Source organism: Thalassospira lucentensis, assembly GCF_050516545.1.
Lineage (GTDB): Bacteria > Pseudomonadota > Alphaproteobacteria > Rhodospirillales > Thalassospiraceae > Thalassospira > Thalassospira lucentensis_C.
The window spans coordinates 403,701-461,371 of the sequence record NZ_CP191544.1 but is presented as its reverse complement, the minus strand read 5'-3'; the positions used below and the strand labels follow the sequence as shown (position 1 = coordinate 461,371).

Sequence of the window (57,671 nt, the reverse complement as noted above, 5' to 3'; positions counted from 1 at the left end):
AATACGGTCGAACGTGCGGTATCCCAATCAATCTGACGATCATCATCATCAGGAAGCGGTGCATTGCGATCCCAATAATCAAGCTGATCGACACCGAACCATTTGGCTTTCAAACGGTAATAACGGTGCGACAGATCGGCGTGGCTGTTTTGAACAGCCGTGTTCAGTGCCTCGACGACTTCGTCCTCGACCTGATTGGACAGGTTGCGCGATGACACCGGGGTGGCAAATTTGCGCAGGCGATCATCGATTTCCTTGTCTTTGGCAAGGGTGTTGGTCACGTGTGCCAGAAGTTTGATGTTCTTGCCCAACACATCACCGATGGATTTGGCGGCCTTTTTGCGATCCTCGACCTTGTTCGACGACAGCATATTGGCTGCATCAGACATGGTCAGGTCTTTGCCATCAATCGGGAAACGCAACTCGGCCATGGTCTGATCAAACAAACGCACCCATGCGGCCGATCCGGCAACGCGGCGTTCATGCAGAACCTGTTCGACTTCATCAGACAGCTGATGGGGGCGGAACGCACGGTTTTCATCAAGCCACGGGCGATAACGGCGAAGTTCCCCGGATTCTGCATATTTCGCATCAAGGGATGCGTCTTCGATCCGGTTAATCTCAAGCCCGAAGAACAGTGACAGGCTTGAAATGCTGGTCATTTCTTCCTGAACCGACTGATAGAACTGCCCGATGGCAGCGTCCGAACTATCGCCTGCATACAGCAACTGGGCAAAGGAACCGATCTTGCCGCAAATTTCGCTGATGGCTTCATATTCGACAATCGCAGCGGCAAGTTCATCCCCCGAAAGGTCATTGAGCTTACCCTGATAGTTTTTCTGGAACGCTTGGCTGCGAGCTTTGGCATCATCAAGATCGCGCCGGATGGTCGGGTCTTTTGGATCGTTATAGAGATCCGTCAGATCCCAGGTCGGCAAATTCTTGTTGATCGCGTTCATTTGTCCTCCAGACAGTCTAAGTCCATATGCATTCGCATGGTCGCTCTAAGGCAATCCCGATACCGATATATAGCGGCTCATCCCAAGATCACCAGCCCTGATAACACATGCGGTTTTTCACCATGCCTCTGATCATATCTTTACTGGCCATGTGAACAACAGCAAAGCATCAAGAATATGTTCCAAAGACGCCATAACGGTTCAAAACCTGTGGAAATTCGACCCAAATCGACGAATATTTGGCCAAAGCAGGCCTCTTGATAAAAGAATTGTCATTTTCCGGCTGCGAAACGACCCAATCCCTGCTAACAAAATCATCTTGGAATATTCATTTATTTTCGATCTGATGCCGGAGACTTCCGGTACAATGATTCAGATGAACCAAACCAAATCAGGACAGCGCAAAGATTGTCCGACGATGGGAAAGACAACAAGGCAAGGGGATGTCATGACAAATTTGCAGAGTTATGCCGATTGGCAAAACTTGCCCGCGATGTTTTTTGCTCAGGCAAAGAAATATGGCGATGCGCCGTTTCTTTGGACCAAAAGCAGTGAAACAGGTAAATTTGTCCCAACCACCTGGCAAGAAACCGCTGATCAGGTTCGGGCATTGGCGCGTGCGCTTTATGACATCGGGGTGCGCCCGGGTGATCGGGTTTTACTGGTTTCAGAAAACCGCACGGAATGGAGCATCGCCGACCTTGCTGTCATGTGTGTCGGCGCAATGACGGTTCCGGCCTATACCACCAACACCGAACGCGACCATCTGCACGCGATTGAAGACAGCGGTGCGGCAATCGCCATCATCTCGACCAAGAAACTGGCCCAGCCGTTTTTGCATGCTGCCCTTGATAGCGGACGCTGCCGTCATGCGATCATGATGGAAGAATGGGGTCAAAGCTTTGTCGGGGACATCACCATTTCGCGCTGGGACGATCTGATCGCCAAGGGGCGTGGTCTTTCGGATGATGTGGATAACTGGGTTGCGGGCATCAAACGTGATGATCTTGCCTGTCTGATCTATACATCGGGTACGGGCGGCTCGCCCAAGGGGGTGATGCTCAGCCACGGGGCGATCATTTCAAACTGCATGGGGGCGTTCGATATCATCGAAACCCTTGGCATTGATGATGAAATCTTCCTGTCCTTCCTGCCACTTTCTCATTCTTATGAACATACTGCCGGGTTATATTTCCCGATCAGTATTGGTGCGCAAATCTATTACGCCGAAAGCCTTGATAAACTGGCCGCCAATCTGGCCGAGGTCCGCCCGACCATCATGACCGCCGTACCGCGGCTTTATGAAATGCTCTATCAGCGCATGAGCCGCATGGTCGAAAAAGAAGGCGGCATCAAACAAAAGCTGTTTGACCTGACCCTGCGCCTTGGCCGCAAAAATTACGAAGGTCAGCCTCTCAGCTTTGTCGAGAAACTCCAGAACCTTGCCTGTGAACTGCTGTTGCGCCGCAAGTTGCGCCAACGCTTTGGTGGTCGCATCAAGGCGATGGTATCGGGTGGCGGACCACTGAATTATGAATTGGGCGTTCTGTTTGTGTCCTGTGGCATTCGTATTTTGCAAGGATACGGCCAGACTGAATTTGCACCCGTCGTGTCGTGCAACCGTGCAGAAAATAACAAGCTTCGGACCGTTGGCCCACCGATGGTGGGTGCCGAAGTCAAAATCGCCCCGGATGGCGAAATCCTGCTGCGCGGCGAAAGCATGATGAAGGGCTATTGGAACCTGCCCGACGTTACAGCAGCAACCATTGTTGATGGTTGGCTTCATACCGGGGATATCGGCCAGTTCGACGAACAGGGCAGTGTAATGATCACGGATCGGAAGAAAGACATCATTGTCAATTCCGGCGGGGATAACATTTCACCCCAGCGGATCGAAGGCCTGATGACGTTGGAAACCGAGATTTCCCAAGCAATGGTGTCGGGTGATGCCATGCCTTATCTGGTCGCGGTTCTGTGGCCGGACGAAGATTTCATGCGCGAATTTGCCCGCGACAATTCGATTGATAACAATATCGAAGACCTCGCCAAGAATGACGAATTCCGCAAAATCATCCGTGCGGCGATTGATCGGGTCAATACCCGCCTGTCGACAATTGAAAAAGTGCGCAGCTTCATGTTTGCCGAGGCACCCTTTGGCATTGATAACGAAATGCTGACCCCGTCGATGAAAATCCGCCGTCACAAAATCCGCGAAGCTTATGGCAAGCAGCTTGATGGCCTCTATCAGCGCAAGCGCAAAGGCCAGTAATCAGCCCGATGACGCCCAAGGCCAAAACCGAAGATGACCAAACCCTGACCCTGATCCGGGGACTTCCCGGATCAGGCAAATCCACCTTGGCCGACAACCTTGCCCAGCAAACCGGTGCGACACATCTTGAGGCCGATCAGTTCATGGTTGATCGCAGCGGGCAGTATCGGTTTGATGCCCGTCGCCTGCGCGATGCCCACCGTCAATGTGAAACATCTTGTGATGACAATCTAAGTGCAGGCAACAGCGTCATTGTCGCCAATACCTTCACCGAGATATGGGAAATGCAGGCCTATCTCGATATGGCAGAACGTCATCGCGTTCCCCTGCAAATCATTGCCTGCCATGGGAAGTTTGAAAACATCCACGGCGTCCCGGATGACAAAATCAAGATCATGCGCGATCGTTGGGAAGAACTTCCGGTCAAATATCGCTAATTACCGCTAATCACTGTGCGACCGAAAACACCTGTTTGAGGATATCTGTCGTCCAGCGGGTCGGATCACTTCGAATGTCTGCTTCCTGCACGGCGATATAATGGAACAATCCATCCATTGCCTCATTCGTTGCATGATCAGTCAGCGATGCTTTTAAATCCGGGACAAACGGCAAGGTGTCATATTGTCCGACCATCTGATCATAAAGCGACAGCGCCCCTGTATCGGCCAAGGCGTCGGTCAGAACCGGGCGTAGGCGTGCTTCGATATCCGAACCTGAAACCCGGTGCAGATAACTGGTGGCGGCGTCATCCGGGCCATTAAGGATGCCCTTGGCATCTTCAAGGGTCATCTGGCTTACCGCATTGATCAGAATGTCGCCCGCATCACTCATGGTTTGTTCGGCCGCACGGTTCATGCGCAATTCAATTTCATCGGCATAACTTCCAAGCCCGGCCGCACTCAGCAATTTTTGCGCGCTCTTGACGGTCTCGGGCAACGCAATATGCGCCACCGGATCGGCGTTAAAGCCATCTTTAGCACCAAGCTGGGCGGTTACGGCCTCCACCCCGACATCAAGGGCCTGTTTCAGCCCCTTCTCGACCGTGTCTGACGACAAACCGGACAAGGCCGAACTTCCACTGCCGCCCGTGCCGGATGACGCACCACTGCCCGATGAATTGACCGCATCGCCCAATGCTTGCTTTGCCTTGTCAAAAAACGATTGCGCATGTGCCGATGGTACCACCGTAACGGACAACAGGCCGGTTGCGATTGCGACAACGCCAAAGCGACGCAAAGAAGGGAAGCTTACGATCTGCATGTGAAGTCCTGCTGGTTGTGGGGTGTGGAAAAACAGAATGGCGAACAATCATGGCCCGAACAAGACAAAACCCCGGTCGAAACCGGGGTTTTGCATCAATAGATATCGCATTTGGTTATTCGGTAACCTCGACCTTTTTACCATTCAGCAAAAGATCGGTTCCTTCGGCAGAGACAGGAATTTTATCCCCGTCATTTACCCCGCCTTCAAGAATTTGCATCGCCAGCGGGTTTTGCAAATATCGCTGGATCACGCGTTTAAGCGGACGGGCACCATAAACCGGGTCATAGCCTTTTGAGGCCAACCAGTCCTTGGCCGCATCATCAAGATCAAGTTCAATCTTGCGATCAAACAGAAGTTTTTCCAGACGACCAAGCTGGATATCAACAATCTTGCCCATCTGCGCACGAGCCAATCGATGGAACAGAATGGTTTCATCCAGACGGTTGAGGAATTCCGGGCGGAACGATGCCCGAACAATTTCCATCACCTGACCGCGCAACTCGCCGCTATCGTGACCCGGTTCCTGATTGGCAAGAATTTCACCACCAAGGTTCGAGGTCAGAATAATCAGCGTGTTGCGGAAATCGACAACCCGGCCCTGCCCGTCGGTCAAGCGACCTTCGTCAAGAACCTGCAACAGAATGTTGAACACATCCGGATGTGCTTTTTCGACCTCGTCAAACAGGACAACCTGATAGGGACGACGACGGACTGCCTCGGTCAAAGACCCGCCTTCTTCGTAGCCGACATAGCCCGGAGGTGCGCCGATCAAGCGCGCGACCGCATGTTTTTCCATGAATTCGGACATATCAATCCGAACCATCGCCTGTTCATCATCAAACAGGAACTGCGCAAGTGCCTTGGTCAGTTCTGTCTTACCAACCCCGGTCGGACCAAGGAACAGGAACGAACCGATCGGTCGGTTCGGATCCTGAAGCCCCGCACGGGCACGGCGCACCGCATTGGAAATGGACCGCACGGCATCGTCCTGACCGACAACCCGTTTGCGCAGGATATCTTCCATTTCAAGCAGCTTTTCGCGTTCACCCTCCAACATCTTGTCGACAGGAATCCCGGTCCAGCGCGAGACGATGGATGCGATATGCTTTTCCGTAACCGCCTCTTCCTTCATCCCGTCAGCCTGATCGTTTTCAGCCTTTTCAAGCAACCGCTCAAGAGCCGGGATTTCTTCGTATTGAAGCTGCCCAGCACGTTCAAGTTTGCCATCACGCATCGCACGTTCAAGTTCGCTGCGCGACTGATCAAGCTGTTCCTTGATATGGGTCGATGCCGCAAGTTCGGTTTTCTGGGCTTCCCATTTCGCGGTCAGAAGGGTCGATTTGCCTTCAAGCTCGATCAGCTCCTTGTCCAACCGGCCAAGGCGGTCTTTAGATGCGTTATCGTCTTCTTTCTTAAGCGCTTCGCGTTCGATCTTGAGCTGAATGATCCGGCGATCAAGTTCATCAATTTCTTCCGGCTTGGAATCAAGTTCCATGCGCAGACGCGACGATGCCTCATCCATCAGATCAATCGCCTTGTCTGGCAAAAACCGATCGGTGATGTAACGGTTTGACAGGGTCGCTGCGGCAACAAGTGCGGCATCGGCAATCCGGACCCCGTGATGAAGCTCGTACTTATCCTTGATCCCGCGCAGGATCGATACTGTGTCGCTTACAGATGGTTCAGACACAAATACCGGCTGGAACCGCCGGGCAAGGGCTGCGTCCTTTTCGATATGCTTGCGATACTCATCGAGCGTCGTCGCACCAATACAATGCAACTCACCGCGCGCCAATGCCGGTTTAAGAAGGTTGGAGGCATCCATCGATCCTTCGGCCTTACCGGCACCGACAAGGGTGTGAAGTTCATCAATAAACAGAATGACCTGGCCTGCTTCGGATTCAATTTCGCTGAGCACCGCTTTCAAGCGTTCTTCGAACTCGCCACGGAATTTTGCCCCAGCAATCAACGCGCCAAGGTCAAGCGACAGAAGCTTCTTTTCCTTCAGCGTTTCAGGAACATCGCCCTTGATGATCCGTAAGGCCAGACCTTCGGCAATCGCGGTTTTACCAACGCCGGGCTCCCCGATCATCACCGGATTGTTTTTGGTCCGGCGCGACAGAACCTGCACCGCACGGCGGATTTCTTCGTCACGCCCAATCACCGGGTCAAGCTTGCCGTCGCGGGCGGCTTCGGTCAGATCACGGGCATATTTTTTCAATGCGTCATACTGGCTTTCCGCACCGGAACTGTCCGCAGTACGCCCTTTGCGGATGTCATTGATCGCCCCGTTCAGGCCTTGCGCGGTCACACCGGCATCGGCCAGCACCTTGCCCGCAATTGATTTGGGATCAAGCGCGATGGTCAGAAGCAGCCGCTCAGCCGTGACATAACTGTCACCGGCCTTCTTGGCGACTTCCTGTGCCTGATCGATCAGGCGGGCAAATTCCGATGAAAGATAAATCTGACCATTGCCGCCAGAAACCTTTGGCAATTTCGCCAGTTCCTGTGCACAGCGTTCCTGGGCAAGCTTTGGCTTGCCCCCGGATGCCTTGATCAGATTGGCCGCCAAACCTTCTTCGTCGTCCAGAAGGACCTTCAGAAGATGGATCGGGACAAATTGTTGATGGTTTTCACGCAGTGCGAGCGATTGCGCCGACTGGAGAAATCCTTTGGACCGATCGGTAAACTTTTCAAATTCCATTCCTGTCACTCCTTGAGCCAACAGATTTTATGCAATGTGGACCTTCTTGGAAGCATCCACGACCTTGTCGTTATTACCTATTTTCAAATTATAGATTATTCCGACATCGACAACATTGATATGTATCAGTCTACCCCGTTTGCAACCAGATACCCCTACAAAAGTTGCAAGAATTAATTGTGCGCCGCAGCACAGTTTTCTAGCATTATTCCAGCTCGCACCCGACGCGTATGAAATATCCAGCGCGATCAGGGTTGCCCTTGGCAAAACAACGTTTTAACGTCTGCGATGACGGCATGCATTTCGCCCCGCACCAACAGCATGCCCAGGCGCCACACAGGAAACTAGAAAATGACGGTCGAGCTAAAAGCCATAAAACGCTATCCGGTCAAGGGACTGCGCGGCGTGGATATGCCAAGCGCAAAAATCACCGCCCATCGCATGCTTACGGATGACCGCCGCTTTGTCATTGCCAGCCAATCGGCGGTTGGTCAGGACGGCGTTCATGAATGGGTGCGCAAAAGCAATTTCCTGCAATTGGTCAACACCCCGAAACTGACCGAACTTGGCACTGAATATGATGAAGCCACCTGCACGCTGACGGTTCTGCGCAACAACCGCGCGATCTGCAAAGGCAAGCTGGATGAGTCTATGGGCCGCACCGTGATTGAGGATTTCCTCAAAGCATTCTTAAAAAATGATGTTGCCGGCACCCCAAAAATCTATGCCGTTCCCGACACCCAGTTTGGCGACATGAAGGAGCCGTATATTTCGGTTCTGAATTTGGCCTCGATCCGTGATTTTGGCGAACGTATTGTTCAGGCCGAAATTGATCCCATGCGGTTCCGCGGCAACCTGTTGATTGATGGGCTGGCACCTTGGAAAGAACTGGAATGGGAAGAAGGTCAGATCATCACGATCAATGATGCAAAATTTCGGGTCATTCACCCCATCACGCGCTGCAAAGCCACCAGCATCAATCCCGATACAGCCGTATCGGATATCAATGTGCCGCTTATGCTGCGCAAGGGTGTCAATCATCTCTATATGGGTGTGTATGTTGAGGCCCTTGACGATACCGTCCTGACACCTGGCGACAGCATCACGATTGCCTAAAACCACCCATCAGATTGCGCTTGCCAGATATGGTATTTCTGGCAAGTGCGCTGCACCTCATCCCAAATGATTTCAGTCTGAACTGAAGGTCGGCGCGTGTACGGCCATGCCTGTGAATAATTCGTCGTGATACCAGTCAATCCGGTGGGCCCGGATCGGTGGGCAGCCTTTGCGGAACAGAATTTGTTCTTCTTTCGGGAAACGCGCAACTTCGGCCGACCGCAGGATCGGCTGATTGTCACGTGATCGCAAATGCACCGGACGGGTTGTGTCACCACTCCCCCCGGTATCTTCAAATTTCGACATCGCGGTCAGGCCGGAAACCCAATCAAGATTAAATGCACCATCCTGACTAAGCACGGAAATCGCATCAACGCGGCCAACGACGTTTTCCCAGTTAAGACAAACATCCATCAGACCGCTGACCCCGCTAAAGCCCGGCCAGACAATCATGCCATCGCCAAATCCGCCACCAAGAAGCCGTTCAAACAGCGGCATACGCCCGACATGCTCGATCCCGTCAAGCAACACCAAGAATTCCGGATCACCGGACTTCCACCCACGTTGATTGATCAGGTTCATCATCCCGGCAAGCATCACACGGCTAAAGGATGGCTGAACTTCCGGTGTGTCCCCGCCAAGCTGGCCAATGACAAATATTGAAACCCCGCCACTGGTAATGTCCTCAATCGTGAAACTGCTTTTGCTCAACAGACGCGAAATTTGCGGATTATCAAATTCCTCTGTTGCCAACCGACAGGCTTCGATAATCTTCATCCGCTGATCTTCGGTCATATCAAGGATGTTAAGGGCAACTTCGGAAATACGCCCGTCTGCCGATTCAATCCCCATCAGATCTTCGAGGATTTTATAGAAACGGTGCGACGGCATGATCAGGTTTCGCCGAACCTCGCCAAGATTCCGGTTTTCCTTATCGCTTGTCTGGATTGTGAAAACGATAAAGCCCTGCAAAAGGGTCCGCGCAACACGGACTTCCTTTTCATCAAGATCCTGAACAAACATCGGTGCCAAAAGTGTATCTGCGATCAACGCTGTATCCGTGATCAGCGCTTCACCTTTCTGGCGAATAAAATCGAACGGATTGAATTGCTGAGACTCAACGCCGGTCTGACCATGCGGATCAATGACGATCAACCTTTGGCCCATCTTGGTCCGGCGGTCATGAATGGCGCGAAAAATGCTGCCATGGCGCTCATATACAAACAGGTTTCCCGGATGCATCAGCGCGTTTGGCTCCGCCGATGCGCGGTAATATTCCTGGGGCGTGGTGGCAAAGGTCAAAACACGCTTGAGCCCCGAAGCACCCAGCAATCGTTTCTCATCGCCCCAGCGGCCCAGCACAAAAGGCGGATTGTTTTCAAGCAGCTTACGCCCGGTAAGGTCTTCAAGCTTGGCCCACTGGCCTTCCGTTTTGGCCTTGGCAGCCTGCGCCGGGGTCATTGATTGTTTTGACTTCGAAGGAGAAGGAGATTTGGCTTTGTTTACCGCAAGAACGACCAACGGCAAGAACATCGGGATGATGAAACACACCCCGCCAAGCAGGGCCAGTTCATAGTCGCCATTGAACAATCCGAGGGCAATAACCATCCCGCCAAGTGCCCATAGCACCACCATGACGATCCGAAAAAAGCCAGCTCCCATCAAAGAACCCCCAATATTGCAGCCGTTCCGTAAATTGCAATCAAACTGCTTCTATTGATAACTTCACGGAATTGTTTGTTATTTTGGGGTCAAGACCCCTTAAATCAATTGATACCAACAATAATCAACGGTTGCACGCCTTATTAAGGTTTATAATTTTACCGGTTTGTTCTGTAAAAGATACAGAGTTTTGCGCGTGACCATTCCCAAACGACAACACCCCCGCAAGTCATCGACTTGCAGGGGTGTTTGTCATGCAAAAACATCATTTCTGAATGGATCAGGCCGAAACGGGTTCGGACCCTTCATCAGATGACGCTGTTTCTTCGTCATCCCGGCCCGCAGCGCGGCTACGTCCGCGGCGTGCTGTTGGGTGACGGCCCCGTGTCCGGGTCGTACTGCTTGATGCGCGGCGGGTTTTCTTTTCGCCGTCATCCCCCTGATCCGCACTGTCGGCATCCGAAGATGCCGGTGCAGCAGGTTCCGCAGCAACAGGCGCAGATGCAGCAGGTGCGTCATCGCTGACCGCATTTACATGTGCATTGCTTGCTGCCGGGGCAGAAGTGTTATGATCGGCATCATCCGAACGGCGTGGGCGACCACGACCGGCAGGACGGCCTTCCGTACGACGGGCACGCGGTGCGCGTCTTGGTCGATCATCACCACCGGCGGCAGATGTGCCTTCGGTGTTTTCACCAGCTGTATTTTCCGCATCATTCGAAGTCGGGGCACCGTCTGTCGCAGCATTTGCTGCGTTTTCGGTGTTGTCACTTCGCTGATCGTCGCCCTGATTTGGCTGGGCTTCGTTGCGGTCATCACGGCCGTTGCGATTGTTGTTGCGGTTACGGTTGTTGTTATTGTCACCGACCCGCTCGTCGCGACGCTGATTTTCCCACTCCTGCGCAGCCTGAAGGATGCGATGGTAGTGTTCAGCGTGCTGGTAATAGTTTTCCGCCAAAACAGGATCGTCAGTGCAATCCTTGGCCAGCGAAACATATTTTTCATGGACCTGTTGCGCGTTCCCACGAACACGGCCATCCGGCCCATTACTGTCAAAATTCTGAAATTTTGGATTTACTGGACGTTTAGTAGGCTGTTGCCGTCCGCGCGGACGTTTATTGTTATTTCTCATATCAACATGACTTTGGTGTTGAAGGACAATCCGGTGACATCATCGGCCCCGGAACCACTCCGTCTGAAAAACATATTTCCCGCTAAACAGTACCGATTAAACGGCATCCGTACAAATCTGCCGAGAACCATTGAAGGAACGGAGATTGCTGACTGTTTACTGGGGAACACGGCGCTTTCATAAGCGCGTCGGGCACCCGGCCCGTTCAAACCAACCTATATGGCTTGTTCGGTTATTCCAACTGTTTTTTTCACTGCCATTCGCTTTTTTTGCGTCTGTGAGTCCCGAAAGATCAAATTACGCAGCGCCCGACAGAACAACGGGTTTTCTTTGCCGCGACGCAGCGAACAATACCGCCAAGGTCTTCGCGGTATTCGACCCCGACAAATCCGGCCTCGATCAACAGTTGCCCGACATCTTTTTCCTGGCCGCGCCCGATCTCAAAGATCACAAAACCGGCCGGCTTTGCCAGACTGAACGCGACCTGTGCCAATATCCGATAGGCCGCAAGCCCGTCGCCTTCATCAGTTAAGGCCTGACGCGGATCAAACTTTTGCACCTCGGCGGATAAAGTTTTCATCTCATCGGCGGTGATATAGGGCGGATTTGACATCACAAGATCAAACCCCGCTTCGCGTTCCGCATCGCTTAGGGCGCTGTCCCAGTCCGAAACGCGAAATTCTGTCTGCTGAACAAGATCCAAACTACGCGCATTTTCCCGTGCGCAGGCAATTGCCCCTTCGCTGATATCAAGACCAAGCCCGCTTGCACCGGGAAGATCGCCAATCGCGGATAACAACAAACACCCGGTTCCCGTGCCAAAATCAATGATGCTTGGCGCATCGGCATCTTCAAGGAAATCAATCGCCCATTCGACAAGCGTTTCGCTATCGGGGCGCGGTTCAAGCGTTTCAGGGGAAAGTTTGAACGTATGACGCCAAAAATCACGCTCCCCCAAAATACGGCCAACCGGCTCATGACCAGCCCGGCGCGCGATCATGTCCTTGAAGATTGCGGCTTTGTCTGGAGCAACTTCTTCTTCGGGCCATGCCGTAATCCGACCACCATCAACACCAGCCGCACGCGATAGCAAAATACGCGCATCCATACGCGCATTTTCAATCCCGGCATCGCTCAGCTCAGCAACACCTTGCGCCATTAAGGCACCAAGTGTTGAAGGGCTGTTGGCATCAATGGTCAACGGATCGGTCTGCATGTCCTAGCCTTCGATCTCGGCAAGTTTCTGTGCCTGTTCTTCGGCAATCAGGGCATCAAACATTTCATCAACGGCAGGACCACCGGCCATAAAATCATCCAGACGATAAAGCGTCAGGTTGATGCGGTGATCTGATACGCGCCCTTGCGGGAAATTATAGGTGCGGATGCGCTCAGACCGATCGCCCGATCCGACCTGTGACTTACGGTCTGCCGCCCGCGCGGTATCCTTGCTTTCGCGTTCCTGATCATACAGACGCGACAGCAGCATCTTCATCGCTTTTTCTTTGTTCTTATGCTGGGATTTGGCTTCCTGACTGGCGGCAACCACACCGGTCGGAATATGGGTAATCCGCACCGCACTATCGGTGGTGTTGACGTGCTGACCACCAGCCCCCTGGGATCGATAGGTATCAATACGCAGATCTTTGGGATCAATGCGAATGTCAACTTCTTCGGCTTCGGGCAACACAGCAACGGTCGCAGCCGAGGTATGAATGCGTCCGCCGCCTTCGGTGACCGGCACACGCTGCACACGATGCACGCCGCTTTCAAATTTCAAACGCGCAAAAACGTCCGTTCCCGATACGTTGACGATCACTTCCTTATACCCGCCAAGGTCGTTCTCGCTGGCGTCCATCTGTTCGAACTTCCAGCCGCGCCCTTCGGCGTAACGCTGATACATGCGATAAAGATCGGCGGCAAAAAGGGCGGCTTCTTCACCACCCGTTCCGGCACGAATTTCAAGAATGGCGTTTTTGGTATCCGCACTGTCTTTGGGGATCAGCATCAGTTTCATCTGACGCTCTGCCTCGGGCAGCTTTTCCTGAATTTCGTATTTCTCGGCTTCGGCCATTTCGCGCATGTCACGATCGCCCGCCGGATCTGCCAGAATTTCTTCGGCTTCGGCAAGATCGTTCAGAAGCCGTTTATAGGCTTCGATGACCTCGACAATCGGTGCCAGCTCAGCATGCTCGCGCGACATTTTGACAAAACCGTCACCGTCCAGCTCGCCACTTGAAAGAACGGCATTGAGCTCGTCGAACCGGCGAACGACACCGTCAAGCTTACCAAGGTCCAGACTCACTCTTTATTCTCCTGCTTCGGATCGTTTGGGGTATCTGCACCACCAACCGGTTTTTCATCAAGTTCAAACAGACGCGCCAACAGTTTCTGGGCCTTGACCCATTCAATGGTGCCTGCACCATCCGTTGTCGTCGCCAAATCTTTCAGGGCCTGTGTCGGTGTATGCAACAACCGATTGATCAAAAGCCTGGTTGCCTTTTCCGCATCGCCCTGACTTTCCCGAAGGGCATCTTCGCGCACGGTTTCAAACCGTCTCCGCAAATCGGCAATGGCCGGAACCGCTGCACGCTGTGCACGACCACGGACAAAACCATCAAGCTCCGCCTCGATCAGCGCCCAGGCTTCATCGGCCTTTTCTTCACGCCCGCCCCGGCCTTCTGCCGCGATCTTTTCCAGATCTTCGATCCGGTAAAAGAACACTTCGTCAATTTCATCGACCTGCGGATCAATATCACCGGGAACGGCCGTATCAATCATCAGGACCGGACGATACCGGCGGCGTTTGACCGCTGCCAATGCCCGATCCTTATCAATCATATAACGCCGTGATCCACCAGCGGTCAGAACCAGATCGGCCTCGGCCAAAAGCCGATCCAGATCATCCATTTCCGACCAATGACAATCCAGACGCCGTGCGACCAATCTTGCCCGTGCTGCCAGTCGATCCGTGACCAGAATGCGACCTATGCCGCGCTCGGCAAGGGATGCTGCGATCAGTTCGCCCATATCGCCCGCCCCGGCAAGCAATAAGGTGCAATTGGCAAGATCACCATGCAGATCGCGGGCAACCGACTGTGCGGCAGCGGCAATCGAAACCGCCCCCTGCCCGATCCCGGTTTGACTACGGACCTTTTTGGCAATGGCATAGGCGGTCTGATAGACCAGTTCCAGTTCGCGCCCTACAAGATCATGACGGCGCGCAATCCTGTGCGCGTCTTTGACCTGACCAAATACTTCAGGTTCGCCAATCACCATACTGTCAAGCGATGCCGCCACGGCAAACATATGGCGCAGGGCATCCCGGCCTGATCGGATATAAAGTTCACTTGCCAGTTGATCCCGATCGACATCCGCCCACAGCGACATCAGATCAATCAACCGTTCGCGGCCACGTTCGGCCTCGGACGCCAGCAGATGAATTTCGGTGCGGTTACAGGTCGAAACGACGACCGCCTGCCCCAGACGGGCCTGTTCAATCGCGGCCAGAAACTGTGGTAGGCGGGCTTCATCAATGAACAGACGGTCGCGTGTGTCTTCGCTGGAGCGCCGATGATTGGTGCCGATCACCATCAGGCGATCTAGCGGCCAGTCTCCGGCATCATCATGCGAAATCGCGTCTGTCACACCATTCTCACTTTTTGCCGATCACATCCGCAAGCTGATCAAGGGCAACTTCTTGCTGTTCACCGCTATCAAGATCACGCAGTTGGGCAACGCCCTTGGCCAATTCATCATCACCAAGAATGATGGCCTTATAGGCATTTGCCTTATCGGCACGTTTCATGCGTTTTTTCATATTGCCGGAATAGCCAAGCTCGACCGCAACACCCGCTTCGCGCAGGGCCTGTGCAAGAGTGCGACATTTGGCTTCTGCGGCGTCCCCCATCGGGATCAATGCGACCGGGCGCGCACCTGCCGGTGCTTCGCCAACCATCAACGCCAAACGTTCAACACCCGCAGCCCAACCAACACCGGCGGTCTGCGGACCACCCATGGTCGAAATCAGGCCATCATAACGGCCACCGGCCATCACGGTTCCCTGTGCACCAAGGGTGTTGGTCGTGAATTCAAAGCAGGTATGGCAATAGTAATCCAGACCACGCACCAGACGCGGGTTCAGTTCGTAACTGATCCCGATATCGCCCAGACCTTCGGTCAGGCCCTTGAAGAATTCTTTGCTGTGTTCATTCAGATATTCAGAGAATAGCGGCGCATTGGCGACCAATGCCCGATCGCCTTCATCCTTGGAATCAAGAATACGCAGCGGGTTCTTTTCCAAACGTGCGCGGCTGTCTTCGGACAGTTTATCGAAATGACCTTTGAAATAATCCACCAGCACATCACGGTACGCCACACGGCTTTCGGGATCGCCAAGGGTGTTCAATTCCAACGTGATGCTGTCCCAAAGACCAAGGGATTTAAGGATATGCGCACCATAGCCAATCATTTCGATATCGCCTGCAACCTGTTCAACGCCAAGCAGTTCGGCACCGATTTGATGGAACTGACGCTGACGGCCTTTCTGCGGGCGCTCATATCGGAACATCGGGCCATAATAGTTGACCTTGACCGGCGACATCTGCTGCATACCGTTTGAGATATAGGCACGCGCAACACCGGCGGTTCCTTCAGGACGCAGGGTAATCTGTTCGCCACCACGATCTTCAAACGTGTACATTTCCTTGGTCACGACATCAGATGTATCGCCAAGGGTCCGCGCAAAGACGTCGGTAAATTCAAAGATCGGCGTCGACATGCGGTGATAGCCATACAACTCGCCGATTTCGCGTGCAGTATTCGCGATGTAATCCTGCAACCGGTTCTGCTCGGGCAGAAGGTCATGCGTGCCACGGACGGGTTGAAGCGATGCCACTTTGGGTCTCCGATCTAACTTGAATTCCAGATATTTACGCGACGTTCAATCGGCGCAAACTCATGTGAACATGAAAATAGCTTTCCGCCGGTGTGGCGGAAAGCCAAAATTGATCAATTCAGCCTTGCTACTCTGCTGCGGTTTGCTTGGCGGCTTCTTCGGCTTCGATCTTTGCCACACGTTCTTCGACCAGTTCAACGATATGGTCGACCATTTTTTCCGTGCTGATATTGTGATCCGGACGACCGGAAATATACATCTTGTGGTTTCCGCCACCGCCACCGGTCAGACCGATATCGGTTTCACGCGCCTCACCCGGACCATTGACGATACAGCCAATAATCGACAGCGAAATCGGGGTCGAAATATGTGCCAGCCGTTGTTCAAGCTCGGCAACTGTCTCCACCACGTTAAAGCCCTGACGTGCACAGGACGGGCAGGAAATGATCTGAACCCCACGGGTACGCAGACCCAGCGATTTCAAAATGTCATAACCAACATGGATTTCTTCAACCGGATCAGCCGAAAGCGACACGCGCAGCGTATCACCAATACCGGCCCACAGAAGATTGCCCATGCCAATCGATGACTTGACCGTACCACCGCGCAGACCACCGGCCTCGGTAATGCCAAGATGCAGCGGATAGTCACAAGCCTCTGCCAACCCGTAATAGGCAGCAACCGCAAGAAACACATCAGATGCCTTGACCGAAATCTTGAACTCGCGGAAATCCTGATCTTCCAGAATTTTGGCGTGGTTCAGCGCACTTTCGACCATCGCTTCCGGGCAAGGTTCGCCGTAGCGTTCCAGAAGTTCTTTTTCAAGCGACCCGGCATTCACACCGATACGCATCGAACATCCGTGATCCTTGGCGGCCTTGACCACTTCGCGCACGCGTTCGGTTGATCCGATATTACCCGGATTGATCCGAAGACACGCGGCACCTGATTCGGCTGCTTCGATGGCGCGTTTGTAATGGAAATGAATGTCGGCAACGATCGGGACATTCACCTGTTTGATGATGTCTTTCAGTGCAAGACTGGATTCCTGATCCGGGCAGGACACACGAACGATGTCAGCACCGGCTTCTTCCAACCGATGGATCTGCGCAACTGTCGCGTTCACATCGGTGGTCAGGGTGTTGGTCATCGACTGTACCGAGATCGGTGCATCACCACCGACTTCCACATTACCAACGTGGATTTTACGGCTTTTTCGGCGTTCAATGTCGCGATATGGGCGGACGCTCATTTCGGGTTCCAAAATGTTCAAAATGTCTTGCAGGAGTATATAGCTTATCAAACGCGGATTAGAAACCGTTGGGTGACAGATTTTCATCGCTTAGGCATAAACATTAACTATACCAACCATCAAACAGAAGGCAGATCAAGAAATCAAACCTCGCTCTAGACGAAACAAATAAAGTGCTACACCCTAACTTCGCAGCTTTAGATGGAAGAACAATGACGACCAACCGCAAGTGCATTGTCGATAATGCCACATTGAGTGGAGTTGAGCGTATCGTCGGCGAAAGCAAAATCAAGAATTTAGCCTACAAAGAAAATGACATCCTTTGTCTCGAAAAGCTTGTCACCGCTATCCTTTTCAGCGATCGATTGATCGGAATCGACGATTACAAAACTGAATATCGATCAGCTAGACTCAAGAAGTTTGACTTTATTGACTTCAAAAGCGTCTCGTCCCCGACTTACAAGCAATTATCGGCTGAAGCTGCAGACTTCGCTCGACGAATGACATTCTCACTTGACGGCTCGGTCCCCGCCGGAGACGTAGTAAAATTCTTTGAAACACTAAGAATAGAACCTCAACTGCGCTGGGACATTTTTGTCTCAAGTGAATATCTTACTCTCTCTTTCATCGTGCAAGACCCAAAAGATGTGGTACATGAACAAGCAATTGAGAGTATTTTTCGAACCGAAGCTACCGACAGTGATCAAGTTGCAACGAGTAACAATTACAGCCCGCAATTTCAGGTTCGTGAAGCCTCAGACATTTCGGAAATAAAGGCTTTAGTTCATACGCTCGCTTCTGAAAACCCCAACTTCAAATCGGAACAATTGACGACAGCTCTTAATCGAATAATGTTTGGTTATGGTTGGGCTGCCGAGCGATCATACTTCTACAATTCCGTCGCGGAAGCCGAAGCTGCTGACGTCTTTCTTGCTCCGCTTCGCGACGCGTTTTGCGAAAGTTGCTGCCGCATTGACTATCCGTCAACTGTCCAAGGCCTATTGGAAACACTGAAGACCAAATCTCAAGAAACAATTGCTTCAATTCTAACGCCGAGTGGGCAATCTCATTTTGCGCTAAAGCTACCATTCTTCACGAGCTACCTCATCTCGAAAACAGATACCCCGAAGCAGTGCATAGAACTTGCTTTAGAACTAAGAAACCATAAGGACTTTCAAGATTGCAGAGTAATTTTTCACAACCTTGATCATTTGCCCCATATTGAAAAGACAAAAGAACTAAATGGCATCCTCAAGTACCTTAATGATTCTTGCAGGGGTCTAATGAAGAAGTATGCAGTTTCGACAGAAAACGGCCTGCAATATTCCTTGTCACTTGGAGTAACAGGGCCTTCGGTTAACCTTAATTCGAAGTTGCATCAGCTGTTCCGCGCACACAAGAACAAGCCTTTTACTCGAACCTTCAGGAACATTGCCCAAGACATGCTAAATGTTGAGCGTCTTGGTAGTTTACATGAGAAAGTTTGTTCATCATTTAGAGAGCATGAAGAATCGAGCTACCCAAAGATTTCAACAACCCCAAAATTCATGAAAAACAAAGAAAACGAGCACAGCCGACCGGCTCAACTTGAATAATCTTTACACTAGTCAGCAGCACATAAACCGAAAAAGGCGACCCGAATGGGCCGCCTTTGACTTTTAAACCGCCACCACGCCCGCAAAACGGGCCTGGAATTATTGAACTGTCGGCTGTTCGGCCTGTGTCAGATCATCAACATTTAGCGAGAAATCCGAAATTACCGCACCGTAATTGCCAACGGGTTTGGCTTCCGCACCATCAATGCTGTAGGTCAATGCCCCGGCATTACCGACTTCAAGTTTCAACCCGTCGCGATTCGGTACGCGATAGGTATCGCCTGCTGTCAGCATCCGGGTCAGAAGAACATTGCCATCTGACTCGCGAATACGAACCCAACTGGTTTCGACCGCTGAAATCATCACACGACTGTCAACATTCACTGCCCCAAAGACCCGTGCGCCACCTGCATCATCAACTTCAGGTGCCGCTGGAACAGATGCAACTTCTGCTGCTGGCGCTGGCGCAGTAGCAGCGGGAACATCCGCTGATGGCTGCGCCGCCGGTGCTTCGGTCACTTCGCGGGTAACTGGCGCTGTTTCTGGCGCTGTCTCAGTAACAACTGGCTCTGGAGCTTCGGCAACTTCAGGAACCGGCTTCACCGCAGGCTGCGTTGCAGCCGTGGTGTCCTCGACAGGATTGGCTGGTGTCTCAGGTGCTTCCGCAATAACGGGGTCCGCTGCATCAGAACCCGTCTGAGCTGTGGTCGCCGGTTCTGCTTCTGCAGCCTGTGCTTCTGCCGCGTTTTCAAGGTTCCGCGGCTCTGTCTGGTCTGATGCAACCGTCGTCGAATAGCCTGCCAGACGTTCAGGCAATGGATCGACCAGATCGGCAATCGTCTTACCCTGGCTGGAAAGATAATACCAACCACCATAAGCACCAAGACCCAGCATCACAGCAATCAACAGCACCGCCCCACCAGGAACACGGCTTTCTTGTACCGGTTTCGGGAAAGACAAATGGCTGCGCACTGCTGGCGCGTTGCTTTCTTCACGGTAACGACGGGCGATTTCTGCACCGTCCAAACCAAGATGTGCGGCATACGCCTTTACAAAGCCAAGACCATAAGGACCATTCGGTAGAAGCGAATAGTCACTATTCTCGATGGCTTCGATATAAATTTTTCGAATACGGAGCATCTGACAAACGTCTTCAACGGTTTGCCCCGCTCCATTTCGGGTCGCCTTTAACAGGCTTCCGACTTCGGCATGTCCGCCATGGAATTGATTATTCTCTGCGTCCATAACGATATCATTTGACGGCTGATCCCCGGACAAAGGCCTGAAACGCAGGCGTCCTCGAGCATCGTCACCCAAATGATCTTCCTTTCGCTTTTTGATCGCCAACTCCGCACCCCCACGTTACGATCTAGCAATAAAAGTAGCAGATATCCCCACCAAAAGCGATTGTTTTTAAAGTTTTACACCATGATCTATTGCGAAAGCCTTAAGACGCGACCGCAGAGATTTGGTTGAATTGTCCATTATCGTCAGGACGTATCGCTCAACTTCAGCTTTACACATACTTCTGACCATTTCCTTTACAGGACCGACAGAAGCAGGAGCCATCGATAAACGCTTTATTCCCAACCCGATAAGGGCCATCGCTTCTAGCGGACGCCCGGCCATTTCGCCACAAATGGTTAAGCGTACATTCCGCTGATCACACAATGTCACCAATTGCCGCATAAAAGCAAACACACTTGGTGACAACGTATCATATCGTCCTTCGATTCGCGGGTTCCCACGGTCGGCTGCAAACATAAATTGCAGCAAATCATTGGTCCCGACCGACAGGAAATCCACACGTTCAAGCAATGCCGGTGCCTGCCAGATCAAAGCCGGCACTTCGAGCATCGCGCCGACTTCAACCTTGCGCGGGACAAACCCGCGTGCAGCTTCACGTTTAAGCTGCAGGTCAAGCAAGGCTTTTGCCTGATCAAACTCGGCAACTTCGGCGATCATCGGGAACATGATGTAAAGATCGCGATCATGCCCCGCACGGATCAATGCACGCAACTGATGCACAAGAACCGCCGGACGATCCAGTGTAATGCGGATCGACCGCCACCCCATTGCCGGGTTCTCTTCTGTCATATCCTCCCAATAGGGCAGCAATTTGTCACCGCCGACATCAAGAGTACGAAAAACAACAGGTCGGCCTTCGGCCTGTTCGAAAATTCGGTCATAAAGCTTTGTCTGATCGGTGATATCTGGCATGGCCGATCGCACCATGAACGGAATTTCCGTGCGATAAAGCCCGATACCGTCGGCACCACTTTCAACAACATGGGGCACATCGATCAGAAGCCCGGCATTCACATTAAGCGAAATATCGATACCATCGGTCGTGCGCGACGGCATGTCGCGCATCTGCGCATACAGCACTTTACGCTCGGCGCGGGCCTTCAAGGCCCCGTCAATGACCGATTTCACATCATCCGTCGGGCGGACAAACAATTGCGTATTGTCGGCATCAACAATCAGCAAATCGCCCGTTTCGACCTTGTCCAGAACACCCTTGACCCCGCCAAGTACCGGAATATCAAGCGCACGGGCAACAATCGCCACGTGCGAGGTATGTGACCCTTCTTCAAGGGCAAGACCGCGCAAACGCGTATGGTCGTAATCAAGAAGTTCCGCCGGGCCGATATTGCGCGCGACCAGAATAATTTCATCGGGCAATTCACCGAACGCCGGGGATTGATACTGCCCTGAAAGATGCTGCAACAACCGGTTCGCCAGATCTTCAAGATCATGCAACCGTTCGCGCAAATACGGGTCCGACACCTGCGCCATACGGGCACGCGTATCGTCATGCACCTTCTGCACGGCGGCTTCGGCGGTAAGCCCGGTATGAACGGCTTCGGTAATCCGGTTCAGCCAGCCGGTATCCTGGGCAATCATCCGGTACGCTTCAAGGATATCGCCCGGATCGTCTGCCTCATCAATGCCGTCTATGTCAGAGACCGCTTCAAGCATCTTATCAAGATGGTTCTGTAGCCCGTGCATGGCTTCGCGCAAGCGCGTCAGTTCTTCTTCCGGATCATCGGAAACCATCCGGTCAATGACAATGCGCGGCTCGTGCAGCACGGCCAGACCTTTGCCGATCCCCGGCGCAAGACGCGCCCCGCCAAGACGCAAGGGAAGCAACGCAATCCCGTCGGTCTGGATCAACTCATCCCGGCTGACAAGCTCCCCACCGGCGACCATTTCGGCCAGCACCATGGTAACGTTTTCAAGCGCTTCCTGTTCGTCTTCGGAATAAAGCCGTTCGGTCCGGTTCTGGACCGCAAGAACGCCAATGATCCGGCCACCGCGCAAGATCGGCACACCGATCATGGAATGATAGATTTCCTCGCCGGTTTCCGGACGATAGGCAAAGTTCGGATGGCGCTGCGCATCTTTCAGGTTCAAGGGACGCGCATGCGCCGCGACAAAACCGACAATCCCCTCACCCACCCGAAGGCGGGTCATGTGGACCGCCTCTTTGGACAGACCACATGTCGCAAAAAGCTCAAGCACCTCGCCCGCCCGCATGACATAGACCGAGCACACCTCTGCCACCATATCAGCAGCAATGATGGTCACGATCTTGCCAAGGCGTTCCTCGGCAGTTCCCGGTCCAGCCATGACGTCTCGGACGCGCTTTAAAAGGCGTCGCGGACCAGAGACTGCGGCGGACGGAATGCTCATTTGGCTTAGGTGTCTCTCTTAACCAGGGATTGCACGGCCTGTTCGGCCAACTCTTGAAGGATTTCGGCGACAGGTTGTTCTTTCTTTACCATACCAACCGACTGCCCTGCCATAACCGATCCGCTTTCAACGTCACCATCGATCACGGCACGGCGCAATGCACCTGCCCAGAAATGTTCGATTTCAAGCTGTGCTTCGCCCTGATCAAGTTCACCGGCACGGAATTTCTCAATGACGCTACGCTGTTTTTCACGGAACTCGTCGCTGCCTTTATTGGCAAGGGCACGCACAGGAATAACCGGGAAACGTTCGTCAAGCTGCACGGTCGTTACCGCATCGCGTGCGCTGGCACGGATGAAGGCCTTTTTGAAATCGGGATGGGCAATACATTCTTGCGCACAAACAAGACGCGTTCCGATCTGAACCCCGGCTGCCCCCTGTTCAAGCAATCCGGTAATCGCTTCGCCGCGGCCAATACCGCCCGCGCAGAAGACCGGAATGTCGGAAATATTCGGCAGGATTTCCTGAACCAGAACTGTTAGTGAAACCGGGCCGATATGACCGCCCGCTTCGCTGCCCTCAATCACAAGCGCATCTGCACCCGAGCGGATCAGTTTTTTGGCCAGAACCAGTGCCGGGGCAAAACAAACGACCTTGGCAAATTCCTTGGCCTGTTTGATCGATGCGGAAGACGGAAGACCACCGGCCAGAACCACATGACCAACATTGTGCTCGCGGCAAACTTCGATCAGATCATCGAGCATCGGATGCATGGTAATCAGGTTAACGCCAAACGGCTTCTTGGTCATTTCCTTGGTCGCGGCAATTTCCGCAGACAGCAGGTCCGGGGTCATCGACCCGCAGGCAATGACGCCAAAACCACCCGCATTGGAGACAGCCGAAACAAGGTGACGTTCAGACACCCACGACATTGCCCCTGCCATGATCGCATAATCGGTTCCAAGGAAATCCTTGCCCGCAGCCCATAGCTTTTCCAGGCGCGCGTGTGCTGCGTCAAATTTCGGATCGCTCATATTCTTTGTACCCCAAAGCAGAAATGCAGGGAACGCGAGGTTCCCTGCCATTTCATTACAAAGGCCGAAACACATCGTTCCAGCTAGTATGTATTATTACACGTAATTTAACAGTGGCTTAATCGCGTCAAAGCGATTGCCATGTCGAATTATTCGTCATCAAGACCGTATGCGGTGTGCAGGGCACGAACCGCAAGTTCGGTATATTCTTCGGCGATCAGAACACTGACCTTGATTTCCGAAGTCGAGATGACCTGAATGTTGATGCCCTTTTCAGCCAAGGTCTCAAACATTTTGCGCGCAACGCCAACGTGGGAGCGCATCCCGACACCAATGATCGACACTTTGGTCACATCAGAGGTGCTGAGAAGTTCCTGATAGGCGATCTGCGCTTTGTTTTTCTCGATAACCTGAAGCGCACGCTGGAATTCACCCCGCGGAACGGTAAAGGTCATGTCCGTGCTTTTGCCGTCTTCCGAGACGTTCTGCACGATCATGTCGACATTGATATTTGCATCAGCCAACGGGCTGAAAATAGAAGCGGCAATACCCGGTTTGTCGGCAACTTTCACCAAGGTAATCTTGGCTTCGTCACGACTATAGGCGATCCCACTGACGACTTCCTGTTCCACGATCTCGTCCTCGTCTACAACAAGTGTTCCTTCTGCTTCGCTAAAGGTTGAACGGACCTGCACCCGGACGCGATGGTTCATGGCCATCTCGACAGAACGGGTTTGCAGAACCTTCGCACCAAGCGAAGCGAGTTCCAGCATTTCTTCGTAGGTAATCTTATCGATCTTGCGTGCCTTGGGCACAATGCGGGGATCGGTGGTGTAAACACCTTCGACATCTGTATAGATATCACACCGATCCGCCTTCAGTGCTGCTGCAAGCGCAACCGCAGACGTATCCGACCCGCCACGACCAAGTGTCGTGATCCGGTTATCGGGTGCAATGCCCTGGAAACCGGCCACACAAACGACTTCTCCGCCATTCATGCGTTTATCAAGTTCGGTCGTATCGATGTCCTTGATACGTGCCTTGGCATGTGCGCCGTCGGTCTTAAGCGGGATTTGCCATCCCAGCCATGACCGCGCAGGCACGTCCATGCTTTGCAGCGCCATCGCCAAAAGGCCGACAGTCACCTGCTCACCCGATGATACGATGACGTCATATTCACGCGCATCATACATCGGTGAAACTTCATGCGCCCAGCCAACCAGTTCATTGGTTTTGCCCGACATGGCAGAAACGACAACAGCAACCTGATTGCCTGCATCCACCTCGGTTTTGACCCGACGCGCGACGTTCTTGATTTTTTCAACATCAGCGACCGAAGTGCCGCCAAATTTCATGACAATACGGGCCATGAAGTATCCCCGCTAAGCTCGCCGTCTATCGGCTATCCGAAAATGACGGTATGTGATCCGGTCCCGAAACAGGGGTGCATGCCAACAAACGGCGCTTCTCCTGATCCGGGCGGCGTTATCAATACTGCCATAATCATTGCGAAACAAGCATCAACGCAGCCGATAAATTGCGTGAAGGCACTTTTTTCCATCCAAATATGTCTCAAACAACGTGCGGGATACAAATTCGGTGAAATATTCGACGAATATTACCCAATAACCCTGATGATCCATACGATTTGCGCAAACCACGTGAGCTCCGATTAACCGCGCATCCATGCCAATCAAATGCCCGTATTTAACAGCAGAGTATTGCCTTGATGATCCGCCCCGCGTAAACAGGGCAACGCACAGCAAACTTGATTTAACGCCTTCGGAGCCAGCCCATGTCGGATGCATCCGCCAAAACCAGCCGTACCGCCAATGCCGAGGAAATTGCACGTTTTTCTGCGATGGCGGAAAAATGGTGGGACCCCAATGGCGTGATGAAGCCGCTGCATAAATTCAATCCGGTCCGTTTGGCCCTTTTGCGTGACAATATCTGCGCCCATGTCGGACGCGATCCAGACACCATCGAACCGCTGAAAGATATCGAGATCATTGATATCGGTTGCGGGGCCGGTTTGCTGTCCGAACCGCTTGCCCGTATGGGGGCCAAAATGACGTCGATCGATGCTGCCGAAAACAACATCGAAGTCGCCAAAGTCCATGCCCAACAATCGGGCCTTGAAATCGATTATCGCTGCGCAACACCGGAAATGCTGGCCGATGAAGGCAAGCAGTTTGATATCGTTCTGAACATGGAAGTCATCGAGCATGTCGATGACCCGCAATTTTTCATGCAGGCCTGCGCATCGGTTTTAAAACCCGGCGGATTGATGTTTGTCGCAACGCTTAACCGCACGATCAAATCACTGGCACTGGCGAAAATTGGTGCGGAATACATTCTGCGCTGGCTGCCTGCCGGCACCCATGACTGGCGCAAATTTGTCAAACCGTCGGAAATGTCGGGATTCTTGCGGGGTGCAGGACTTGAAATGACCGATATCACCGGCGTTGCCTATAACCCGATCAATGACAAATGGTCACCCGCACCGCGTGATCTTGACGTCAATTATATGGTCATTGCCCGCAAACCGGGCTAAATTCACGACCAGACTTGCACACATCACCAATTGAAGGAATTGGCTGTCCATTCTGCAGCTTCGGCGACTTATGACGCAGCCAATCAACGCACACAGCCCTTTTCAGCCGTCCTTCGCGTTAGATTTATCAGCAATCTCAAATCGGTTTTTGCCCGCACGCTTTGCCTTATAAAGCGCTTCATCCGCACAATTCATTGCATAATCGATTTCGCAAGTATCTTCGGGTCGCAAATAGCACGTTCCGATACTGACTGTGATGGCAATATTTGTTCCGTCTGACAGTTCCACTTGCGTCGAACGGGCAGCATCAAGCAAACGGCGGCAGACAATTTCTGATGACTGGTAATCCTTGACAACGCTGGCAAAAGCAAACTCTTCGCCCCCGATACGAGCAATGATATCCTCTACCCGGAAATGATGGGAAACCGTTCGCGCCAACGCCACCAAAACCTCGTCACCGACGGCGTGCCCGTAGGTATCATTTACGATCTTGAAATCGTCGATATCAAGTATTCCAACAAGCGTGATGTATTTATGCCGCCGACAAAAGCCAATCAGTTTCTGTAGTTGATCCAGATAGCTGCGCCGGTTTGGTATCCCGGTCAGAGCATCATAATAGGCAAGTTTTTCAAGTTTGATGTTCGCATCCTGCAATTGACGGGTGCGTTCCTCCACCAACTTATTAAGGGAATCTTTGATCTGGCGCAGTTCACTATTACGCCTTTCAAGCTGCTGTGCGTTAAACACAGACTCTGTCACATCCCGTTCGATGGCTGCAAAATGCGTAACCTCACCATTCCGACCGTATAAAGGCATAATATTCATATCAAGCCAGTAGGGCTGACCCGACTTTGAATAGTTCAATAGCGTTTCGCGAACACTTTCCTGCTTTTCCAATGACTTGTGAATTCGGGCACATGCTTCAGCATCCGTCATTTTACCCTGAAGTATACGCGGGGTTTCGCCAATCACCTCCGTGCGGTCATAGCCTGTCAGCTTTTCGAAAGCGCGGTTGACGTAAACGATCTGGGGTCCAAAAGGGCTTTCGATGGGGTTTGCCCCGGTAACAATCACGACGTCACCAGCATTTTCAAGAATATGCTCATATGAAAACAGGCTTTGGCGGTCTGTTATGTCGTTGAAGGAGACAACAATAAATCCTTTGTCTGCATGCGATTCGCCTTGAACTTCGACATGAGCATTAACCAGAAACCACCGGACGTCGCCTGTTTCATTGTCAACTTTACCAAGGACCTCATTCACCATTTTCAGTCCGCTTTTTCGGACCAGATTTACAGGATACTCGTAAACCATAAGGCGTCTGTGGCGTTCATCGACGAAATGCCATTGAGGATCATAAGACAGCGACCCGATGAGGTTATCATAACTCATCTCAAGCAATTCCATCGCACGCGGATTAGCGTAAACGATTGCGGTATCCCAAGCATGAATAACCACACCGACCGTTGAATGGTCGAGCACGTTCTTAAGGTTGATGGCGTTCAAGTCGAGATCCATCAAAACTCTCCCCAGGAGTTTTAGGCGAATGATGCAAAAGAATAGGCTACCAGGCTATCAACATAGCCCGCCAAGCCAGTCAGTTAAGGGGCTTAGAAATTTGAAAATTCAGACTTTTCTGGATTAACCTTAAGTGCAAAACACCTTCATGCCTCCCCCTTATGTATAGTAATAATTGGGGGATAAGTGCGCCACATTCAACCTTCAGATGGGCTAAATTCGATCCGCATTGTCATTTTCATGAACGACACAAAAGGCTCGCTTTTCATGCTCTGTGTTGAGCCATTCACCAAAATCAGTTTTTCTTGGTGTCATCGTCCCAAGGCAAGGCATGCACATCGATGCCCTCATCAACCAGTTCCGCCGTTTCTTTCAGGGAAGCTTCGCCGTAAATCCCGCGCTTTTTTGTTTCGCCGTAATGGATTTTGCGGGCTTCTTCGGCAAACTTGTTCCCGACATTCTCGCAATTGGTTTCGACCTGCTTGCGAATTTCGCTAATGGCGGCTTTGGTGGCCTCGGCAACCGCGACCTGGCGTTGCTTTTCGGCGGCATCTTCTTTTTGGCGGGAGGTGCGCAAACGCGGCGCCATCAATGCCTTGCCAACATTTGACGTCCCGCATACAGGGCACGACAAATCCCCGCTGGCGGCCTGCACGTCATATGTCGCGCCGTCCTTGAACCAGCCTTCAAATTCGTGATCATGTTCGCATTTAAGCTGAAATAGAATCATGATGGTATCTATGGAACCAAACTAATCGCATGACGATAAGATATCTGTGATGTGACCTGCTATGGTGCGCATCCCCGTCACAGGTGAACCTTCAATAAACAAGATTTATAAAAATGTCATCCCAATTGCCATCCAGCTGGATCACACAAAATGCCCCCACCCCGACAAAGGGTCGCAACCGCGCACTTGATATGGCATGCGGCAAAGGACGCAACAGTTTTTGGCTGGCAAAACAAGGATGGTCTGTGACCGGCCTGGATCGTGATTTGTCGCAAACACATATGGCCGATCATCCCGATATTACATGGCAGCAAGCCGATCTTGAAACCGGTTCATGGCCGCTTGGCAGCCAATCGTTTGACCTTGTTATTGTTGCCAACTATCTGCACCGCCCTCTCTTTCCATACCTTCGCGATGCAGTTCGCTCTGGCGGCACCTTGATCTATGAAACCTTTATGGTCGGTAACGAAGCCTATGGCCGCCCGAGATCGCCTGATTTTCTTCTATTCCCGGATGAATTGCGTCAGGCATTTGCAGGCTGGGACATCTGCGCGTTCAAACAGGGTCCAATCCACCCGGATGGTAGCCCCCGGCCCACCGCTGTAAAACAGTCAATTGCGGCAAAGAAACCACCGCAATAAAACTGTAACAAATTGATTTTGCACAAAAATAAATACAATCTTCACAAACGCCGCTTGTCGTTTCTGGCATTTTTCCTGCTGCGGTTTCCGCTTTAGGCATTTTGAGAGAGAAAAAGCCATGAACGATAAATACGAAATCATTGAAGATCGTGACGATATTCCGTCCAACCCGACCAACAATCCACGCATTGACGATCTGATCAATGCACGCTTTTCCCGACGCGGCTTTTTCAAGGGCCTGATGGCGACCTCTGCTGTTGTTGGTGCCGGCATTGCAACCCGTGGCGTTGCAAAGGCACAATCCGCATCGACGCTGACTTTTAAATCCATCCCGCAGAAAATCACCGAAACCCACGCTGTCGCCGAAGGCTATCAGGCCGACGTGCTGATCCGCTGGGGCGACAAGGTCGTTTCTGACGCACCGGCATTTGTTCCGGGTCAGGTTGATGCAACTGCGCAGAACAAACAGTTTGGCTATAACTGCGACTATGTCGGCTATATGCCGCTTCCGGTTGGCTCGAACAGCTCCGACCATGGTCTTTTGTGCATCAGCCACGAATACACCAATGCCGAACTGATGTGGCCGGGCCTTAAAGACTCCATGGGCGCATCCCAGGAACAGGCACTGCATGAAATTGCGGCCCACGGGCATTCCATCGTTGAGATCAAAAAGACCGGCGGCAAATGGAACATCATCGAAGATTCGAAATATGCCCGTCGTATTTCGGCCCTTGATACCGAAATGGCAATCACCGGTCCGGCAGCAGGCCATGACCGTCTGAAAACCAGCTCGGATGCTTCCGGTACCCGCGTTATCGGCACGCTCAACAACTGTGCCGGTGGTAAAACCCCGTGGGGCACGGTCCTGATTTCCGAAGAAAACTTTAACGGTTACTTCGGCGGCGACATCGCCAAAACCGGCGAAGAACGCAACTATAAACGCCTCGGCATAGAACCGGACAGCTGGTATTCCTGGGTTAAATATTTCGACCGCTTCAATGTCGAAAAAGAACCGAATGAACCCAACAAATTCGGCTGGATGGTTGAAATCGATCCTTATGATCCGACCTCGATGCCGAAAAAACGCACGTCCCTTGGCCGTTTCAAACACGAAGGCGCTACCGTCATCATCAACAAGGACAACTCCGTTGTTGCCTATTCCGGTGATGATCAGCGTTTCGATTATCTCTATAAGTTCGTTGCAACGAATAAATACAATCCGAATGATCGTGCCGCCAATATGGATATTCTGGATGACGGCACACTTTATGTTGCCAAATTCCACGAAGACGGCACCCTTGACTGGATGCCGCTGATCTTTGGCCAAGGCCCGCTGACCACTGAAAACGACTTCACCAGTCAGGCCGATATCCTGATTGAAACCCGACGTGCCGCCGACCTTCTGGGCGCAACCCAGATGGACCGCCCGGAAGATGTCGAACCGAACCCGGTCAATGGCAAGGTCTATGTCATGCTGACCAACAATTCCAAGCGCAAGGAAGGCAACGCACCGAACCCGCGTGCTGCCAACCCGCATGGTCATGTGCTTGAACTCACCCCTCCGGGTGGGCGTGGTCAGGATGCCGATCACACGGCTGATCGCTTTACCTGGGATATCATGCTTGCTGCGGGCAACCCGTCCAACGCCGATGACAAGGCGGTTTACCATCCGGCAGCCGAATCCTGGTTGTCCTGCCCGGACAATATGGCGATTGACCATCGTGGCCGTCTCTGGATTTCATCGGATGGCGCACAGGGATCAGACATTCCTGATGGCATGTGGGCAACCGATGTCGATGGTCCGGGTCGGGCCCTTACCAAATTCTTCTTTGCCTGCCCGGTTGGGGCGGAAATGTGCGGTCCGGAATTCACCCCGGATGGAACCACCCTGTTCCTTGCTGTTCAGCATCCGGCAGACGGTTCTTCCTATGATGCACCAAGCACCCGCTGGCCGGATTTTCAGGCATCTTTGCCGCCGCGCCCGTCGGTCGTGGCCGTCACCAAATCTGATGGCGGCGAAATCGCCGGTTAGCAGATAAAATAACCGCTCAAAAAGAAACCCACCGGCATCTGAGTGCCGGTGGGTTTTTTCTGCTTAGGCATCCCGTTACTTGATCGGGGCGGCCATATCATAGGTCCCGTCATTGTCCGTGATCTCCATCCAGCTTTTGGCAGATGCCGCCTTGCTTTCCAGACCGGACCAATTGCCCTCGGCCGTGTTGATATTGCCCGAAATATCCGTCGTCCAGAACCCGACCACCGTCGGTGTGATGTTAAGATAAAGCTCCCCATCAACAATTCGCCACAGGTTCGGGTTGGCTGGAACCTTACCGCCCTTTGCGACGCCAAAGGCACAGTGACCGTCATATTTCGGGGCATATTTTGCCGGATCGGCCAAAAACATGTCGCGGTTTTCTTCTGATGCAAAGGCCCAGGTCGCACCGTTATAATCCGCTGTGATATCCGCCCGTCCGGGGACGGCATGGGGTTGATCCATGCCGACATCCTTTTGCGGCAAATTGAAATAGGCCACCGCGTCATAACCGCTGATCGCAAAGCCGGTTTCATCGACATATTGCTCGCCGGCCAAGGCCACACCCGTCATCGCGACCAGAACGGCTGATCCCAGAAGAATTCGTTTAAACATTACCCTTGCATCTCCAGTTGAATTTCCTTGATGGGCAAAGATTGACCGATCTCCTTGGAAAATCGAAATGACGTTGCGACACTGTTTCGTGAGGACGCGTGAGCACCCCCAACCTCAATCATAACAACTACGATAAATCAGTATTATTTACCGCTTGACCTAAACTTAACTTGAGGAATTACCAAAGAGACACACCACGAAAACAACCCCCGTTATGAAAGGGAACGCCATGACTGAAGCATTTTTGGAACATGTCAATTTTACTGTTTCTGACCCGGCCAAGACCGCACAACATCTCCATGACTGGTTTGGCTGGCATATCCGGTGGCAAGGTCCGTCGATCTATGATGGCGTGACCTATCATGTCGGCGGCAGCAAAAGTTACGTTGCCCTTTATTCTCCGGGCACGCCGAACAAGGGGTCGGAAAGTTCCTATCAAACCCGTGGCGGGATGAACCATATTGCCGTGGTCGTCGATGATCTTGATGCCACCGAACAAAAGATCAAAGAATCCGGCTATCAAACCGGCAACCACGCCGATTATGAACCCGGTCGCCGGTTCTATTTCCGCGATGAAAACAACATTGAATTTGAAGTGGTCAGTTACACCTGACCACTTCACCAAATCGCCTGCCCCCGCCCCAAGCCAGTTTTACTGGCAGGGCTTATAGGTCTGGCCGTTTTGAAGCGATGGCACCATGCGGCGGATTTCATCCACCCGTTCCAGATCGATCTCGGCGGTGATAAAGCCGGGATCGGTCCCGCCATCGGCCAGAACTTCACCCCACGGATCAATGATCAGCGAATGACCAAATGTCTGGCGGTTGCCCGGATGCTCCCCGCATTGGGCCGCGGCAATAACGAAACATCCGTTTTCAATTGCGCGTGCTTTTAACAAGGTATGCCAATGGGCCAATCCGGTTGTGCGGGTAAAGGCCGCCGGGACGCTTAATATCTTTGCCCCGGCCTTGGCGTAATCGCGAAACAGATGGGGAAAGCGCACATCATAACAAATCGAAATCCCGATCTTGCCATAGTCTGTCTCGGCCAGCTTGGCAGCATCACCGGGACGGAATGTTTTGCTTTCGCGGTAACTTTCGCCATTGGCCAGATCGACATCAAACATATGGATTTTGTCATATGATATGATGATTTTGTCATCCGGCCCGATGACAAAGCATCGATTGGCCACCCGGCCTTCGTCGCTTGCTTTTACATGCAGCGATCCGACGATCAGGGTTGATTGCAGCTCCTTTGCCAGATCACAAAAGAATGTCAGGCCGGGATGGTCTTTTTCCAGAAAGGCCGCAGCACGGACTTTATCCCCGCCAAACGACATCATCGACACATTTTCAGGGAATGCGATCAATCTTGCCCCGGCCGCATGAGCATCGCGGGCATAGGTCGCCGCGCGTGCAAGATTGTCTGACATCACATCACGGGAATTGACCTGCACACAGGCAGCAATGAAACGGGTCATGACGCATTCTCCTTTTTATCCTTATCTTCTTTATGATGGCGATGACGGGACGGGGCGGCAATAGGCATTTGGCATAACGGACCGCCTTACCCCTCCTTGCCCAACCCTGTGCAACCTTCCCCAACCCTGCCCCACCTTGCCCAACCCTGTTCAACCTTGTTCAACCTTGTGCAACCTTGTGCAACCTCGCCCAACCTCGCCCAACCTTCCCCAACCTTGCCCGACCCTGCCCAACTTCGCCCAACACGGAATAATTCTTCAGTGAAATTGAATAATAATCCGCTTTATTCACATTTATTGAACAAAAAAAATGACGGAAATTGCCCCTTTCGCTGCATCGAATTAGTGTATACAGTATTCCGTACACCTAAGAAGGATTGAAGATGGAACCTCTTTCCGGTCGAAAAAGTCTGACTGACGAAGTGCATGACCGCCTGGTTGATGCCTTGTGTTCCGGTGCTCTCCCTCCCGGGACACCTTTGCGTCAGGAAGCCTTGGCCGAGGAACTCAATGTCTCGCGGCAACCCGTGTTGCAAGCTCTGGGGCTGCTGCGTCGTGACGGACTGGTCGAACCCATGGGGCGGCGCGGTTATCGCGTTACCCAGGTGGACACAAATCTGGTCCGTCACGTTTATGACCTTCGAGAAGCCTTTGACGGGCTTGCGGCCCGTCTTGCGGCACATTCCTTGGATCCTGACCGGGAATCGGCACTGCGGGCTGCCATTCAACAGGGACACCACGCCCTGGGCAGCGGCGACACCGCGGTACTTGTTGCAGCCGACGTCGCATTCCATCAAACGATCTATCGCCTGTCGGGCAATCCCCTATTGCCTGAGGCATCTGCAGCCGTCTGGCTGCAAATCCGGCGTGTTATGCATGCCTATCTTCAGAGCGGGTCTTCCCGTAACCCGATCTGGACAGAACATGAAGCCATCGCCGACGCAATTTGTGCCGGTGATGGCCTTCTTGCCCAACAGCTTGCCATTGGCCATAGCCAAAATGCCAAGCAGCGCCTGATATCGAAAATGAAGGATCGCCAAACCCAAACAAATTAACCGCCCGCAATCGGGCATCAGCCGCAAAATAAAAACCACAATTTGCGGTCCGGAGGAAACGTCATGAAACTCAACGAAACGGCTCTTGCCGAATTTCGCGAGAAGGGCTTTGTCTTTCTACCCGAATTGTTTTCCCGTGATGAAGCGGCCCTGCTTCTGGCCGAAGCCCGCCAGATCTATGCATCCGACCGTGAAGAAGTCTGGCGCGAGACATCCGGCGTTGCCCGCACCGCCTTTGCCGCACACACCTATAATGAAGCCCACCGCCGCCTTGGCGCGCATCCCCGCCTGATTGAACCTGTTGAACAGTTTCTGGACGAACAGGTCTATATGCATCAATACAAGATCAACGCCAAAGCGGCCTTTGATGGCGCTGTATGGCAGTGGCATCAGGATTACGGCACCTGGCAGCGCGACGATGAAATGCCCGAACCGCGCGCCTTTAACATCGCCCTGTTTCTTGAAGACGTCACACCGGCCAACGGTCCGCTTTTATTCATTCCCAAAAGCCATAAGGCAGGCGTTCTTAAGGCCGGTCACGATCTTGAAACCACATCCTATCCGCTTTGGACCCTGGATCGGGAAACCGTGACCGAACTGGCAAAAGATGGCGGTTGCGAAGCACCGGTTGGTCCGGCCGGATCGGTCGTGATGTTCCACGGAAATCTGGTTCATGCCAGCCCGCCCAATATCAGCCCGTTTGATCGAACGATTGTGTATCTAAGCCTGTGTGCAGTTAGCAACCACATCCGGGCGTTTAATCGCAAACCATGGATCGCACACCGCGATTTCACACCGATCACACCGCTTGCCGATGACTGCCTTGATGAGTTGGTCGCCAAGCGATCTGCTGCATAAACCTGCCGCTGGAGACATAGATGAATCTCGACGCAAAACTGCGCAAACGTGCCGATGATGGCAATCCGGTCCGGGTTGGCATCATCGGCGCGGGTAAATTCGGATCGATGTTTTTAAGTCAGGCCGGGCATCACCCGGGGTATCACGTGCTGGGCGTTGCCGATCTTAGCATTGATCGCGCCAAGTCTGCCTTGCGCCGGGTTGGCTGGACCGATGATCAGTTCGCGGCAAAGAACGCTGCGGACGCATACAAGGATGGCACGACCTGGATCACCGAAGACGCCGATGCCCTGATTGCGGCCGACGGGCTTGAAGTCATCATTGATGCCACCGGAAGTCCGGCTGCGGGCATTCGCTTTGCGTTGAAGGCGATTGAACATGGCCGCCATATCGTCATGGTCAATGTCGAGGCCGATGTTCTTGCCGGGCCACTTTTGGCCAAACGGGCAGAGGCCGCCGGTCTTGTCTATTCCATGGCTTACGGCGACCAACCCGCCCTGATTTCGGAAATGGTCGATTGGGCGCGTGCGGTTGGCCTGCCGGTTACCTGTGCAGGTAAGGGTACAAAGTACCTTCCGATCTATCATCATGTGACGCCTGATGATGTCTGGCATCATTATGGCCTGACACCCGATCAGGCCAAGGCGGGTGGCATGAACCCACAGATTTTCAACAGTTTCCTTGATGGCACCAAATCGGCCATCGAAATGGCCGCAGTTTCAAACGCCTGTGACCTTGTGCCGCAAGATTGCGGGTTGCAGTTCCCGGCATGCGGCGTCGATGATTTACCGCGTCTTTTATGCCCACGCGAAAGTGGCGGCATCCTTGATCGCAAAGGCACGGTCGAAGTTGTTTCAAGCCTTGAACGCGACACCCGGCCGGTGTTTCGTGATTTGCGCTGGGGTGTTTATGTCACCTTTGAAGCGCCAAGCGACTATGTCGCGCGGTGCTTTAATGAATATGGCTTACTGACCGATCCAAGCGGGCAATATTCAACCATGTATAAGCCCTATCACCTGATCGGGTTGGAACTGGGTATTTCGGTGGCATCGGCGGCCCTTCGCGGTGAAGCCACCGGGTCCCCACGCGCATGGTCGGGCGATGCGGTCGCCACTGCCAAACGTGACCTTAAAGTCGGTGAAATGCTGGATGGTGAAGGTGGCTATACGGTGTATGGCAAGCTTACCCCTGCCCACACATCACGTTCGCGCAACGCGCTTCCCATCGGACTTGCCCATCATTTGAAAATCAAACGTGCGGTTGGTGTTGATCAGACCCTGACATGGGATGATGTCGAATTTGATCTGAACGATCCGGCCATCGCGTTTCGCAAGGAAATGGAAAAGACCTTTTCCTGACAATCTCCCCGCCCCACGCGACCACCAATCCCCCGTGCCACCACCACGAAAAACCCCGGCCAATCAGCCGGGGTTTTTTATCATCATACTATTTGCCAACCGAATTGATCAGGCGGATAGTTTTGCGCTCAGCTTGTCAGCCGCTTCAAGCGCCATCAACTCGTCACAGCCGCCGATATGTTCGTCATTGATGAAAATCTGCGGCACGGTATGACGGCCATTGGCACGGTCCATCATTTCCTTTTTGCGCTTTGGTTCCATCATCACGTCAATCAGTTGGTACTTGGCACCCTTCTCTTCGAGAAGCTTGCGGGCGCGTTTGCAATACGGGCACCATTCGGTCGCGTAAACTTCAACTTTTGCCATTTGGCGAATGTCCTTCTTCTATGCGCCATTCGTACTCAATCCCCCGGCAATCCGGGACTTCAGCATCAAGAACGGCGTGAAAATCAGTCTGGATGACGGCTGTATATCAGAAATTTTGCAATGCGTCATCGCACGACACGCGCAACCGTGATCACAGATACGTGCATGGCACCAGATCGCTTTAAAATCCCGGCACAGGCATTGGCCGTCGCCCCGGTGGTCAGCACATCATCAATCAAAACCACCCGCGCCCCGGACAGTCCCAGTTTATCTGCGCGTTTCGGATCAATGGCAAAAGCACCACCGACTTCGCGTTTGCGCGATGATGGTCCCAAGCCCCCCAGACTGCGGGTATAGCGCGCCCGTCTAAGCAATCGACCATCCCACGGAACACCGGTTTGCGCGGACAGTTTTGCCGCAAGCAATCCCGACTGATTATAGCGGCGGGTTAAAAGACGCCGGCGATGTAACGGCACCGGGATGATCAAATCCGCCTGCCCCCAAATCCCGAAGCCTGCCTGAAACAGCCACCGGGTCAAAAGCGGGGTTAAATCCGTTCGGTCTGCATGCTTGAACCGCAACAGATAATCCCGACTGTGATCATCATAAATCAGGGCCGCACGTGCCTGATCAAAGCCGGGCCTTTTTTGATGACAATTGCCACACAGGGTTTGATCAACATTCTGGTCTGCAACGATGTTAGCGCTCACATCAAGTTCGAACGGATAACCGCAACAGGCACAATGTGGTGCGGTGATAAACCGCAATCCCGCCCAGCATTCAGCGCAGACCGCATGCGGACTGTCGGTAATCGCGCCACATCCCCCACAGCGGGGCGGGAGAATTGCATCAATCCCGATCCGTGTCGCGCTACGTAAAAATGCGATCATCAAACGGTATTCCCATGCCCTGCCCCAAACAGACACAGCGTAGCACACGCCCTGATTGAACTACCTATAATTAAACAACGGATTGGCACGAAGAATACTGCCTGCAAGTTCGATGAAGCTTCGGACCTTTGCCGGTGCAGTGCGGCCTTCGGGATGGACCAGATGGATCGGCACGGGGTCTGGTGCATGATCGTCAAGCACGGTCTGAAGTGTGCCACCCGCAATGAAGGGTGCGGCCTGATAAGACAGCATCCGGACAATTCCCCATCCATCCAAAGCCGCATTGCGCGCCGCTTCGATCGAATTGGTTTGCCATCGGGCACTTGGGGAAACCTGAATGCTGCGCCCGCCCGCGACTGTCGATTTCAACTGCCAGTCCAGACGTGCTGATGATCCGGTCGCGGCAATTGTCCGGTGACCATTCAGATCATTGGGGGTTTCAGGCATCCCGTGATTGGCGAAATAGTCCGGTGACCCGCAAATAACATGATGCACCTCACCGACACGTACCGCACTTAGCGATGAGTCCGCCAAATGGCCAATACGCACGGCAAGGTCGATCCCCTCTTCGACAATATTGACAACACGATCAAACAACATCAATCGCGCACTCATATCCGGGTATTGATCAAGATAGCGCCCGACAATTGGCGCAACATGCATCTGACCGAACTGCACAGGAGCGGTCACCGTCAGCATGCCGCTTGGCTTGGCATAGGCCCCGCCTGCAGTCGCCTCAACCTCCTGCAAGTCAGCCAAAAGACGCTTGCATTCGGCGTAATAGCGCGCACCGGGTTCCGTCAGCGTGACCGAACGGGTTGTCCGGGTCAGCAGGCGGGCACCGGTTACATCCTCCAGGAAGGCAACGGCGCGTGTGACCGCAGGCGGGCTTTGACCCAGTTCACGGGCGGCGGCGGCAAAACTGCGCGCCTCCACCACATGCACAAAGACATTCATCGCCTGAAAACGGTCCATTTTCTGCTCTTTCGATTATTCCACAGATAGGAATACTAAATTGCATACTATGATAATTCCGCTTTCAAATCGAAACAATCATGATTGCGTATCCAATCAAACGCGAACTGCCCCCAGACAGAGGACGCATCATGAAACTGCATTATTTTCCGCTTTCGGGTCATGCCCACCGCGCGCATCTTTTCCTGAGCCTTTTGGGCGTTGACCATGAATTGGTCGAGGTCGATATGGCAAATGGCGCACATAAATCGCCGGAATTCCTGAAACTGAACCCGTTCGGGCAGGTGCCGGTTCTTGAGGATGGCGATGTCGCGATTGCCGATTCCGTCGCGATTATGATCTATGCCGCCAAGAAAGCAGGCGCGACCGACTGGCTGCCCGAAGATGCAGAAAGTGCTGCAAAAGTTCAGCGATGGCTGTCGGTGGCTGCGGGCGAGATAGCATATGGTCCGTGCGCGGCGCGCCTGATCACGCTTTTCAATGCATCATTCAATGCAGAAGAGGTCATAGGCCGTGCCCATGCCATTCTTAAACTGGTCGAGGACCGGCTTTCGGGCAATGACTGGATCGCCCTTGACCGTCCAACCGTCGCCGATGCCGCGCTTTATAGCTATATCGTCAATGCGCCGGAAGGCAATGTCGACCTTGGCGCATATGACAATGTAAACGCGTGGCTGAAACGGGTTGAAGCGCTTCCGGGGTTTGTGGCGTTTGACCAAACAGCGGCCGGATTGCGCGCAACACCATCCGCGCCATAACCGATCGGGCCAGTCTTCCCCCGCTGTTCTGTTCCAAGCCCCACCCAAATGGACCAGCTGACTGGCCCGCCCCTTTTCCCCACCCGGAAAGGAAACCGTGATGACAACGCGCCTCCACACCCCGTATCAGCCGACGATGTCAGCAAAGCAATCCACCTTGCGCGAACATGGAAATAACGGTCCGTGGCACGCCGGAGAAATCTATATGCAGGAGCTGGTCGGGGTCCGCGACCAGATGGCAGAAATCGGCAAACGCGTGTTGCGTGATCATCTGCTTGATCAGCATCGACAGTTTTATCCGCAACTGCCCTTTGCCGTGTTTGGCGCGGTCGATGACAATGGGGATGTCTGGGCGACGTTGCGGGCCAATCATCCCGGTTTTTTGCACTCCCCCGACCCTTATCAGCTTTCGGTCGACCTTCCGCGCGATGCGACTGATCCGGCCGATGCCGGTATGGGGGATGGCAAGGCAATCGGCATGATCGGGATTGAGTTACAGTCACGGCGGCGCAACCGGCTGAACGGGCGGATCATGCGCCGATCCGATGATGGTTTTGCCATCCGGGTCGGGCACAGTTTTGGCAATTGCCCGCAATATATCCGGCTGCGTGATTTCGAATTCATCCGCGATCCATTGGCCGCAATATCTTTGCAGCCTGAAACATCAACAGGACTGGATGATCGTGCACGCGCCATGATCGCGCAGGCCGATACCTTTTTCGTTGCGACCTATGTTGATCGCAGCGATGAAAACCGGGAAGTCGATGTTTCCCACCGCGGGGGCAAAGCAGGCTTTGTTCATGTCGATGCAGATGGCACCCTGACCATTCCCGATTTTGCCGGAAACCTGTTTTTCAACACACTGGGAAATATCCTGTCCAATCCAAAGGCCGGACTGGTGTTTACCGATTTTGCCACCGGTGATGTTCTTCAAATTACCGGCGCCGCTGATGTCATTACAGAAGGGCCGGAAATTACGGCCTTTCAGGGGGCGGAACGCCTTTGGCGTGTATTTCCGCACAAGGCAGTTTGGCGGAAGTCGGCCCTGCCGATCCGTTGGCGCACACAGGCGGATGGCATGTCGCCCAACAGTTTGCTGACCGGTGATTGGGAAACTGCGGAACGGCAACTTTCGGCGATCAAGGCGGCGCAAAGTTGGCGCCCGTTCCGGATTGCCCGGATTACCAACGAAAACCACTTGATCAAGTCCTTTCATCTTGAGCCGGTTGATCAGAATGGCACGTTGCCCTTCCGGGCCGGTCAGCACCTACCGATCCGGGTTAAAATTGGAAGCAGCGACAAACCAGTGATCCGGACCTATACGCTTTCAAGTGCGCCATCGGACGACCATTATCGGATCAGTGTGAAGCGCGAAGGGGCAGTATCAAGTCACCTGCATGATATGCTTGGGGTTGGTGATGTCATCGAGGCGCGTGCACCCGCCGGTGACTTCTTCCTTGATCTGAACGCAAAGCGCCCATTGGTCCTTATGGCGGGCGGCATTGGCATTACGCCGATGATCTCGATGATGCGCCAGGTCGTTTATGAAGGACTGCGCACACGCAATTTTCGTCCGATCTGGTTGTTTTATGCTGCCCGCACGCTGAAAGACCGGGCGTTTGACGATGAAATCGTCGAACTCGTCAAGGCAGCACAAGGCAATATTCGGATCATCCGGGTTCTGGGCAATGCTGATGGCGCAACCCCGCGTAAGGATTATGAAGCATCGGGCTTTATCGACATGAATTTGTTGCGTGCGATATTGCCGTTTGATGATTTTGATTTTTACCTGTGCGGCCCACCGCCCTTCATGCAGGGGATTTATGACGGGCTTCACGGGCTGAATATCGCCAATAACCGCATCCATGCAGAGGCATTCGGTCCAGCATCGCTTACCCGCAGTCCGGATGCCTTTGATGATCTGCCCGAACTGCCCCCCGCAAGCAGCAAACCAGTAAAAGTCGAATTTGCGCAGTCAGACCGGTTTGCGGTTTGGCAACCGGATGCGGACAAAACACTGTTGGAGCTTGCCGAGGATATCGGTCTTGCGCCCGAGGCAAGCTGCCGGGGTGGGAATTGCGGCACATGCCGAACCAAGATCACGCAAGGCCGTGTTACCTATAAAAACCGGCCCGGCGCAGCGGTTGGCGATGACGAAGCCCTGATGTGTTGTGCCATCCCCGCCGAAACAGAAGACGAGGACGACGCGTCGCTTATATTGGCCATTTAGCAGAACCAAGGTTTTTTGTTCTTGCATTGCAAGGGCGGGAGCAACGCTCTATCTAGGTCGTAACATTTGAAACGACTTTGCCGGAGCATCCCGCCCGATGGCCGATCCGATCACTGTCTTTGATCGACAGATTTTAAAGCTGCGCCGTGATCGCGCAGCAACCCGCGCACAGGATTTCAATTTCCTGTTTGCCGAAACCGCCGAACGGCTTGCCGACCGGCTTGATGACACGACCCGTTCATTCCCGATCGCGGTTGATCTTGGCTGTCATAGTGGTGAATTGGGCCAGATCATTGGCAAACGCGGCGAGATCGAACAGCTTTATCAAGCCGATATTTCGCAGCGTTATGCCATGGCAGCACAAGCCAATAACGCCAGTAACACCAATGGCACGATTGTCGCGGATGAAGAATTCCTGCCCTTTGCCGAAGGATCGCTTGATCTGATCCTGTCCAACCTGTCGCTTCATTGGGTCAATGATTTGCCCGGCATGTTGCTGCAAGCCCGCCGGGCGCTTAAATCCGACGGATTGTTGCTGGCCTGTATGCTGGGCGGTGAAACGCTTAAGGATCTTCGCGAAGCCCTGATGACGGCAGAGGCCGAAGAAGAAGGCGGTGTATCGCCGCGGGTTTCGCCGTTTGTCGATGTGAAGGATGCCGGTGCCTTGCTTCAACGCAGTGGCTTTGCCCTTCCGGTTGTCGATGCCGATGATCTTTTGATCGATTACCCCGATGCCCTGAAACTGATGCGTGATCTTTCGGGCATGGGCGAAAGCAACCTTGTTGCCAAGCGATCCAAAAAATTCACCAAACGCAGCACATTGGCGCGCGCAGCGGCGATTTATCACGAACGCCACGCCCGACCTGATGGCCGCATTCATGCAAAGTTTCAGATCATCTATCTGACCGCATGGGCCCCGGATGAAAGCCAGCCAAAACCCCTGCGCCGTGGCACAGGTCAGGTCAGCCTTGTCGATTTTTTGGGTGATGACGCCAAAAAACAATAAGGATCAAACGGGCGGGATTATTTCCCGTCCACAACCATCTCGCGGATTTTGATCGCCTTTTCAAAATGATCAAGCTGGTGGGTTTTAATCCACCAGGTGGCGGCTTCCATCAACAATGCCGGGTCATCATTGCGATTGGCAAAGAACGCATAGAATGACAGGCCGACATTTTCGCCTTTCTGCGCAACTTTCTGATCGCAAACGGCAATGATTTTATCGCGCAGGCTTTGGCGCATGATGGCTCCTGAATATGGTCATTCGTCGCAAGGGGTTGATGTATGACCGCTTTGCCGCGAAATTGGCAGTCTGATCGCGTCAATCCCCTGACAGTTCATGTCAGGACAGTTTTCCGAAAGGTTCGATATGCAGCTTCCCCACCCCCTGATCCATGGCAAGCTGATCAAGCGGTACAAACGTTTTCTGGCCGATGTCGAACTTGATAACGGGGACGTTATTACAGCCCATTGTGCCAATCCGGGTGGGATGATCGGGCTTAAGGAGCCGGGTATTGATGTCTGGCTTTCGACATCGGATAATCCAAAGCGCAAACTGAAATTCAGTTGGGAGTTGTGCCAGATCGGTGATGCGTGGATCGGCATTAACACAGCCCATCCCAATGCGATTGTCGAAGAAGCCATTCTGAACGGCAAGGTGCCGGAACTTAAGGGCTACGAAACCCTGAAACGTGAAGTCAAATACGGTAAGAATTCGCGCATTGATATTTTGCTTTCTGACCCTGTGCGCGGGCTTTGCTATGTCGAAGTTAAGAACGTGCATTTGAAACGCGATGACGATGTACCGGGCGTGGCGGAGTTCCCCGATGCGGTCACCGCACGCGGGGCAAAGCATCTGGATGAAATGGCCGATATGGTCGCCGAAGGTCATCGTGCGGTAATGTTTTATCTGATCCAGCGGACCGATTGTGATCGATTTACCCTTTCGACCGATATCGACCCGCATTACGGGGACCGGTTCCAATCAGCACGGGCAAACGGGGTCGAGGCGATTGCCTATGACTGTTCGATTGATACCAGCGCGGTCACGGTGCGAAGCGTACTCCCGATTATCGAACCATAAGCAGACAACATGGCGCATATCAGCCAATCCTTGCCAATTCCGGCGTCTGGCTTTATGTCATTGGACTATAAAACGCATTGATACATAGCCTGGCTTAAGGAGATTTTCGGGTGGCGAACGGAACAGTCAAACTTCACGGACCCGAAGCATTTGAAGGCATGCGCGCCGCCGGACGGCTGGCAGCGGAAGTGCTTGATATGATTACCCCGCATGTTGTGCCGGGGGTGACCACGGGCGAGCTTGATCGCCTGTGTGATGAATATATCCGCGATCACAATGCGATTTCGGCCTGTCTTGGATATCGCGGTTTCCCGAAATCAATCTGCACATCGATCAACCATGTGGTCTGTCACGGTATTCCCGGTGACAAGAAGCTTGGCAATGGCGACATCATGAACATTGATGTCACGGTGATTCTTGATGGTTGGTATGGCGATACGTCACGGATGTATATTGCGGGCACGCCAAAGGTTATGGCGCAGCGTCTTGTCGATGTGACTTATGAGTCGCTTTGGCGCGGGATCAATGCGGTTAAGCCGGGTGCGACCCTTGGCGATATTGGTCATGCCATCCAGTCCTATGCCGAGAGCGAACGTTTTTCGGTTGTGCGTGATTTCTGTGGTCACGGCCTTGGTCAGGTGTTCCATGATGCACCAAATATCTTGCATTACGGCAAGCCGGGTGAAGGGCTTGTTCTGGAACCGGGTATGATCTTTACGATTGAACCCATGATCAATCAGGGCACCTATGCGTGTAAAATTTTGCCCGATGGCTGGACAGCTGTGACGCGAGACCGCAAACTGTCGGCACAGTTTGAACATTCACTGGCCGTGACGGAAGACGGGTTTGAAGTTTTCACCCGATCCCCGGCCGGTCTGGACAAACCGCCCTATGACATCAGCGCGGCAGCCGAATAAGGCAAAAAACGGAGGAAGCAGATTTGAGCGAGACAGAAGATCGCAAGCCTGCTTCCACTTCCCCTGCTGACATCAATCCGGCTGAAATCAATGACGGCACGCGGGTCTTTTTCAATCAGGCCCGCGATCCTGCATCTTCGGGAACCACACCCGCTTTAACGCCAGATGAGGCTTCGCAAAATGCAGCTTCGTCCGCAATGACTGCCGCTGGCAAAGCCACAAATCCTGCCAAGACAGCAAAGCCGCATTATCACGGCCACCGGCAACGGTTGCGCGAACGGTTTGTCAAAGGCGGGCCAACTGCGTTAGCTGATTATGAATTGCTGGAATTAATGCTGTGCATGGCAATGCCGCGCGGCGACGTCAAACCATTGGCAAAATCGTTGATTGCGCAATTTGGCAGCTTTGCCAATGTGCTATCGGCCCGGGCGGAAGACCTGCAAACTGCCAAGGGGCTTGGCGAAGCAGGCATTGCCGCGATCAAGATCGCCGAGGCCAGCGCACAACACCTATCGCGTGAACGGGCAATGGAATTGCCGGTGATTGCTAGTTGGGAACAGTTAATTGACTATTGCCGGGTGCGCATCGGGCATCTTAAGACCGAAGAATTGCATTTGCTGTTTTTAGACCGCAAGAACCGCCTGATTGCCGATGAATGCCATCAGCGTGGTACGGTCGATCATACCCCGGTCTATCCACGCGAAGTCATTAAGCGCGCCCTTGAGCTTCATGCCAGTGCGATCATTCTGGTTCATAATCATCCCAGCGGCGATGCCACCCCGTCAAAGGGTGACATTGATATGACCCGTAAAATCATTGATGCCGCCAAGGCGATGGACATGAGTGTTCATGACCACATCATCATCAGCCAAGCGGGATATAATTCGTTTAAAAGTCTTGGCCTGATCTGACCAAGACCACCTTCAACATCACCACGCACAAAAATCACGGACCAGCATAATCCCGTTAAGGTGCTGGTCCGCTTAGATCACAGCGACATCATCGGAAAGTTCCCAAGATGTTTGGCGACGGTAGTCGGTCTTAGAAGGTATAGACCAGAACGATACCGCCACTCAGGACATAGTCTTCGTCAATCAACGGACTGTCGGAATATTCGGCTGGCAGGAATTCGACCCCGCTGGTGCCGACGACGGCGAAAGACTCGGTAAGCGGATAGATGATGCTTAGATCGACATGCGGGATGAAAGCAGCGTCAGGTGCATAAAATGCCCGGTCGCTGCGCACTTCGTTGCGGCGAACCCCAACATTGTGATCTGTCAGATCCTTGCTTTGCCAGGTGACACCCCCGCCAAAATTGAAGTTGGCCTTGCCCCAGTCCGTCGGGACGTAGTAGCCGACATCCACCTCGTGCCCGCCATAGGCATCATTCACATCGAACAGATGGCTTGCCTGCAACTCACCGCGCCACAAGCGCAACGATCCGCCAACACCGAGCTCATAGGCCATATCACGGTCTTTAAGCCCGTTCAGATATGGTGAGTCACCAGAATCAAACGGCTCCATACGAAGATTGCCAATCAAGGAAACACTGGCAAAATCGTTTTTCCAGACTTTGGCATCAATACCATCAATACCGATATGCAGGCGTTCCGCATCATAGGCCAGCATCGGCAATGCATCGAGATCAGTTGAATCTGCCCCGCGATACGGATTGCTGCTAATACCCCCCAAAACCCCGATTTGCCAGTCCCCGCCCAACCATGGCTTAAGGGCATCTTCTTCCTGAGGATTAACCTGTTCGCGGATCAATTCACGTTGCCCGGGATTTGCTGTCTGGGCATAGGCCGAACCAGACGACAGAATCATAAACAACGCCGTGGAACAAATCCCAAGCCCGGCAACCAACATCACAACGTCATACCGACGCAAATAATCACGTAACAACATTATGTCTAAACACCCCTAGTTTGTTTGATGGCCAGACGATGCCGCACAAAAACGGGGATGGCGTCCGATGCTACAGGCTCGAACGCGAATAAGGGTCGATCAGGCGTATGAATGCTCATTCACACGCCCTAAAGCATATTGCATTTAATCGTTATTTTTCGGGATTTTGCTGCCGATATGCACTTGGCGTCTTACCGGTGATTTTTTTGAAGGCAAGATTGAAGGTCGACTTGGAATTAAAGCCGACACTGGTGGCAATATCGAGGATCGTTCGTTCGGGTTGCTCGACCAAAAGGCGTGACGCTTCACGGGTCCGGGCCTCATTGATGAAGTCGAAAAATTTCTTATCGAGATGCTGGTTCAAAACATAGGACAGTTGGTTCGGCGTTGCCCCGACGGCGCTGGCAAGCTTTGGCAATGACAGCAACGGATCAAACAGCAAATCTGTCTCGTCAACAATCCTGTTCAGGCGATCCCGGATACGGGCGACTTCTTCTTCATCAAGAAATGGTCGTGCTGCGTCTGAAGGCGCGAATTCGCCGGAATTTTCACGAGAAACGCCACGATCTGTTTGCTCGACCGTGTCCTCATCACCTTGCTGCCATTCAGCTTGAACAAACAGGGTGGGCGTGGATGCCATCAAGTGACACAGGCGGAAGAACACCAGAACAAAGCTTCCCTGTACGAATGTCGTCAGCCAAGTGCCATCAGCAACAAAGACATCAATCAGTGACGCGAGCGTGAATATGACAAAGATCACCGTAATGCCGATCAGAATTTCCAGCGTCCAGCGCCGTAACGCGTCCTGATCTGCGCCAAGTTGTTCTTTTGCCTGAAGCAAATAACCCAGTGCTACTTTCCAGATTTTGGGCATGTAAATGAAAAGCTGAATGTAAAGAGCGGCAAACACGGCCACAATCAGAACCGTCAGTGGCAAGTGTCGATCAAGCGTAATTTCGACTTCGATGCCATCCTGCTGGATTATGTCGGGAACAAATTGCGCAAACAAAATCCAGACAACGACGGACATCGCAATAAAGACCGGCCCGAGGGGTGCGAAATGAAGGATCGGTTTTTGGACAGGGCGGTCGGCAATTTCACAGAAATAAAGATAGATCGACGGCACAAAGGCGAATACCGCTGCCATGAATAGTGGCGCAAGGAGCAAAACCAGTCGGGCATCAAGGATAACATCCGTGATGTCTTCGATAAAGCTCAGGCAAGCTGCACCGGCAAACACCATCAGCCAGCGATTTGCCCGAAATGCACGCTTCCCCTCATGGCGGAGCAATAACATCAGGAAGGCCGCCTGCCCCAACCCGACAACCGCAATCATCATCAGGGTTATCTTCGATGTTTCTATCATTGTCCTGTTATGTCCGGTGCGGATGTCATGCGGGCGTATTTGCCGCCGGGGAGATGATCGAAAAGGCCGAATGCATTTAGGGTCAGGACCTGTCTGGTGAAACCATTTGCGTGATAACCCGTAGCCCGGAGAAATTCAATTCTCAACGGTTAAATGTCATATTCTGGAAAAGGTTGATCAGCGCGAAATGATGAACTGTTCGATATCGACTTCATCGCACTGGTCCGGGCGCAAGTATTTCCGGCCATATTCGATATAGGTGCCACTGACCAGAAACAGTTCGAACAAATCATTGTCGATCTGTCCTTTGTCGCGCATATCGCCAAGGATGGAAATACATTCAGATAAAAGCTTGGGCCGTTTATAAGGCCGGTCAACGGCTGTCAGGGCCTCGAATATATCGGCAATCACCATGACCTTTTCAAGCACACCCATATCATCCCCGGTCAGGCCATGCGGGTAACCCGACCCATCCATTTTTTCATGGTGGTTGCCGGCAATCTGCGGGATGCGCTGTAATTCGCGGGGATAAGGCAATTGCGCGAGCATGTCCTGTGTGATGACAACATGGTCATTGATCACCTGACGTTCTTCCGATGTCAAGGTGCCATGCGAAACAGTCAGATTATAAAGCTCGCCCCTATTGAACCCCTGATAAACGTGATCTTCGCGGTCCATCAAAATCGTTTCGACACCCGGCTCGCGCATGGTTGCCAGTTCGCCGTTGCTCAGCCGTTCATTTTCGGCCCATGAAAGCCCCACCGTCCGATCAAAGTGACGGGTCCAGGTCAATTCAGCGATATCGTGCAGGGCAAAGATCGTATCGGTATCAATTTCGGCATCGCCAATATTGGCATCGGCAACCATCGCGAACTGGTTTTCAAGTTCGGCCACCTGTTTGTTGAAATCGGCTTCACACAAGTCAGGATCTTCACCAGCAAGCTTACGTTTCAGCATCGCAATTTCAGCATCACGGCGCAGGACTTCAAACCGGGTTCGTATTTCGTGAATGCGGTTATGGATGGTTTCAAGCTTTGTCGCCTTTTCCATCACATGATCGGGGGTAACGATCTTACCGCAATCATGAAGCCACGCGGCCAGATCAAGCTCATACCATTCCATGTCGGTCAGATAGAAATTGGAAAACGGGCCGCGTTTGTCATCAACGGCGGCCTGTGCCAGCATCCGGGCAATGACCGGCACGCGGGAACAATGATCTGCTGTATGGGGGGATTTGGCATCAATCGCGTGACCAAGAACACGCACAAAGCTTTCCATTAAATCGCGTTGTGCCACCAAAAGGCGGCTATTTTCAATCGCAACGGCTGCCTGACTGGCCAGTGCATTAATGATCGGTTCAATAGATTTATCAAACGCAATCACATTGCCCTGATCATCCTGCGCATTGATCAATTGCAAAACGCCAATCACGGTCCCGCTTGTGTTTTTTAGCGGCACGGTCAGGAATGATTTCGACCGATAGCCGGTCTTGGCATCAAAGGCCCGCGTTCCGGAAAAATCAAACCCCTCGGCACAATAGGCATCTTCGATATTGATCGACTTGCCGCTGAGCGCCACATAGGTCGCAATATTGCGGTAATTGGGCCGTCCTTCTTCGTCATAAAGCGGCAAGGGCGGAAAGGGCTTTTGGGCTTCGCGGCCGGTCACAAAGAAGGTGTTGAGCGTATCATTCATCAGGATACGGAAATGCAGTTCGCTTTCCTCGTTATTGACAAGGTAAAGCGATCCACCATCCGCATTGGTGAATTTACGGGCTGCGAGAAGGATTTTCTCGTTGAGTTCTTCACGCCCCTGCTCGGCAGAAAGCGCAATACCGAGATCCACCAACTGCGCAAGATAGTTCGCATCTGTGTTGTGGCTGTCGGTCACTTCTTCTTGTTGACTCTTAGCCTCGTCGCGTTCACGCGCCATTAATTTTCTGCCCACTCAACGAACGGATCGTCTGCATCCCATCAATTATGCAATGTCCAATTACACTACATATCTTATGTAAGTTGCTATAATTCTAACAGATCACAAGTTTATCTCTGGTAAAATGATGTCACATCCCTGCTATAACCGTCTGCAGGGTTGCTAAATCCCCCGGAATGGACTATCCGACGCGGTGAAAGCGTGCCGGCCTGATGATCGTGCAATTGATCACGCATTCCGATCATTCGGATCATTCTCTGGCACCCAACCATCTTGCCCGGAGGCGACCGCATGATCCCCCGTTATTCCCGTCCACAGATGACTGCAATCTGGGAACCGGCGAACAAATTCCGTATCTGGTTCGAAATCGAAGCTCACGCTGCTGATAAACTGGCTGAACTTGGCGTTATCCCGACTGAGTCTGCAAAGCTCGTTTGGGAAAAAGGTGACAAACCGTATACCCAGGACCGCATCGACCGCATTGACGGTATCGAAGCCGAAGTCAAACATGACGTGATTGCGTTTCTGACCGAACTTTCCGAACAGGTCGGCGAAGAAGCCCGGTTTGTGCATCAGGGCATGACCAGCTCGGACGTGCTTGATACCTGCTTTAACGTGCAGCTTGCCCAGGCAACCGATATCCTGCTTGAAGATATGGACAAGCTTCTGGCCGCGCTTAAAAAGCGCGCCTATGAAACCAAAGACGTCCCGTGCATGGGCCGTTCACACGGCATCCACGCTGAACCGGTGACCTTTGGTCTGAAGCTTGCGACCTTCTACGCAGAATTCAAACGTAACCGCGACCGTCTGGTTGTGGCCCGTGACGAAATCGCGACCTGTGCGATTTCAGGTGCTGTTGGCACATTTGCCAATATCGACCCCAGCGTTGAGGAACATGTCAGTGCGAAACTTGGCCTGAAACCGGAACCGGTTTCGACCCAGGTGATCCCGCGTGACCGTCATGCGGCTTATTTCGCGACCCTTGGCGTCATCGCATCGTCGATCGAACATCTGGCAACCGAAATTCGCCATCTGCAACGCACCGAAGTGCGCGAAGTTGAAGAATTTTTCTCCAAGGGGCAGAAAGGCTCCTCGGCGATGCCACACAAACGTAACCCGGTCCTGACCGAAAACCTGACCGGCCTTGCCCGTCTGGTGCGTTCGATGGCCATTCCGGCAATGGAAAACGTTGCCCTGTGGCATGAACGCGACATTTCGCACAGCTCGGTCGAACGGAACATCGGTCCTGATGCGACCGTGACGCTTGATTTTGCTTTGATGCGTTTGTCGAACGTGGTTGAGAACCTTGTGATCTATCCGGAACGCATGGATGAGATCCTTAACCAGATGGGTGGTTTGGTCTTCTCGCAGCGCGTGCTGCTGACCCTGACCCAGTATGGTGTTTCGCGCGAAGATTCTTATCGTATCGTTCAGCGGAATGCGATGAAGGTCTGGAACCGCGAAGGCGATCTTCTGTCGCTTCTGAAAACCGACGAAGACGTTACGGCGAAAATCCCGATGGATAAGCTCGAAGCGTTGTTTGACCTTGGTTATCACACCAAGCATGTCGACACGATCTTTGCCCGCGTGTTTACCGACTAACGGCAACCCGGATCAAATATCAAAGCCCCGGTCATTGGCCGGGGCTTTTTTTGTTCCAGATTTATTCATGTCCGTACGCCCTGAGCAGCAATGGCAAGCGCTGCCCCTGCAGCATCATATGATCACGCATAAGAAAATCGGCTTCGGCACCATTACCTGCCAACACCGCATCTTTAATGTTCACATGTTCCTCAAGTGACTGCTCAAGACGACCTCGAATTCCATAAGGCATCGATCTGTAAGGATTGATCGTCCTAGATAAGTCAGCAAGTTGCTCGATTAACCGATCATTCTCTGACGCTTTATGTATAGCAGTATGGAATTGAAGGTTTGCAGCGGCATAAGCCTCTGTATCTTCCTTCTCAACAGCCCGGTTACAGGCCTCCAGCCCTTCTAAAAGATTCTTCAAATGAGCATCTGTCAAACGTTCTGATGCCAGCCGACACGCCATTCCTTCAAGCTCGGCACATACTTCAAACAGATCAATCAATTCCTTTATCGACAAAACTCTGACGAAGGCCCCTTTGCGCGACCGCGTTTCTAAGAGCCCACTTTCAACAAGTGATCTCACCGCTTCGCGTACCGGTGTTCGTGAAACCCCGAATCTTTCGGCAAGCGCCGCCTCTTCGAGTTGATCCCCGGGGCTAAGTACACCTGATTGAATTTCGTTTTTGAGTTCTTCGATAAGTTGGTCGGCTACGCGCGCCATATGCAATCCCCTGTTTCTGCGAGGATTTTATCCAGAACAAGATCATAAGTCGATACACAAAAGTTTTCTATTGCATCCTTATGATATTTATATGTATACAAATAAATATCATAAGGATTCACAAAGGGACATTAAATGATCAAAACCATTCTATCGCTCAAACCTACAGTTGGCACTTTTATTCCTAATCGAACCCAAAGCAGAGAACTCAATCTACCGTACCAGTGGTCCACAAACGATCTCCGGCATCGCGTCGCGCAGATGGTCCTTGTTGAAAACAAGCCTTCTTGGCTCTCTGCCCATCGTTACCTGCATGTTTGCTACCATTCTGCTTCTTTGCAGATCGCGACGTAGCTCCCGGACACAACCATGGGTTCTTCCTTGTAATTTTCACGAGAAATGAAACGGAAACCAATATGTCATTTTCGGAAAGAACCCGACGGATCGGAATGATCGTGCCGAGTTCTAATGTCACTATGGAAACCGAGATTCCTGCACTTCTTAAAGCACGCGAACATATCCTGCCAGATCGCTTCACCTTTCACTCGTCACGCATGCGCATGAAAAGCGTGATCAAGGAAGAGCTGGAGGCAATGGATGCCGATAGTAAACGTTGCGCCCAAGAGCTGTCTGACGCCGCTGTAGAAGTCCAAGCATATGCCTGCCTTGTTGCAATCATGTCGATGGGGCTGGGTTACCACAGAACATCATCAGAAACTCTATACCAGGCAACCGTGGATAACGGCTGTCCTACGCCTATTCTCAATTCAGCAGGAGCACTGATCGACGGTATTCGGGAACTTGGCGCGAAGAAAGTTGCCATAATTTGCCCATACATGCGGCCACTCACTGAAATGGTAGTCAACTACATTGAGAATGAAGGGATTGAAGTTCACGATTTCCTGGCACTGGAAATTCCTGACAATTTGGCGGTCGCAGCTCAGGATCCGTGTGCCCCTGCTGAACTGTGGCGTAAACTCGACCTTACTGGTGTTGATGCGATCGTTGCATCTGCTTGTGTGCAGATGCCCTCTTTGCCATCGATTGAAATGATTGAACGCGCATCTGGTCTTCCGACCTTGTCTGCGGCAGTGGCCACGACCCGGAAAATTTTGCAGATGCTTAATCTTTCCGAAATTGCACCTGGAGGGGGGGCTTTACTTTCCGGGGGCTTACCTTCCAAACGCATTCAAGCCACCTGAACTCACGATCTGAACGCAACCAGCCCAATCCAGTTTCCGGGGCAAATAATAACAATATTGCCCCGGAACAACTTGCCAGCCTCTTTGGGCTGCCCTCCGCGCTTATAACTACCACCGAGTTGACATACACACGGAAAAGGAAACCTAACAATGAAGCTTCATATTCAAGGATGGAACGAAGGTGCGCCAATACCCAATAAATTTGCCTTTGGTAAAATCCCCACTGAAGGACGGTTTGAATTGGCGGAGAACATCAATCCGGCCATTTTCTGGACAGACATCCCCAAAGGCACGAAATCGTTCGCTCTCATTTGCCATGATTCCGATGTTCCTTCTTCTGGTGAGAACGTCAATATTGAGGGCAAAACAATATCCCCAGACTTACCAAGGGTCGACTTTTACCACTGGGTCGTTGCAAATATACCGTCGTCAACAACCAAAATTGACGAAGGTCAGGCATCAAATAGGGTGACACCAACGGGAAAGAAGCCTGGAGCTCGCCCATATGGCGAAGCAGGATTGAACAACTACACCAACTGGTTTGCTGACCATCCCACGATGGGGGGAAACTATGCTGATTATGACGGCCCATGCCCTCCCTGGAATGATGCACTTATTCATCACTACCATTTTACCATTTATGCACTCGACGTTAATGAAGTTTCCCTGCCACAGCCCTTTGGTGGCCCTGAACTGTTAACAGCGATTGATGGGCATGTTTTGGCAAAGGCTTGCTATACTGGCACATATTCAATGAACCGCGACTTGTAATCACCTCCCCGATCGGCTCACACCGATTGGGGAGTAAACTTGTGTAAGCTCACTTGCTTCATCAAGCAACCAGTCACGAAACAGCCGGACCTGCCTGCGTAGCTCATCCTTCTTGGGATGCACCAGATAATAACCCAGCGGCACGGTCAAAACATGTTCCGGGAACAGGTGAACAAGCTTGCCCTCATTGACATCTTCTTCGGCCAGTAACGGATTTGCGATCACCACGCCCTGATTATGAATGGCCGCTTCGATCACCATCGCGGTTTGGTCAATGTCGATATGTTTAAGAGTTTGCGTTTCTTCGCGCGTGACACCGGCATAGGTCGCCAGCCAATCGGCCCACCAATGATGTTTGGTGTCATTGATCAAGGTTGCCCGCACCAAATCAGACGGCGTTGTCAGGCCAAGCTGATCGCGATAGGACGGGGCGCAAAATACGGCTGCCTGCCCGCGATATAACAGGACCGCTTCAAGGCCATCGTCATTGCCGTTGAAATAACGTACCGCGATATCGAGCCCGTCATGTTCAAAATTCGGCTTTTCTTCGGTTGATCCGACATGAAGGGCGGTTGTCGGATGCATGATCAGGAATTTGGCCATGCGCGGTGAAAACCATTTCGCGGCAAAGCTGGGCGGCATGGCGAAATGAACGGACGTATCGTTCCGACGGCGTAGATACCCGCTGGCATCGGCGATCTGCTGTAATGCCGGGCCAATCCGTGCGGCATAGGCCAGCCCATCCGCAGTCGGATAGACCTGCCGGGTTGAACGGGTAAACAAATCCACCCCCAACCATTCTTCAAGTTTGCGAATTTGCTGCCCCACCGCGCCGGGCGTGACATTCAATTCGTCGGCTGCCAGCGAGAAGCTGTTCAAGCGCAAGGCGGCCTCAAAAGCCGGTAGGGATTTAAGCGGCGGGTAGGACACCATGATGCAGTTTTTCTATACCATATGTCAGATAGCATGATTTGTAGAATACGCTGTAGCGGCATAAAATTCCATCAAATACCTCTTGATGGATCAACTGCCATGCAGAAGAACGCCTATCTTGTCTTTGGTCTTCTTGCCCTTGTCTGGGGCCTGACATTTCTGTTCAACAAGACATCCAGCACCCTGATTTCCCCCGAACAGGTTGTGGTCGTGCGCGTGGTGATTGGCTTTATCCCCGTCTTTGCGGTCGCAATGATCCGGCGCAAACTGCGCTGGGCACATCTGCGTCATATCCATCATTTTGCCGTCATGTCGCTGCTTGCCGCGTCGGTTTATTATATCAGCTTTGCCCGTGGCATCGCCCTTCTGCCGACCAGTGTGGCCGGAATGCTTTCAGGGGCAATCCCGATGTTTTCCTTTGTCGCAGCAGCCATCTTTCTGCGCAGTGAACCGATCAACCGCCGGTCGATTGGCGGGCTTTTATTTGGTTTTGCCGGGGTGATGTTGATTGCCCAGCCGTGGAACACCAGTGTGTCGGTCAATGATTTGGCGGGAATTGGTTATATCGCCTTTGGATCGGCCTGTGTTGGCCTGTCCTTTGTCTATGCCCGCCGGTTCTTAAGCCCGCTTGGCATTTCATCGCTTGCGCTGTGTACCTATCAGCTTGGTCTGGCATCGATCATGATGCTGACATTCACCGATATGACCAATGCCGATGCGATTTTTAATGATTGGAAAATCGCGACTGGTCTGATCGTTGGCCTTGGCCTGTTTGGCACCGGGATCGCCTTTATTTGCTATTACCATGTGGTGGAAAAACTGGGTGCGGTCAAAGCTGCGAGCGTGACCTATATCCCGCCGGTGATTGGCTTGATCACGGGGATCCTGATCCTTGGGGAAACAGTCACGGTTCTTCACGTGGTGGCAATGACCATCATCCTGAGCGGTGTTTTCATCATGCAATCGGGCAGAACACCCGCAAACCCGACAGATACCCGGGCCCACAACCGGCCCGAACCTGCCTGAGGCCTCCCCTTGGCTTGATGGCGACGCCCCCGGATTTTCCGGGGGCGCTTTTTATGGTTTATGGTTTGGCGGCTACTTGCACAAAGGCCGTGATCAACGGGTGTGCAACACCGCGCAGGCCAGATCGTTCGGGCTGAAACGCGGTTCCGATGAAAAACGGATGATCTTTTAATTCGACCGCACGGGGATCACCATCGCGATCCCACGCCGATATCACCAGATCCTGCCCATCAAGTATCCCGGCATATTCACGGTTAAAACCGTAACTGCAGCGATAGGTTTCACTTATTTCATCAATCCCGTAATGGGCATGGATCAGACTTGCCTGCACAAGATCAATCCCGCCATCCTGATCAATCAGCGCACAGGTCAAAGGGGCAATCAGCGGCATTTGCGCATCCGGGTCGATTTCGGCGTTCGCCGCATTGGAAAGCCCAAGAACGTTATGTGCATATTCCAGGATGGCATGCTGATAGCCGCCGCAAGTCCCCAGAAACGGAACCTTGTTTTCACGGGCATAGCGAATGGCGGCAAGCGCCCCGTCCAGGCTTTGATACGGGCTTGCCGGAACGCACCAGATTGCGTCATAGCGATCCAGAACCACATTTGCATCAACACCATCAAAGGCCGTCGTTGCAATCCAGTCGAAAGTTATGGGTGAAGCGATTTGAACCCCGGCAAGTTCAAGGGCCTTGGGGATGGCCTGATGGGCGGTAACATCGGGGTTATGGTCGCCGATCAGCGCAATATGAATATTCATGATAATTCCTCGTTTCAGATGGCATTACGAGGGAAAGAAACCCTGATTTAACAACAAAAAACGGCCCGTGAAATCACGAGCCGGGATTTGAGCTTAAACAGAGCTGCCTTTGACGAACGTACTACAGATTTCCACTGCGCGCCATATCTTCAAGCGCCATTTTGACCGCTTGTGCACGGTTCGATACATTCAGCTTCCGATAGATGTTTTTCAGATGATATTTGACCGTGATTTCGCGCAGATCAAGATGACGGGCGATGTCCTTGTTTGGACGCCCTTCTGACAGCAAAGCCAGAACTTCACGTTCACGCGGTGTCAGACGGGCAAAATCACCTTCATTGCCAAACCCGCCGGCCATGCGACTGTCGCCATCGCCGCCGCCCTTGCCGTCACCAAGATCATTCAGGATCGAGGATGGCAGATATTTATCCCCGGCCAGAACCAGCTGAACGGCATTTGCCAAAGCCTGCCCACGCAGGGTCTTGGGAATAAAGCCATGTGCGCCGGCTTCAATCGCGTGCCGTACATCTTCGCTACGATAGGTGCCCGAAAGCAAAACAACGAAGGTCGATGATGCAACTTTGTCCAATGCACGTTTCAGACCTTCAAGCCCATTCATGCCCGGCATCCGTAGATCAAGCATAACCAGATCGAATGTGTTGTTTTCCACAATCAGGTCCAGTGCCGGGTCCAAAGCACCAGCTTCAGCAACTTCACAATCATCGAAATACTGTTGGAATAGCAGTGATAGTGCCTCACGAACCAAATCGTGATCGTCCGCCAAAAGGATACGCAAAGCTGTTGCCCTTCTTCTACCTAATCAGCA

General features: G+C 52.6%; 50 protein-coding genes (1 of these 50 only partly in view). 21 read left to right on the top strand and 29 right to left on the bottom strand.

Translation table 11 applies throughout. The annotated features are described in order from the left end of the window. Positions 1–959, bottom strand: partial view of a M3 family oligoendopeptidase gene (locus ACQ0MK_RS01990; RefSeq protein ID WP_430474603.1) — the 5' portion only. It extends 817 nt beyond the left edge of the window; the window shows 959 of its 1,776 coding nt (coding positions 1–959); it begins with the start codon at positions 957–959; its stop codon lies beyond the left edge, outside the window. 448 nt (positions 960–1,407) lie between these two features. Between ACQ0MK_RS01990 and ACQ0MK_RS01985 the strand changes: the two genes are divergently transcribed. After that, positions 1,408–3,228 (top strand): AMP-dependent synthetase/ligase, encoded by a 1,821-nt coding sequence (locus ACQ0MK_RS01985; RefSeq protein WP_430474602.1) that lies wholly within the window; start codon positions 1,408–1,410, stop codon positions 3,226–3,228. A gap of 8 nt (positions 3,229–3,236) precedes the next feature. Then, on the top strand, positions 3,237–3,665 hold the full coding sequence (locus tag ACQ0MK_RS01980; RefSeq protein WP_430474601.1) for an ATP-binding protein: 429 nt from the start codon (positions 3,237–3,239) through the stop codon (positions 3,663–3,665). A gap of 10 nt (positions 3,666–3,675) precedes the next feature. Here the strand turns inward: ACQ0MK_RS01980 and ACQ0MK_RS01975 are convergent, their stop codons facing one another. Together ACQ0MK_RS01975 and clpB are read right to left on the bottom strand one after the other, a co-directional pair. Beyond that, positions 3,676–4,488 carry a DUF4197 domain-containing protein gene (locus ACQ0MK_RS01975; RefSeq protein ID WP_430474600.1) on the bottom strand — a complete coding sequence of 271 codons (813 nt, stop codon included), beginning with the start codon at positions 4,486–4,488 and terminating at the stop codon, positions 3,676–3,678. Positions 4,489–4,603: 115 nt separating this feature from the next. Continuing rightward, a complete protein-coding gene (gene clpB, locus ACQ0MK_RS01970; RefSeq protein ID WP_430474599.1) occupies positions 4,604–7,195 on the bottom strand; it encodes an ATP-dependent chaperone ClpB in 2,592 nt (863 codons plus the stop codon). A gap of 351 nt (positions 7,196–7,546) precedes the next feature. Between clpB and ACQ0MK_RS01965 the strand changes: the two genes are divergently transcribed. Then, on the top strand, positions 7,547–8,311 hold the full coding sequence (locus ACQ0MK_RS01965) for an MOSC domain-containing protein (protein WP_430474598.1): 765 nt from the start codon (positions 7,547–7,549) through the stop codon (positions 8,309–8,311). 72 nt (positions 8,312–8,383) lie between these two features. Here ACQ0MK_RS01965 and ACQ0MK_RS01960 read toward each other — a convergent pair whose 3' ends face one another. The 7 genes from ACQ0MK_RS01960 to ispG all read right to left on the bottom strand — a co-directional run bounded on the left by ACQ0MK_RS01960 (position 8,384) and on the right by ispG (position 17,251). Further along, the gene (locus ACQ0MK_RS01960) at positions 8,384–9,973 is read right to left on the bottom strand and encodes a type IV secretory system conjugative DNA transfer family protein (protein ID WP_430474597.1); all 1,590 of its coding nucleotides are present in this window, start codon (positions 9,971–9,973) and stop codon (positions 8,384–8,386) included. A gap of 280 nt (positions 9,974–10,253) precedes the next feature. Beyond that, on the bottom strand, positions 10,254–11,105 hold the full coding sequence (locus ACQ0MK_RS01955) for a DUF4167 domain-containing protein (RefSeq protein ID WP_430474596.1): 852 nt from the start codon (positions 11,103–11,105) through the stop codon (positions 10,254–10,256). A gap of 292 nt (positions 11,106–11,397) precedes the next feature. Next, positions 11,398–12,321, bottom strand: coding sequence for a peptide chain release factor N(5)-glutamine methyltransferase (gene prmC, locus ACQ0MK_RS01950; protein WP_430474595.1), 924 nt, complete (start codon positions 12,319–12,321; stop codon positions 11,398–11,400). 3 nt (positions 12,322–12,324) lie between these two features. Next, the gene (gene prfA / locus ACQ0MK_RS01945) at positions 12,325–13,407 is read right to left on the bottom strand and encodes a peptide chain release factor 1 (RefSeq protein WP_350159939.1); all 1,083 of its coding nucleotides are present in this window, start codon (positions 13,405–13,407) and stop codon (positions 12,325–12,327) included. Continuing rightward, positions 13,404–14,750 (bottom strand): glutamyl-tRNA reductase, encoded by a 1,347-nt coding sequence (hemA, locus tag ACQ0MK_RS01940; protein ID WP_350044380.1) that lies wholly within the window; start codon positions 14,748–14,750, stop codon positions 13,404–13,406. The genes prfA and hemA overlap by 4 nt, the downstream gene beginning before the upstream one ends. Positions 14,751–14,757: 7 nt before the next feature. Then, positions 14,758–15,999: a histidine--tRNA ligase gene (gene hisS / locus ACQ0MK_RS01935; RefSeq protein ID WP_430474594.1), complete on the bottom strand. Its 1,242-nt coding sequence runs from the start codon at positions 15,997–15,999 to the stop codon at positions 14,758–14,760. A gap of 127 nt (positions 16,000–16,126) precedes the next feature. After that, complete coding sequence (gene ispG, locus ACQ0MK_RS01930) at positions 16,127–17,251, bottom strand: flavodoxin-dependent (E)-4-hydroxy-3-methylbut-2-enyl-diphosphate synthase (RefSeq protein ID WP_430474593.1); 1,125 nt, start codon at positions 17,249–17,251, stop codon at positions 16,127–16,129. Between the two features lie 212 nt (positions 17,252–17,463). Here ispG and ACQ0MK_RS01925 point away from each other — a divergent pair, with 212 nt between their 5' ends. Next, positions 17,464–18,846, top strand: coding sequence for a hypothetical protein (locus tag ACQ0MK_RS01925; protein WP_430474592.1), 1,383 nt, complete (start codon positions 17,464–17,466; stop codon positions 18,844–18,846). Positions 18,847–18,945: 99 nt separating this feature from the next. Here ACQ0MK_RS01925 and ACQ0MK_RS01920 read toward each other — a convergent pair whose 3' ends face one another. The 4 genes from ACQ0MK_RS01920 to ACQ0MK_RS01905 all read right to left on the bottom strand — a co-directional run bounded on the left by ACQ0MK_RS01920 (position 18,946) and on the right by ACQ0MK_RS01905 (position 24,946). Next, positions 18,946–20,091, bottom strand: coding sequence for a RodZ domain-containing protein (locus ACQ0MK_RS01920; protein WP_430474591.1), 1,146 nt, complete (start codon positions 20,089–20,091; stop codon positions 18,946–18,948). A gap of 168 nt (positions 20,092–20,259) precedes the next feature. Beyond that, positions 20,260–22,542, bottom strand: coding sequence for a phosphoenolpyruvate--protein phosphotransferase (ptsP, locus tag ACQ0MK_RS01915; protein WP_430474590.1), 2,283 nt, complete (start codon positions 22,540–22,542; stop codon positions 20,260–20,262). A gap of 5 nt (positions 22,543–22,547) precedes the next feature. After that, positions 22,548–23,576: an NAD(P)H-dependent flavin oxidoreductase gene (locus ACQ0MK_RS01910; RefSeq protein WP_430474589.1), complete on the bottom strand. Its 1,029-nt coding sequence runs from the start codon at positions 23,574–23,576 to the stop codon at positions 22,548–22,550. 149 nt (positions 23,577–23,725) lie between these two features. Then, positions 23,726–24,946, bottom strand: coding sequence for an aspartate kinase (locus ACQ0MK_RS01905; protein ID WP_430474588.1), 1,221 nt, complete (start codon positions 24,944–24,946; stop codon positions 23,726–23,728). Positions 24,947–25,371: 425 nt separating this feature from the next. On the opposite strand from ACQ0MK_RS01905, the gene ubiG reads away from it, so the two are divergent. Further along, entirely contained in the window at positions 25,372–26,130 is a 759-nt protein-coding gene (ubiG, locus tag ACQ0MK_RS01900) for a bifunctional 2-polyprenyl-6-hydroxyphenol methylase/3-demethylubiquinol 3-O-methyltransferase UbiG (protein WP_430474587.1), read from the top strand. A 102-nt stretch (positions 26,131–26,232) separates the two neighbouring features. Here the strand turns inward: ubiG and ACQ0MK_RS01895 are convergent, their stop codons facing one another. Both ACQ0MK_RS01895 and ACQ0MK_RS01890 read right to left on the bottom strand, forming a co-directional pair. After that, positions 26,233–27,648 carry a diguanylate cyclase gene (locus tag ACQ0MK_RS01895; protein WP_430474586.1) on the bottom strand — a complete coding sequence of 472 codons (1,416 nt, stop codon included), beginning with the start codon at positions 27,646–27,648 and terminating at the stop codon, positions 26,233–26,235. 295 nt (positions 27,649–27,943) lie between these two features. After that, positions 27,944–28,378 carry a DUF1178 family protein gene (locus tag ACQ0MK_RS01890; RefSeq protein WP_430474585.1) on the bottom strand — a complete coding sequence of 145 codons (435 nt, stop codon included), beginning with the start codon at positions 28,376–28,378 and terminating at the stop codon, positions 27,944–27,946. 113 nt (positions 28,379–28,491) lie between these two features. Here ACQ0MK_RS01890 and ACQ0MK_RS01885 point away from each other — a divergent pair, with 113 nt between their 5' ends. Beyond that, complete coding sequence (locus tag ACQ0MK_RS01885) at positions 28,492–29,019, top strand: class I SAM-dependent methyltransferase (protein WP_430474584.1); 528 nt, start codon at positions 28,492–28,494, stop codon at positions 29,017–29,019. Positions 29,020–29,137: 118 nt separating this feature from the next. Beyond that, positions 29,138–31,051: a PhoX family protein gene (locus ACQ0MK_RS01880; RefSeq protein ID WP_430474583.1), complete on the top strand. Its 1,914-nt coding sequence runs from the start codon at positions 29,138–29,140 to the stop codon at positions 31,049–31,051. A 75-nt stretch (positions 31,052–31,126) separates the two neighbouring features. Here the strand turns inward: ACQ0MK_RS01880 and ACQ0MK_RS01875 are convergent, their stop codons facing one another. Then, positions 31,127–31,666, bottom strand: coding sequence for a YHS domain-containing (seleno)protein (locus ACQ0MK_RS01875; RefSeq protein WP_430474582.1), 540 nt, complete (start codon positions 31,664–31,666; stop codon positions 31,127–31,129). A 229-nt stretch (positions 31,667–31,895) separates the two neighbouring features. Here ACQ0MK_RS01875 and ACQ0MK_RS01870 point away from each other — a divergent pair, with 229 nt between their 5' ends. Then, positions 31,896–32,279, top strand: coding sequence for a VOC family protein (locus ACQ0MK_RS01870; RefSeq protein WP_430474581.1), 384 nt, complete (start codon positions 31,896–31,898; stop codon positions 32,277–32,279). Positions 32,280–32,318: 39 nt separating this feature from the next. Here ACQ0MK_RS01870 and ACQ0MK_RS01865 read toward each other — a convergent pair whose 3' ends face one another. Further along, the gene (locus tag ACQ0MK_RS01865) at positions 32,319–33,146 is read right to left on the bottom strand and encodes a carbon-nitrogen hydrolase family protein (protein ID WP_430474580.1); all 828 of its coding nucleotides are present in this window, start codon (positions 33,144–33,146) and stop codon (positions 32,319–32,321) included. Positions 33,147–33,529: 383 nt separating this feature from the next. On the opposite strand from ACQ0MK_RS01865, the gene ACQ0MK_RS01860 reads away from it, so the two are divergent. The 3 genes from ACQ0MK_RS01860 (at position 33,530) to ACQ0MK_RS01850 (ending at position 36,417) form a co-directional block, all read left to right on the top strand. Continuing rightward, complete coding sequence (locus ACQ0MK_RS01860) at positions 33,530–34,201, top strand: GntR family transcriptional regulator (RefSeq protein ID WP_430474579.1); 672 nt, start codon at positions 33,530–33,532, stop codon at positions 34,199–34,201. Positions 34,202–34,264: 63 nt separating this feature from the next. Continuing rightward, positions 34,265–35,059, top strand: a complete 795-nt coding sequence (locus ACQ0MK_RS01855) for a phytanoyl-CoA dioxygenase family protein (RefSeq protein WP_350044396.1) — start codon at positions 34,265–34,267, stop codon at positions 35,057–35,059. Positions 35,060–35,079: 20 nt separating this feature from the next. Next, positions 35,080–36,417 carry an NAD(P)H-dependent oxidoreductase gene (locus tag ACQ0MK_RS01850; RefSeq protein WP_430474578.1) on the top strand — a complete coding sequence of 446 codons (1,338 nt, stop codon included), beginning with the start codon at positions 35,080–35,082 and terminating at the stop codon, positions 36,415–36,417. Between the two features lie 108 nt (positions 36,418–36,525). On the opposite strand, the gene grxC is transcribed toward ACQ0MK_RS01850, so the two are convergent. From grxC to ACQ0MK_RS01835, 3 genes are all read right to left on the bottom strand, one after another. Further along, on the bottom strand, positions 36,526–36,783 hold the full coding sequence (grxC, locus tag ACQ0MK_RS01845; RefSeq protein ID WP_350044398.1) for a glutaredoxin 3: 258 nt from the start codon (positions 36,781–36,783) through the stop codon (positions 36,526–36,528). Positions 36,784–36,908: 125 nt separating this feature from the next. Beyond that, positions 36,909–37,673, bottom strand: a complete 765-nt coding sequence (locus ACQ0MK_RS01840; protein WP_430474577.1) for a double zinc ribbon domain-containing protein — start codon at positions 37,671–37,673, stop codon at positions 36,909–36,911. Positions 37,674–37,733: 60 nt separating this feature from the next. After that, complete coding sequence (locus ACQ0MK_RS01835) at positions 37,734–38,648, bottom strand: LysR family transcriptional regulator (protein WP_430474576.1); 915 nt, start codon at positions 38,646–38,648, stop codon at positions 37,734–37,736. A 131-nt stretch (positions 38,649–38,779) separates the two neighbouring features. On the opposite strand from ACQ0MK_RS01835, the gene ACQ0MK_RS01830 reads away from it, so the two are divergent. From ACQ0MK_RS01830 to ACQ0MK_RS01820, 3 genes are all read left to right on the top strand, one after another. Then, positions 38,780–39,406 carry a glutathione S-transferase family protein gene (locus ACQ0MK_RS01830; RefSeq protein ID WP_430474575.1) on the top strand — a complete coding sequence of 209 codons (627 nt, stop codon included), beginning with the start codon at positions 38,780–38,782 and terminating at the stop codon, positions 39,404–39,406. 100 nt (positions 39,407–39,506) lie between these two features. Next, positions 39,507–41,636 carry a pyridoxamine 5'-phosphate oxidase family protein gene (locus ACQ0MK_RS01825; RefSeq protein WP_430474574.1) on the top strand — a complete coding sequence of 710 codons (2,130 nt, stop codon included), beginning with the start codon at positions 39,507–39,509 and terminating at the stop codon, positions 41,634–41,636. A 97-nt stretch (positions 41,637–41,733) separates the two neighbouring features. After that, positions 41,734–42,642 carry a methyltransferase domain-containing protein gene (locus ACQ0MK_RS01820; protein WP_430474573.1) on the top strand — a complete coding sequence of 303 codons (909 nt, stop codon included), beginning with the start codon at positions 41,734–41,736 and terminating at the stop codon, positions 42,640–42,642. Positions 42,643–42,659: 17 nt separating this feature from the next. Here ACQ0MK_RS01820 and ACQ0MK_RS01815 read toward each other — a convergent pair whose 3' ends face one another. Further along, complete coding sequence (locus tag ACQ0MK_RS01815; protein WP_430474572.1) at positions 42,660–42,878, bottom strand: DUF6500 family protein; 219 nt, start codon at positions 42,876–42,878, stop codon at positions 42,660–42,662. Between the two features lie 127 nt (positions 42,879–43,005). Between ACQ0MK_RS01815 and sfsA the strand changes: the two genes are divergently transcribed. The 3 genes from sfsA to radC all read left to right on the top strand — a co-directional run bounded on the left by sfsA (position 43,006) and on the right by radC (position 45,547). Then, complete coding sequence (sfsA, locus tag ACQ0MK_RS01810) at positions 43,006–43,719, top strand: DNA/RNA nuclease SfsA (RefSeq protein ID WP_430475998.1); 714 nt, start codon at positions 43,006–43,008, stop codon at positions 43,717–43,719. 110 nt (positions 43,720–43,829) lie between these two features. Then, complete coding sequence (map, locus tag ACQ0MK_RS01805; RefSeq protein ID WP_350047572.1) at positions 43,830–44,636, top strand: type I methionyl aminopeptidase; 807 nt, start codon at positions 43,830–43,832, stop codon at positions 44,634–44,636. Between the two features lie 23 nt (positions 44,637–44,659). Next, entirely contained in the window at positions 44,660–45,547 is an 888-nt protein-coding gene (gene radC, locus ACQ0MK_RS01800) for a RadC family protein (RefSeq protein ID WP_430474571.1), read from the top strand. 130 nt (positions 45,548–45,677) lie between these two features. Here radC and ACQ0MK_RS01795 read toward each other — a convergent pair whose 3' ends face one another. The 3 genes from ACQ0MK_RS01795 to ACQ0MK_RS01785 form a co-directional block, all read right to left on the bottom strand. Next, entirely contained in the window at positions 45,678–46,544 is an 867-nt protein-coding gene (locus ACQ0MK_RS01795) for a MipA/OmpV family protein (protein WP_430474570.1), read from the bottom strand. 151 nt (positions 46,545–46,695) lie between these two features. Continuing rightward, positions 46,696–47,910, bottom strand: coding sequence for a helix-turn-helix domain-containing protein (locus tag ACQ0MK_RS01790; RefSeq protein ID WP_430474569.1), 1,215 nt, complete (start codon positions 47,908–47,910; stop codon positions 46,696–46,698). 177 nt (positions 47,911–48,087) lie between these two features. Further along, complete coding sequence (locus ACQ0MK_RS01785) at positions 48,088–49,842, bottom strand: HD domain-containing phosphohydrolase (RefSeq protein ID WP_430474568.1); 1,755 nt, start codon at positions 49,840–49,842, stop codon at positions 48,088–48,090. Positions 49,843–50,133: 291 nt separating this feature from the next. Between ACQ0MK_RS01785 and purB the strand changes: the two genes are divergently transcribed. Beyond that, entirely contained in the window at positions 50,134–51,444 is a 1,311-nt protein-coding gene (gene purB, locus ACQ0MK_RS01780) for an adenylosuccinate lyase (protein ID WP_350160123.1), read from the top strand. A gap of 61 nt (positions 51,445–51,505) precedes the next feature. Here purB and ACQ0MK_RS01775 read toward each other — a convergent pair whose 3' ends face one another. Beyond that, positions 51,506–52,153 (bottom strand): GntR family transcriptional regulator, encoded by a 648-nt coding sequence (locus ACQ0MK_RS01775; protein ID WP_430474567.1) that lies wholly within the window; start codon positions 52,151–52,153, stop codon positions 51,506–51,508. 416 nt (positions 52,154–52,569) lie between these two features. On the opposite strand from ACQ0MK_RS01775, the gene ACQ0MK_RS01770 reads away from it, so the two are divergent. Further along, complete coding sequence (locus ACQ0MK_RS01770) at positions 52,570–53,355, top strand: maleate cis-trans isomerase family protein (protein WP_430474566.1); 786 nt, start codon at positions 52,570–52,572, stop codon at positions 53,353–53,355. A 150-nt stretch (positions 53,356–53,505) separates the two neighbouring features. Next, entirely contained in the window at positions 53,506–54,126 is a 621-nt protein-coding gene (locus ACQ0MK_RS01765; RefSeq protein ID WP_430474565.1) for a YbhB/YbcL family Raf kinase inhibitor-like protein, read from the top strand. Here the strand turns inward: ACQ0MK_RS01765 and ACQ0MK_RS01760 are convergent, their stop codons facing one another. Beyond that, positions 54,127–55,059, bottom strand: coding sequence for a LysR substrate-binding domain-containing protein (locus ACQ0MK_RS01760; protein WP_430474564.1), 933 nt, complete (start codon positions 55,057–55,059; stop codon positions 54,127–54,129). A gap of 99 nt (positions 55,060–55,158) precedes the next feature. On the opposite strand from ACQ0MK_RS01760, the gene ACQ0MK_RS01755 reads away from it, so the two are divergent. Beyond that, the gene (locus ACQ0MK_RS01755) at positions 55,159–56,085 is read left to right on the top strand and encodes a DMT family transporter (RefSeq protein ID WP_430474563.1); all 927 of its coding nucleotides are present in this window, start codon (positions 55,159–55,161) and stop codon (positions 56,083–56,085) included. 58 nt (positions 56,086–56,143) lie between these two features. On the opposite strand, the gene ACQ0MK_RS01750 is transcribed toward ACQ0MK_RS01755, so the two are convergent. Next, positions 56,144–56,845, bottom strand: a complete 702-nt coding sequence (locus ACQ0MK_RS01750) for a CTP synthase C-terminal region-related (seleno)protein (RefSeq protein ID WP_430474562.1) — start codon at positions 56,843–56,845, stop codon at positions 56,144–56,146. Positions 56,846–56,966: 121 nt separating this feature from the next. Then, on the bottom strand, positions 56,967–57,641 hold the full coding sequence (locus tag ACQ0MK_RS01745; protein WP_430474561.1) for a response regulator: 675 nt from the start codon (positions 57,639–57,641) through the stop codon (positions 56,967–56,969). Positions 57,642–57,671: the final 30 nt, after the last annotated feature.

What these genes read in the sequence shown, in the direction of transcription:
- ACQ0MK_RS01895 (WP_430474586.1), bottom strand. Translation starts at nt 27,648, where the DNA reads ATGGATCTCGACTTGAACGCCATCAACCTTAAGAACGTGCTCGACCAT.
- ACQ0MK_RS01975 (WP_430474600.1), bottom strand. Translation starts at nt 4,488, where the DNA reads ATGCAGATCGTAAGCTTCCCTTCTTTGCGTCGCTTTGGCGTTGTCGCA.
- ACQ0MK_RS01955 (WP_430474596.1), bottom strand. Translation starts at nt 11,105, where the DNA reads ATGAGAAATAACAATAAACGTCCGCGCGGACGGCAACAGCCTACTAAA.
- ACQ0MK_RS01890 (WP_430474585.1), bottom strand. Translation starts at nt 28,378, where the DNA reads ATGATTCTATTTCAGCTTAAATGCGAACATGATCACGAATTTGAAGGC.
- ubiG (WP_430474587.1), top strand. Translation starts at nt 25,372, where the DNA reads ATGTCGGATGCATCCGCCAAAACCAGCCGTACCGCCAATGCCGAGGAA.
- ACQ0MK_RS01860 (WP_430474579.1), top strand. Translation starts at nt 33,530, where the DNA reads ATGGAACCTCTTTCCGGTCGAAAAAGTCTGACTGACGAAGTGCATGAC.
- ACQ0MK_RS01840 (WP_430474577.1), bottom strand. Translation starts at nt 37,673, where the DNA reads ATGATCGCATTTTTACGTAGCGCGACACGGATCGGGATTGATGCAATT.
- ACQ0MK_RS01920 (WP_430474591.1), bottom strand. Translation starts at nt 20,091, where the DNA reads ATGGACGCAGAGAATAATCAATTCCATGGCGGACATGCCGAAGTCGGA.
- ACQ0MK_RS01905 (WP_430474588.1), bottom strand. Translation starts at nt 24,946, where the DNA reads ATGGCCCGTATTGTCATGAAATTTGGCGGCACTTCGGTCGCTGATGTT.
- ACQ0MK_RS01885 (WP_430474584.1), top strand. Translation starts at nt 28,492, where the DNA reads ATGTCATCCCAATTGCCATCCAGCTGGATCACACAAAATGCCCCCACC.
- ACQ0MK_RS01850 (WP_430474578.1), top strand. Translation starts at nt 35,080, where the DNA reads ATGAATCTCGACGCAAAACTGCGCAAACGTGCCGATGATGGCAATCCG.
- ACQ0MK_RS01925 (WP_430474592.1), top strand. Translation starts at nt 17,464, where the DNA reads ATGACGACCAACCGCAAGTGCATTGTCGATAATGCCACATTGAGTGGA.
- ACQ0MK_RS01795 (WP_430474570.1), bottom strand. Translation starts at nt 46,544, where the DNA reads ATGTTGTTACGTGATTATTTGCGTCGGTATGACGTTGTGATGTTGGTT.
- ACQ0MK_RS01835 (WP_430474576.1), bottom strand. Translation starts at nt 38,648, where the DNA reads ATGGACCGTTTTCAGGCGATGAATGTCTTTGTGCATGTGGTGGAGGCG.
- ACQ0MK_RS01755 (WP_430474563.1), top strand. Translation starts at nt 55,159, where the DNA reads ATGCAGAAGAACGCCTATCTTGTCTTTGGTCTTCTTGCCCTTGTCTGG.
- ACQ0MK_RS01965 (WP_430474598.1), top strand. Translation starts at nt 7,547, where the DNA reads ATGACGGTCGAGCTAAAAGCCATAAAACGCTATCCGGTCAAGGGACTG.
- purB (WP_350160123.1), top strand. Translation starts at nt 50,134, where the DNA reads ATGATCCCCCGTTATTCCCGTCCACAGATGACTGCAATCTGGGAACCG.
- clpB (WP_430474599.1), bottom strand. Translation starts at nt 7,195, where the DNA reads ATGGAATTTGAAAAGTTTACCGATCGGTCCAAAGGATTTCTCCAGTCG.
- ACQ0MK_RS01770 (WP_430474566.1), top strand. Translation starts at nt 52,570, where the DNA reads ATGTCATTTTCGGAAAGAACCCGACGGATCGGAATGATCGTGCCGAGT.
- ACQ0MK_RS01790 (WP_430474569.1), bottom strand. Translation starts at nt 47,910, where the DNA reads ATGATAGAAACATCGAAGATAACCCTGATGATGATTGCGGTTGTCGGG.
- ACQ0MK_RS01865 (WP_430474580.1), bottom strand. Translation starts at nt 33,146, where the DNA reads ATGACCCGTTTCATTGCTGCCTGTGTGCAGGTCAATTCCCGTGATGTG.
- sfsA (WP_430475998.1), top strand. Translation starts at nt 43,006, where the DNA reads ATGCAGCTTCCCCACCCCCTGATCCATGGCAAGCTGATCAAGCGGTAC.
- grxC (WP_350044398.1), bottom strand. Translation starts at nt 36,783, where the DNA reads ATGGCAAAAGTTGAAGTTTACGCGACCGAATGGTGCCCGTATTGCAAA.
- ACQ0MK_RS01880 (WP_430474583.1), top strand. Translation starts at nt 29,138, where the DNA reads ATGAACGATAAATACGAAATCATTGAAGATCGTGACGATATTCCGTCC.
- ACQ0MK_RS01825 (WP_430474574.1), top strand. Translation starts at nt 39,507, where the DNA reads ATGACAACGCGCCTCCACACCCCGTATCAGCCGACGATGTCAGCAAAG.
- ACQ0MK_RS01980 (WP_430474601.1), top strand. Translation starts at nt 3,237, where the DNA reads ATGACGCCCAAGGCCAAAACCGAAGATGACCAAACCCTGACCCTGATC.
- ACQ0MK_RS01855 (WP_350044396.1), top strand. Translation starts at nt 34,265, where the DNA reads ATGAAACTCAACGAAACGGCTCTTGCCGAATTTCGCGAGAAGGGCTTT.
- ACQ0MK_RS01870 (WP_430474581.1), top strand. Translation starts at nt 31,896, where the DNA reads ATGACTGAAGCATTTTTGGAACATGTCAATTTTACTGTTTCTGACCCG.
- ACQ0MK_RS01785 (WP_430474568.1), bottom strand. Translation starts at nt 49,842, where the DNA reads ATGGCGCGTGAACGCGACGAGGCTAAGAGTCAACAAGAAGAAGTGACC.
- ACQ0MK_RS01815 (WP_430474572.1), bottom strand. Translation starts at nt 42,878, where the DNA reads ATGCGCCAAAGCCTGCGCGATAAAATCATTGCCGTTTGCGATCAGAAA.
- ptsP (WP_430474590.1), bottom strand. Translation starts at nt 22,542, where the DNA reads ATGAGCATTCCGTCCGCCGCAGTCTCTGGTCCGCGACGCCTTTTAAAG.
- ACQ0MK_RS01820 (WP_430474573.1), top strand. Translation starts at nt 41,734, where the DNA reads ATGGCCGATCCGATCACTGTCTTTGATCGACAGATTTTAAAGCTGCGC.
- ispG (WP_430474593.1), bottom strand. Translation starts at nt 17,251, where the DNA reads ATGAGCGTCCGCCCATATCGCGACATTGAACGCCGAAAAAGCCGTAAA.
- ACQ0MK_RS01760 (WP_430474564.1), bottom strand. Translation starts at nt 55,059, where the DNA reads ATGGTGTCCTACCCGCCGCTTAAATCCCTACCGGCTTTTGAGGCCGCC.
- ACQ0MK_RS01875 (WP_430474582.1), bottom strand. Translation starts at nt 31,666, where the DNA reads ATGTTTAAACGAATTCTTCTGGGATCAGCCGTTCTGGTCGCGATGACG.
- ACQ0MK_RS01830 (WP_430474575.1), top strand. Translation starts at nt 38,780, where the DNA reads ATGAAACTGCATTATTTTCCGCTTTCGGGTCATGCCCACCGCGCGCAT.
- ACQ0MK_RS01985 (WP_430474602.1), top strand. Translation starts at nt 1,408, where the DNA reads ATGACAAATTTGCAGAGTTATGCCGATTGGCAAAACTTGCCCGCGATG.
- prmC (WP_430474595.1), bottom strand. Translation starts at nt 12,321, where the DNA reads ATGCAGACCGATCCGTTGACCATTGATGCCAACAGCCCTTCAACACTT.
- ACQ0MK_RS01765 (WP_430474565.1), top strand. Translation starts at nt 53,506, where the DNA reads ATGAAGCTTCATATTCAAGGATGGAACGAAGGTGCGCCAATACCCAAT.
- ACQ0MK_RS01910 (WP_430474589.1), bottom strand. Translation starts at nt 23,576, where the DNA reads ATGAGCGATCCGAAATTTGACGCAGCACACGCGCGCCTGGAAAAGCTA.
- ACQ0MK_RS01960 (WP_430474597.1), bottom strand. Translation starts at nt 9,973, where the DNA reads ATGGGAGCTGGCTTTTTTCGGATCGTCATGGTGGTGCTATGGGCACTT.
- ACQ0MK_RS01750 (WP_430474562.1), bottom strand. Translation starts at nt 56,845, where the DNA reads ATGAATATTCATATTGCGCTGATCGGCGACCATAACCCCGATGTTACC.
- ACQ0MK_RS01775 (WP_430474567.1), bottom strand. Translation starts at nt 52,153, where the DNA reads ATGGCGCGCGTAGCCGACCAACTTATCGAAGAACTCAAAAACGAAATT.